Origin of the sequence: Streptomyces sp. NPDC052701 (assembly GCF_040678355.1) — a bacterium.
Classification (GTDB): Bacteria; Actinomycetota; Actinomycetes; order Streptomycetales; family Streptomycetaceae; genus Streptomyces.
On sequence record NZ_JBFATO010000030.1, the window covers coordinates 1 to 55,694 of the forward strand.

Here is a 55,694-nt window from a genome sequence, read left to right on the forward strand (position 1 = left end):
CCTTACAGCGCCGATGGTACTGCAGGGGGGACCCTGTGGGAGAGTAGGACACCGCCGAACAATTCTTGAGAAAACCCCGTACCGGGTTCACCGGTACGGGGTTTTCTGCGTTATGGGCGCGGTTTAGGGTCTGGGCATGCGCTACGACCTCGTCATCTTCGACAACGACGGGGTGCTCGTCGACAGCGAGCCCCTCGCCAACGCCGTTCTCGCCGGCTATCTGACCGAGCTGGGGCATCCCACCACGTACGAGGAATCCCTGCGCGACTACATGGGCGGGTCCGTCCACCGCATCCACGACACCCTGCGCGAGCGGCATGGCGTGGAACTGCCCGGCGAGTTCGACGAGGAACTGCTGGCACGGACCCTTGCCGCCTTCGAGCGGGAGCTGCGGCCGGTGGCCGGGGTGGAAGAGGTCCTGGGCGGGCTGCGGGACGGCGGCGTCGCGTACTGCGTGGCCTCCTCCGCGCGGCACGCGCGGATCCGGTTCTCCCACCGGACGACCGGGCTGGACCGGTGGTTCGAGGACGGGCGGGTCTTCAGCGCCGAGGACGTCGGGCGGGGCAAGCCGGCGCCCGACCTCTTCCTGCACGCCGCCGCCGTCCTGGGCGTCGCGCCGGAGCGCTGCGTCGTCGTGGAGGACAGCCCGCTGGGCGTGCAGGCGGCGCTGGCGGCCGGGATGGACGTGTACGGCTACACCGCGATGACCCCCGCCGCCCGGCTCACGGGGGCCACCCACCTCTTCGCCGACATGGGCGAGCTGGCGGCCCTGCTCAAAGGCTGAGCAGTCCTCACCTTTCCCTGTCCCTGGGCAGGGCGGGGCCCTACGCTGTGCCGCCATGACGGACGGGACGGCCGGTGTGCTGGCCGAGCTGCGCCGCGGCCGGGCGGCCCTGGCGTTCGGCTTCCTCGCGCAGGGCGTCGCCTTCGCGCTGCTCGTGACGCGCATCCCGGCCGTCCAGGCCCGGTACGGCGTCTCCGACGCCCTGCTGCCCGCCTTCCTGGCCACCGTGCCGGTCCTCGCCGGCGTCGGGAGCGTGCTGACCGGGCGGCTGGTGAGGCGGGTGCCGCCGAGCCGGGTGCTGCGGTGGTCCCAGCCCGTCGTGCTCCTGGCGCTGCTCGGGGTCGGCGCCGGGGAGCGGATGGCCGAACTGGGCGCCGCGCTCGCCGTCTTCGGGCTCGCGGTCGGTGCGCTGGACGCGTCGATGAACATGCTCGGGGTGAGCCTGCAGAGGGCGTACGGGCGCAGCGTCATGCTCGGTTTCCACGCCGCGTACAGCCTGGGCGGGATCGTCGGGGCCTCACTGGCGTGGGCGGGGGCGCACTGGCACCTGGCGCCGGCGGTGTCGTACCTGCCGGTGGTCGCGGTGCTGCTGCCGGCCGTCGTGGTGGGGAGCCGGTGGTACGCCGACGGCGGTGCGGGGCCCGGGGCGGAGCCGGCGGGCGGGGGCGGGGCCGTCGCCTTCCGGTGGCTGCTGCCGCTGTGCCTGGTGATGACGTTCGCGTACATCGGGGACTCCACGGTCGCCAACTGGAGCGCGAAGTACCTGCGGGACGTGCTGGGCAGCTCGGAGCAGGCGGCGACCGTTCCGTACAACGCCTACATGGTCACCACCCTGCTGGGGCGGGCGCTCGGGGACTTCGGGGTGCGGCGGTTCGGGGCCGTGGCGGTCGTGCGGGGCGGGGCGCTGGTGGCGGCGGGCGGGTTCGCCGTGGTGGCGGGGGCGCCCGGGGTGTGGACCGGGACGGCCGGTTTCACGCTGGTGGGGCTCGGGCTGTGCGTGCTGGTGCCGCAGACCTTCGCGGCGGCCGGAAGGCTGTTCCCGGGAGCCTCGGACGCGGCCGTCGCGCGGCTCAACGTCTTCAACTACGTGGGTTTCCTGGTCGGTTCGCCGTTGGTCGGGGCGCTCGGGGACGTGTGGAGCCATCGCGGGGCCATGCTCGTCCCCATGGCGTTGGTACTGGTGACGCTCGTGTACGCCCGGTCGTTCGCTCCTGGACCGGACCGATACGGTGGCGGGCATGAGCGGTCGCGCGCAGCTGATGTGGGACGAGGCGGTAACCGGCTATGACTTCGGTCCGGGCCATCCGATGGACCCGGTCCGGCTCGCCCTGACCCGGGGGCTGGTGGACGCCTTCGGGCTCGACCGTGAGGTGAAGGTGGTCGCCGCGAAGGCGGCCGGCGAGTCGACGCTGCGGCTGGTGCACCGGGAGGACTACATCGAGGCCGTGAAGACGGCCTCGGCGGATCCCGGGGCGGCGGACCAGTCGTACGGGCTGGGCACCATGGACGATCCGGCCTTCGCGGGGATGCACGAGGTGTCCGCGCTGATCGCGGGGCAGTCGGTGGGGGCGGCGGAGGCGGTGTGGCGCGGGGAGGCGCTGCACGCGGTGAACTTCGCGGGCGGGCTGCACCACGCGATGCCCGGGGGCGCGTCGGGGTTCTGCATCTACAACGACGCGTCGCTGGCCATCGCCCGGCTGCTGGAACTGGGTGCCGAGCGGGTCGCGTACGTGGACGTGGACGTGCACCACGGGGACGGGGTGCAGGCCGCGTTCTGGGACGATCCCCGGGTGCTGACGGTCTCGTTGCACGAACACCCGCGGACCCTGTTCCCGCAGACGGGATGGCCGGAGGAGACCGGGGGAGAGGCCGCGGAGGGCTCGGCGGCGAACGTCGCGCTGCCGGCGGGGACCGGGGACGCCGGGTGGCTGCGCGCGTTCCACGCGGTGGTGCCGGAGCTGATCGCCGACTTCCGGCCGCAGGTGCTGGTGACGCAGCACGGCGCCGACACGCACTTCGAGGATCCGCTCGCGCATCTCGCCGTGTCGCTGGACGCGCAGCGGGCCGTGCAGGCGGCCTGCCACGACCTGGCGCACGAGCACGCCGAGGGGCGCTGGGTGGCGCTGGGCGGGGGCGGGTACGCCGTGGTGGACGTGGTGCCGCGGTCGTGGACGCATCTGGTGGGGATCGCCGCGGGGCGGGAGATCGAGCCCACGGCGACGACTCCCGAGGAGTGGCGGCAGGAAGTGTTCGCGCGGACCCGGCAGTTGGCGCCGGCACGGATGACCGACGGACGGTGGCCGGTGTCCTGGGCGTCGTGGGAGGCGGGGTACGACCCGGCGGACCGGCTGGACCAGGCCGTGCTGGCGGCCCGGCGGGCGGTGTTCCCGCTGCGGGGGATGCTGGCGTGAGCGCGGCTCCCGGGGAAGCGCCGTGAGCTGATGCCGGCCGGGAGCGGCGGCCGGACCTGGGCCGGGGTCGTACGGGTGCGCGGTCCGGCGGCCGTCCGTCCCCGCGGGAGTCGCGGGAGTCGCGGGAGTCGCGGGCGCCGCGGTGTCGGGCCGCGCTGGGCCGGCCGTGCGGTGTTCCGCGGTTCCGGTGGCACGCGCGTGCCCCGTCCCCCACCATCGACCCGTGCTCACCCCCCAAGCCCTCCGCGCGCACCTCCTGGCCGCCCGGCTCGCCGGGATCGTGGCCACCTCGCGGGAGGAGAGCCTGCGCAGCTACCGGCTCTTCGCCGCAGGGGACCCCCGTGTGCTGATCGGCATCGATCCCGGGCGGGGCTGGGGGCAGCGGGAGCTGATCCAGCTGATGGCGGAGAAGTGCGGGGTCTCGGCCGATCACCGGCGTACATCCGGTCACGACGTGATCGATCCGGGGCGTACGCTGAGGGCCCTGGACGCCTTCGCGGAGCGGCTCGGGGCGGCCGCCCGGCGCCGTGCGCACGTCCTGCTCGGCACCGGACATCCCCATCGGCTGCTCGGTTTCTACGCCGCCCTGGCAGACGCCCTGTCGGCGGCGGGATGTACTGTCCTCACCCCGGCGCAGGGTCGCTGTGTCGACATATTGACCCGGTTCGGTCTACGTACGTACAACCTCGACTACGTACGGGGAGTCGCGCTGGTGCGGCCGCCCGGCACGGAACGCCCCGGTCGTGAGCCCGGCGCGCACACGCACTCGCCTCTCCCGGTTCGTACCGCGCTGGCCGCGGCCGCCGAGGCCGGCGGGCCGCTGCCGGAGCTGGTGATCGGGGACCACGGATGGGTCTGCGGGGCAGGTCAGCTGGGGTTCGAGGCCATCGGGCTCGGTGATACGGACGACCCCGCGCTGTTCGTCGGGGAGGCCCAGGGGTCCGTGTCCGTCGTCGTTCCACTTGATGACGGCGTGCGGTCCGCTTACTACCGGCCGTTGACCCGCTACGTACTCAATCGAGCGTGTCTGTCACAGTAGGCCGCCGATGGGTGCACCTCTTCCCCACTCGCATCACCCGCCCCTAGTCTGGGGAGTGAGCACGCAGCGACGAAGAGTCACCGGAAGGGGAAGCCGGTGGCCGTCGAGTGCGGAAGGTTCAGGTGTGTCATGGCTGCAGCTGGCGAAAGGCCTCTGAACGAGGTTCAGTTCCTTACCGTGGCGGAAGTCGCCTCGGTGATGCGAGTGTCGAAGATGACCGTGTACCGGCTGGTGCACAGCGGTCATCTGCCCGCGATCCGGGTGGGGCGGTCCTTCCGCGTCCCCGAGCAAGCGGTTCACGACTACCTCCGCGAGAGCTATGTGGGGGTGGAAACGGCCTGATGGCGACGCGGGGAGGTCCGCACCGGGCACGTCCGCGGATCTCCCCGGCACCCTCGATTACGACCTCGGCGCGCGGTTGGGTAGGCTAGCCCCTCGTAGGTCGTGTGGGCCCATGGCGCCCAAACAACCGAGTGATGAGAAGTGAGCGAGGGTAGTCGTGGGCTCTGTTATCAAGAAGCGGCGCAAGCGGATGGCCAAGAAGAAGCACCGCAAGCTGCTCAAGCGCACGCGCGTCCAGCGTCGTAACAAGAAGTAAGTCGCGACGCGACGCCGCGAGGGCGTGCTGTGGCCCCCCACCGGCCGGTGGGGGGCCACACGTGTGTCCGGAGCCGGCGTGCGGCGGGTCGAACCCCGTGCGCGGACCTGGACGGTCACCCTGGCTGATCTGGTCGTATGTCCGGGTGTACTTGTCGCCTCGGGCCTCGGGCGGTCGTCACAGGGCGGCGACGACCCGCTAGGTTGGCCCCACGGGGAACGCGGCGGGATACGACGTCCTGGAAGGAAGGCGCTGATCTTGGGCAAGGTCGTGCTCGTGACCGGAGTGGCCCGCCAGCTGGGGGGCCGGTTCGTACGGCGGATCCAGCGTGACCCCGAGGTGGAGCGGGTCGTCGCCGTGGACGCGCTTCCCCCCGAGCACCACCTGGGCGGTGCCGACTTCGTCCAGGCCGACATCCGGCAGCCGACCATCGCGCGCGTGCTCGCCGAGTCGGGCGCCGACACGGTCGTGCACCTGGACGTGACCGGCACACCGCTGGGCAGCGGCAGCCGGACCTCCCTGAAGGAGACCAACGTCATCGGCACCATGCAGCTGCTCGGTGCCTGCCAGAAGTCCCCGGCGGTCAAGCGGCTGGTCGTGAAGTCCAGCACCAACGTCTACGGCTCCGCGCCCCGCGACCCGGCCGTCTTCACCGAGACCACCCCGCCCAAGTCCCTGCCCAGCGGCGGCTTCGCCAAGGACATCTGCGAGGTCGAGGGCTACGTCCGGGGCTTCGCGCGGCGCCGGCCGGACGTGGCGGTGTGCGTGCTGCGGTTCGCCAACATCCTGGGCCCGGCCGCGGACACCCCGCTCGCCTCGTACTTCTCGCTGCCCGTCCTGCCGACCGTGTTCGGCTACGACCCGCGGCTGCAGTTCGTGCACGAGGGCGACGTGGTCGAGGTGCTGCGGATCGCCTCGCACGAGCCGCGCCGGGGCACGCTCAACAGCGGCACCTTCAACATCGCCGGCGACGGCGTCCTGACGCTCTCCCAGTGCTCCAGGCGCCTGGGCCGCCCCACCGTGCCCCTGCTGCTGCCGGCGGTCACCTGGGCGGGCACGCTGGTGCGTACGCTGGGTATGACGGACTTCTCGCCGGAGCAGATCCGGCTGCTGACCCACGGCCGGGTGGTCGACACGACCCAGATGCGCGAGACGCTGGGGTTCGAGCCCAGGTACACGACTGCGGAGACGTTCGCGGACTTCGCGCGCAGCCGCGGGCCCGGACTGCTTCCGCCGCAGGCCCTCGCGGAGGCCGTCGACCGGATCGCCGCGCTGCCCGCCCTGGGCGGTCACCCCCCGACGCAGAGCGCCAACTGAGGAGCGCATCAACGATGGCGGATGCCAAGGTCATTCCGTTCGACGACGACCGCTCCCGCGGGAGCGCCGCGTCCCGCCCGCCGCGGCGCCGGGGCGCGGGGAGCCGGCGCCCGGGCACGGACTCCGCGCCGGTACGCGAGGTCCGGCCCCTGCCGGGCGGGGCCGGTGTGCAGGAGGAGGTCCCCGTGAACCGTGAGGAGCCGTCGCCCGGGTCCGGGGGCGCCCGTGACGAGGGCGGTCTGGAGCGGCGCGTCGCGAGCGGCCTGGCCTTCCTGCGCCGCCGCCTGACGGGGGAGTACGAGGTCGACGACTTCGGCTACGACGAGGAGCTCACCGACCAGGTCCTGATGTCCCTGCTGCGCCCGGTGTACGAGAAGTACTTCCGGGTCGAGGTGAAGGGCGTGGAGAACATCCCGTCCGAGGGCGGTGCGCTGATCGTCGCGAACCACTCGGGGACGCTGCCGATGGACGGCCTGATGATGCAGGTCGCGGTCCACGACCACCATCCGGCCGGCCGCCACCTGCGCCTGCTCGCGGCGGACCTGGTGTTCGTGCTGCCGGTGGTCAACGAGCTGGCCCGCAAGCTCGGCCACACCCTGGCGTGCGCGGAGGACGCGGCGCGGCTGCTGGAGCAGGGCGAACTGGTCGGGGTGATGCCGGAGGGCTTCAAGGGCCTCGGCAAGCCCTTCGGCGACCGCTACAAGCTCCAGCGCTTCGGCCGCGGCGGTTTCGTCTCCACGGCCCTGCGCGCCGGTACGCCGATCGTCCCCTGCTCGATCGTCGGGGCCGAGGAGATCTACCCGATGATCGGCAACGCCAAGACGGTGGCCCGGCTGCTGGGCTTCCCCTACTTCCCGATCACGCCGACGTTTCCGTGGCTCGGTCCGCTCGGCGCGATCCCGCTGCCGACCAAGTGGACGATCCAGTTCGGCGAGCCGATCCCCACGGACGGCTATCCGCCGGAGGCGGCCGAGGACCCGATGCTGATGTTCAACCTGACCGACCAGGTCAGGGAGCAGATCCAGCACACGCTGTACAAGCTGCTGGTGCAGCGCCGGTCGGTCTTCTTCTGAGTCCGCGGGCGTACATCGCCGGGTACGGAGAGGGGGCGCCCCCTCGCGCGGGAGCGCCCCCTGGCCGTACCCGGCGGCTAGTCCGCGTTCTCGCCCTCGATGCCCAGGCCGGGCAGGAGGTCGGGCAGGAGCGGCTGGAGCGTGACGTCCGGCTCGGTGGTCGGCGTGCCGTCGCCCGTGGACGGCGACGCGCTGGCGCCGGTGTCCTGCGGGGGGTCGAGCAGGCCGCCGGTGTCGCCGTCGAGCAGGCCGTCGCCGTCGCCGGAGCCGGCCGACCCGCTGGGGCTGCCGCTGGTGGAGCCGCCCGGCTCGGTGTGCCGGCTGCCGGAGCTCGGGGCCTGGGGGCGGTCGGAGCCGGGCGAGTCGGCGGAGGCCGATCCGGAAGCGCCGCGCCGCCCGTCCTGCGGGCCGCCGCCCTCGGCCGGGGGCCTGGGGAGCAGGGACTGCAGCGGGGCGACGTCTTCGTCTATGGCGTCGAACACGGACGACACCTGCTCGCTGACGTCCCCGAGCTGGACGGGCAGTTTCTCGCGCAGCGCGCCCCAGGCGTCGCGGTGCGAGCGCGAGAAGGCGTCGAGGGCCTGGATGGGGCCCAGGGAGTCCGGGTCGCGTTCGTAGGCCTCGCGCAGCAGCCGGTGGCCCTCCGACGCGTCGTGCCGCACGCCGGACAGGGCGCGGCGGATCTCGCCGAGCGACTCGTGGTCCAGGGGCCCGCCGCGGCCGCGCTCCATCAGCCGGCGGGCTTCGCCGAGCCGGGTGGAGGCCTGGTCGAGGTAGACCCGGCCGCGTTCGTCGTCGCCGTCGGCCAGGCCGCGCCTGACGTCCTCGATGCCGCGTTTGAGGCCGTAGAGCGAGTCGCCGGGCAGGGCGTCGGAGCTGGCGGCGGCGACTCCGCCGAGGGCGCCCGCGGCCACGCTCACGCCGAGCCCGCCCGCGGTCAGGCTCTTGGCCAGGCGGGAACGCGGCCGGAACCTCCCCAGCGACCCCGCCCGGTGGGCGCCTCGTCCCCGGGAACGCTGCTCGGGGACCGAAGGATCGGCCGCCTCGCCCGCCGCCGTGCCCTCCTGCAGCATGGCCTCGAAGGCGGCCACCAGCTGCGCCCGCTGGACGGCCTTGACCTCGGGGTCCAGCTTCGGTCCGGGCAGCGCGGCGAGACCGGAGGCGAGCGTCAGCAGACGCGCCTGCCCGGTCTGTTCCGCAGCGGCCGGGGCCGGTGGCGATCCTTCGGACTGCTCGGCCGCCGGGCCCCGATCGGACTGCTCCTCCAGGGCTTGGGCGAAGGCGTTCGCCCGCCGGTGCGCCGATACGTTCGCGATCACTGGCGGCACCTCCTCTCGTCATGACGGTCGGCTCCCCAGGGGGTCCTGAGGGTCGCACGCCCTGACCGCGTCCGCACGAACGAGCGAGCGGAGTCGGCCAGGGGTGACCACAGGGAGCCTGCATCCCGTGCAACGAGCGGCGCGGCACTTGGGTTACGGACCGCGGGTGATCGGATGGAGAAGTCAACAGACTTTCACGGATAGTGAGTTGGGCGTCGCCGAGCGTGCGGACCGGTCAGCGGGCGTCTTCCGGGAGGAGCCGGGCGAGCGTGCGGACGGCCCGGTACTGGAGGGTCTTGATGGCGCCCTCGTTCTTGCCCATGACGCGGGCGGTCTCGGCCACGGACAGGCCCTGGAGGAAGCGGAGCGTCACGCACTCCTGCTGCTGGGGGTTGAGCCGCCGTACGGCGTCGAGCAGGGTGGCGTTGGAGAGGGACTCGAGGACGGAGTCCTCGGGGGAGCGCTCGACCTCGTTGGCGTCGAGCATCTCACCGGTGGTGATCTCCAGCCGGAAGCGGCTGGACTTGAAGTGGTCGGCGACGAGGTTGCGGGCGATGGTCACCAGCCAGGCGCCGAAGTCGCGCCCCTGCCAGGTGAACGTCCCGATCCTGCGCAGGGCGCGCAGAAAGGTCTCGCTCGTCAGGTCCTCGGCGGTGGCCTTCCCTCCCACGCGGTAGTAGATGTACCGGTACACGGTGTCGCTGTACTGGTCGTAGAGGCGGCCGAAGGCGTCGGCCTCGCCGGCCTGGGCGCGCTCCACGAGGTCCATCATCCGGGCGCTGTCGCTGTCCGCGGCGGGGCGGCGGGCGGCGGGCGCTCCGGCCGAGCGCCCGCGTCTGCCGACCGCGGCGCTCCCGTCGGCGAGTGCGTAGCACGGGCCGACGGGGGTGACGGTGGCGAAGGCGGGGGCGGCGTACGCGGGGGGGACGAAACCGCGCAACAGGCCTTGGACCGATTTGACCGTTGCGCGCAGCGTGGCCAGGCCCGAGGCGTCAACCCCGACGTGTGGGTACACGGGACTCCCAGAGGCAGAGCTTCCATCACGAGCAGTGCGGGACCTTTCACCCGTCGTAGCGACGGAGGGGCACCGGTTTGCGTCTGAGGAGAATAACGCTTCGTGCAGGCGCTGCTACACCCAGTTGCTCAAATCGTCGGTTACGTCGCTTCCGTAACCGATTGACGCCCGATCGAGGGATGGTGAATGACCGATTGCTGATCGGAAAGGTTCGGATTGGGGGTGGAGGCGGGGCGTGTTGTGGCCGTGTGCAGCCAACGGGACTGGACACCGGGTTGCGTGGGTACGCCAGTCGGATCGGCCGGGTTCGGGGCGGGGGCGGGGCCGCCGGTCCGGTGTGATCAGGTTGACCGGTGCGACCGGTGCGACCGGTGCGACCGGTGCGACCGGTCGGAGGGTGGCGCGCCCCCGGTGACGGGACCGCGGCCGTTCAGCGGCGGCGGCGGTGCAGGGCGATCGCCGCGGCCGTGCCGCCGGCGACCGCGCCGACGCCGGCCGCGGCCGGGATGCCGACCTTCGCCGCCTTGCGGCCCGTGCGGTAGTCGCGCAGGCGCCAGTCCATCTGGCGGGCGTGCCGGCGCAGCTTGGCGTCCGGGTTGATGGCGTACGGGTGGCCGACCAGCGACAGCATGGGGATGTCGTTGTGGGAGTCGCTGTAGGCGGCGCAGCGCGAGAGGTCCAGGCCCTCCGCCGCGGCCAGGGCGCGGACCGCCTCCGCCTTGGCCGGGCCGTGCAGCGGCTCGCCGACCAGCTTGCCGGTGTAGACGCCGTCGATCGACTCCGCCACCGTGCCGAGCGCGCCGGTCAGCCCCAGGCGGCGGGCGATGACCTGGGCGATCTCGACGGGAGCGGCGGTGACCAGCCACACCTTCTGGCCCGCGTCCAGGTGCGCCTGGGCCAGCGCGCGCGTGCCGGGCCAGATCCGCTCGGCCATGTACTCGTCGTAGATCTCCTCGCCGATCGACTTCAGCTCGGAGACGCGGTGGCCCTGCACGATCGACAGCGCCGAGTCGCGCGCGTCCTGCATGTGCTCGGGGTCCTCCACGCCGGCCAGCCGGAACCACGCCTGCTGCCAGGCGAACCGGGCGAGTTCGCGCGTGTCGAAGAACTTCCGCTTGTACAGGCCCCGCCCGAAGTGGAAGAGGGCGGCGCCCTGCATCACCGTGTTGTCGAGGTCGAAGAAGGCGGCGGCCCGGTCGTCGCCGTGGACCGGGAACTCCGGTTCCGCGGTCGTGCCGGCGATTTCCTGGGAGGATTTGCGGGCGGCCTCCGCCGAGGCCTCGCCTGCCAAAACGCTCCTCGCCGTGGCGGAGCGCCTACGGGGAGTGAGCCATCCGAGAGCGGCCATGGCGTGAGCATAGCCAGTCCGTCCGGCGGTTCCGGAGCCGAGAGGCGGGGAGGCCGTGAACTCTCCGCGACCGCGCCGTTAAAGGGCTCCTCCGCACGGCGCGTCGCCCGGCGGGCCGCACGGGGTTCCTCCCGCGCGCCGCCGCGCGAGAATGGCCGGCATGAGTCCCCTCTTCCGACGCAGGCTCCCCAAGGACCGGCTCGTCACGCTCATCCGCAAGCCCGGCTGCCACCTGTGCGACGACGCGCAGGCCGTGGTGGAGAAGGTGTGTGCCGATCTCGGCGTCCCCTGGGAGCAGAAGGACATCACCCAGGACCGGGAGCTGCACGACCGGTACTGGGAGCAGATCCCCGTCGTCCTCGTCGACGGCGAGCAGCACACCTTCTGGCGCGTGAACGAGGACCGCCTCCGCAGGGCCCTCACGGACTGACCGGCCAGTCCAAAGTGGCCGGAACGTCGCTTAGGATCGACGGTGGTGTGGTCTCGGGGGCGGGATGCGTAAGGAGAGTGTGCGGTTTTGCCCCCAGAAGACAAGGAACGGTGGCCCTTGTGCGCCGGTTCCACGCAACCGCGCCGGGGGTGCGTGACCCCCATCACTTTGGCCGGGCAAATCGGACACCATCTTTGTGCACGCGTTCACAAAGACATAGCCTGCATTCGACGGGGCGGTCATGTAGGGACGTATGACCGCCTACAGCCCCGCTCTACCCGCAGGAGCATCGTGGCAACTGGCCGAACACACCGACCGGCGACCCGTAGCCGAGGGATTCCCGAGGCCACCGTCGCCCGCCTTCCGCTGTACCTCCGGGCCCTCACCACGCTCTCGGAGCGCTCGGTGCCCACGGTCTCGTCCGAGGAGCTGGCGGCGGCGGCCGGGGTCAACTCCGCGAAGCTGCGCAAGGACTTCTCCTACCTCGGCTCCTACGGGACCCGGGGCGTCGGCTACGACGTCGAGTATCTCGTCTACCAGATCTCCCGCGAACTGGGGCTGACCCAGGACTGGCCGGTCGTGATCGTCGGTATCGGCAACCTCGGCGCCGCGCTCGCCAACTACGGCGGGTTCGCCTCCCGCGGCTTCCGGGTCGCCGCGCTCATCGACGCCGATCCCGCGCTCACCGGCAGGCCGGTCGCCGGGATCCCGGTGCAGCACACCGACGACCTGGAGAAGATCATCAAGGACAACGGGGTGTCCATCGGTGTGATCGCCACCCCCGCCGGTGCCGCCCAGCAGGTCTGCGACCGGCTGGTGGCCGCCGGGGTCACCTCCATCCTGAACTTCGCGCCGACCGTGCTGTCCGTCCCGGACGGCGTCGACGTGCGCAAGGTCGACCTCTCCATCGAGCTGCAGATCCTCGCCTTCCACGAGCAGCGCAAGGCCGGCGAGGAGGCCGCCGCCGAGGCGGCCGTCCCGGCCGCCGCCCGCAAGGAGGCCGCCGCCGACCAGGGGCCCGACGGGGACATGCCCGCCGTGATGCCGGCATGAGCCTCCTCGTCGTCGGCCTGAGCCACCGCAGCGCCCCGGTCAGCGTGCTGGAGCGGGCCTCGCTGAACGCGGACGCGCAGACCAAGCTGCTGCACGACACGGTCGCCGCCGAACCGGCCGCCGAGGCCGCGGTGCTGGCCACCTGCAACCGCATCGAGCTGTACGCCGACGTGGACAAGTTCCACGCCGGTGTCGCCGAGCTGTCCACGCTGCTCGCCCAGCACAGCGGGGTCGGCCTGGAGGAGCTCACCCCCTACCTGTACGTGCACTACGAGGACCGGGCCGTCCACCACCTGTTCTCGGTGGCCTGCGGGCTGGACTCCATGGTCGTGGGCGAGGGGCAGATCCTCGGGCAGATCAAGGACTCCCTGGCCCGGGCGCAGGAGCTGCACACCGCCGGGCGGCTGCTGAACGACCTGTTCCAGCAGGCCCTCAGGGTCGGCAAGCGCGCCCACTCCGAGACCGGCATCGACCGGGCCGGGCAGTCCCTGGTCACCTTCGGCCTGGAGCAGCTGGCCCAGGGCGCGGACGTGCAGCGGTGGATCCGGGGCAGGAAGGCCCTGGTCATCGGCGCCGGCTCGATGTCCTCCCTGGCGGCCGCCACGCTCGCGCGCTCCGGGGTCGGCGAGATCGTCGTCGCCAACCGCACCCTCGACCGCGCCGAGCGGCTCGCGCGGATCCTCACCGAGGGCGACGACACCGACGTGCTGGCCCGCGCGATACCCATGGAGTCGGTACCGGCAGAGCTGACACGAGTCGACATCGCCGTCTCCTGCACCGGCGCGACGGGGCTCGTCCTGACGGCCGAGGCGGTCGCGGCGGCGGTGCAGGGCCGCACCGGCGAGCCGGCCGTCCGGATCGAGGACGACCGTGCCGCGGCGTCCCGCCGGACGGCCGCGCCGCCCGCCTCCGCGGGCACCGACGAGGGCTGCCCGCTCGACCTGTCCGCCGTGCAGCCCGGCTTCTCCGTGATGGGGGAGGCGGCCGTGGCCGGCATGGACGCCGCGACGCTGGAGCAGCACGCCGCGTGGGTCGCGGGCGCCACGGCCGACCGCCGGGAGTCCGGCCGCCGCACGCCCGGGGCGGACGCGGAGCTGATCGGCGCGCTCGCCGCGACCGCCGCGACCGCCGGCCGGATCCCCGAGCGGCGCCGGCCCGAGCCGGTCGCCGGACCGCCGCGGCCCGCCCCCGTGCTCTTCCTCCTCGACCTGGCGATGCCGCGCGACATCGACGCGGCCGTGCACCGGCTCGCCGGGGTGCGGCTGGTCGACATCGAATCGCTCGCCGAGGCCTCCGCCGACGCTCCGATGGCTGCCGATGTGGACCAGGTCCGGCGTATCGTCTCCGACGAGGTCGCGGCCTTCGGGGCGGCCCAGCGGGCCGCGCACATCACGCCGACCGTGGTCGCCCTGCGCGCCATGGCCGCCGACGTCGTGGCCGGGGAGATCGCCCGGCTCGAGGGGCGGCTGCCCGGCCTCGACGACAAACACCGCGCGGAGATCACCCAGACCGTGCGGCGCGTGGTCGACAAGCTGCTGCACGCGCCGACCGTACGGGTCAAACAGCTCGCGGCCGAGCCCGGCGGCGCCGGGTACGCGGACGCGCTGCGCACCCTGTTCGACCTCGACCCCGAGACGGTGGCCGCCGTCTCCCGGGCCGGGGACAGCACCGAGAAGAACCGAGGGCCAGCATGAGTACGAAGGCGCTGCGGCTCGGGACCAGGCGGAGCAAACTCGCCATGGCCCAGTCCGGGCAGGTGGCGGACGCCGTGAGCCGGGTGACCGGACGGCCCGTCGAACTCGTGGAGATCACCACCTACGGTGACGTCTCCCGCGAGCACCTCGCGCAGATCGGCGGCACGGGCGTGTTCGTGACCGCGCTGCGCGACGCGCTGCTCGGCGGCGAGGTCGACTTCGCGGTGCACTCGCTGAAGGACCTGCCGACCGCGCAGCCCGAGGGACTCGTCGTGGCCGCCGTGCCGGAGCGCGAGGATCCGCGGGACGTGATCGTGGCCCGGGACGCGCTGAAGCTCACCGACCTGGCCGCCTCCTCCCCGCAGGGGGTCGCGCGCATCGGCACCGGTTCGCCGCGCCGCATGGCCCAGCTCAACGCGTACGCGCGCAGCCACGGGCTGGACATCGAGACCGTCCCGATCCGGGGGAACGTCGACACGCGGATCGGGTACGTCCGCAGCGGGGAGCTCGACGCCGTCGTGCTCGCCGCCGCCGGGATGAACCGGATCGGCCGCAGCGACGAGGTGACCGACGTCCTGTCGGTCGACACGGTGCTGCCCGCCCCCGGCCAGGGGGCCCTGGCGATCGAGTGCGCCGCGGGCAACGCGGAGCTGATCGCGGCGCTCGCCGAGCTCGACGACCCGTTCACCCGGGCCGCCGTGACCGCCGAGCGGTCCCTGCTCGCCGCCCTGGAGGCCGGTTGCAGCGCCCCCGTGGGCGCGCTGGCCGACCTTCCCCCACTCTCGGCTCCGTTCGAGCGGGGGGACCCCCATGCCGACGGGCAGATTGTCAAGGAAATGCGCCTGCGGGGCGTCGTCGGCACCACCGACGGCACCACGCTGGTGCAGTTGTCCACCACCGGTCCCGTGCCCGAGACGCACGACCAGGCGCTGGCGCTCGGTCGCGAACTCGCCACCGAGATGCTCGCCGCGGGCGCGGCCGGTCTGATGGGGGAGCGAGCACATTGAGCCCCACCACCCTTCCCGCCGGTCCGGAACACGGGCACGTCACCTTCCTGGGTGCCGGACCCGGAGATCCGGGACTGCTGACACTGCGCGCCGTCGAGGCGCTGGCGAACGCGGACGTCCTCGTCGCCGAGCACGAGGTGCTCGACGTCGTCCGCAGGCACGCCCGGCAGGGCGTCGCCGAAGTGCACACGGACGCGGATCCGTCGGATCCCCCGGGTGTCCCGGCACACCCGGCTCCGGGCACGGGCACGCCCCAGCTCACGGTCGTTGACGGCACGTCAAAGACCGCCGCGGTCCCCGTGGTACGGGATGCCGCACATCTTGTCATGGAGGCCGCGCGGGGCGGCAGGCGGGTCGTGCGTGCGGTCTCCGGCGATCCCGGGCTCGACGCGTACGCCGCCGGCGAGATGCTGGCGTGCGCCGCGGCCGGGGTGCCCTTCGAGGTCGTCCCCGGCGTCGCGACCGCCGTCGGCGTGCCCGCGTACGCCGGTGTGCCGCTGCGGGACGCGCACGGCGCGGACGTGCGGTTCGTGGACGCGCGGACGGCGTCGGACCGGTGCTGGACGGAGGTGGGCGCCTCGGACGCGACGGTCGTCGTGTCGACGACGCTCGACTCGGTGGCCGCGGCGGCCGGCGAGCTGGTGTCCGCGGGCCGCAAGCCCGACACGCCGATGACGGTGACGGTCGCCGGCACGACCACCCGGCAGCGCACCTGGACCGCCACGCTCGGCACCGTCGCGCAGACGCTGAAGCAGGCCAAGGTGCTGCCCTCGCCGGAGGGCGGGCGGCCCGTGATAGCCGTGGTCGGTGAGCGTTTCGCCGCCGCCCAGCGCGAGCAGCTGTCGTGGTTCGAGAACAAGCCGCTGTTCGGCTGGAAGGTCCTCGTCCCGCGTACGAAGGAGCAGGCGGCGTCGCTCTCCGACCAGCTGCGGTCGTACGGGGCCGTGCCGCACGAGGTGCCGACGATCGCCGTCGAGCCGCCGCGCACGCCCCAGCAGATGGAGCGGGCGGTCAAGGGGCTGGTGACCGGGCGGTACGAGTGGATCGCCTTCACCTCGGTCAACGCGGTCAGGGCCGTCCGGGAGAAGTTCGAGGAGTACGGGCTCGACGCGCGGGCGTTCGCCGGGATCAAGGTCGCGGCGGTGGGCGAGCAGACCGCCAAGGCGCTGATCGCCTTCGGCGTGAAGCCCGACCTGGTGCCGAGCGGGGAGCAGTCGGCCGCCGGCCTGCTGGAGGACTGGCCGCCGTACGACCCGGTGTTCGACCCGATCGACCGGGTGTTCCTGCCGCGGGCGGACATCGCCACCGAGACGCTGGTGGCGGGCCTGATCGAGCTCGGCTGGGAGGTCGACGACGTCACCGCCTACCGGACCGTGCGGGCCTCGCCGCCGCCGGCGGAGACGCGCGAGGCGATCAAGGGCGGCGGCTTCGACGCCGTGCTGTTCACGTCGTCCTCGACCGTGCGGAACCTGGTGGGCATCGCCGGCAAGCCGCACAACGTGACCGTGATCGCCTGTATCGGGCCCGCCACGGCCAAGACCGCCGAGGAGCACGGGCTGCGGGTGGACGTCATGGCGCCCGAGCCGTCCGTGCACAAGCTGGCGGAGGCGCTGGCGGACTTCGGGATGAAGCGGCGGCTCGCGGCGATCGAGGCCGGGGAGCCGGTGACCCGGCCGAGCGAGCGGCGGCCCGGCGGGCGGCGTCGGCGCACGACGACGTGAGACGCCTCTGGCCATGACGAACGCGTCCCGGACTGCGGTACGGGGCGCGTTCCTCTTCTTCCGGGCCTCGGCCGGGGCGGTGCCGGAGAACCCTTCGGCGGCTCCTCCCTCCGATCAGTGATCCGACCCAACGGTCGATGTGGGGATGGGCTGGGAGCGCGGGCGGGTGTGCGCATGCGGCCCCGCGTCGGCTCGGTGCGGGGCCGCGCGTGTCCGTGCCGTCAGTTCCCGGAGGCGTACGGCAGGAAGGCCGTCCAGGCGGTGGGGGCGAGGGTGAGGCGGGGGCCGGCGGGGTTCTTGGAGTCGCGGACGAGGACGTGGTCGGGGACGGCCGCCACCTCCACGCAGGAAGGGCCGTCGGCCGTGCTGTAGCTGCTCTTTATCCACTCCAGCTCGGGGCTGGGCTTGAGGCTCATGTCTCTCCCCGCAGTTTCTCGATGAGGGCCAGGGACTCCCGTGGCGTGAGAGCTTGCGCCCGGATGATCCCATAGCGCATGTCGAGGACGGTGGTCTCCTTGGGGTGGCAGAAGACGCGACTGGTGAGTGGCGCCTCGCTGAGTCCCACGGTTGCTCCGTCCTTGAGTTTCAGCAGTCGGAACGAGCCGTCGATTCCTGAGTTCTCCTCACTGCCGAGAGGAAGGACTTGCAGGTCGACGTTGGGCAACCGGGCTACTTCCACCAGCCGTTCAAGCTGCCCGCGCATGGCCATCCTGCCCCCGATCGGCCGCCGTAACGTCGCCTCGCACAGCACGAAGCTGAAGAGCGGCTTGGCCGTTGCGCTGCTGATGATCTCCTGGCGAGCCAGCCTCGCAACCAGTTGCTGCTCCAACTCCTCCTCCGTGAAAGGAGGTCGTCGAGAGCCGAAGACGGCCCGCGCGTAGTCTCCGGTCTGGAGGAGGCCGTCGACAACCGAGTTGTTGTAGGAGCAGATCTGTACCGCGTCGACCTCCAGGCGCTTCACGTCCCGCACCTTCTTCGGGTACCGGGCCTCCGCCACGTCCGTCTTCATCGCCGCGATCCGGCCGCCCGCCCCCAGCACCTCGTCCGCGTTGTCCAGGTACTCGGGCCGGGGGATGCGCCGCCCCCGCTCCACGGAGGAGACCAGGTCCTCCCCGTACCCGATGGCCGCGCCGAACTCGGCCTGGGTGAGACCGGCCGCCTCCCGCCACAGCTTCAACTGCCGGGAGACCGTGCGCAGCACGGCCCCTGCCTCGTCGTCGTCCGGTCCCACGTCCCAGTCGCTCACGGCCCTCGCCCTCCCGTCGGCCCTCATACGTTCCGCTTTTTCACAGGCTACGCACGAGCGGACACCGTGGGTGACGGGAATCGTCGGATCACCCCTCGCAGGTCCGCCGCGCCGGAGCCCGGAAACGCGTGGACCGGTGGGGTGCGGCCCGGGGCCGCGGGCGGTAAAAGACCAAAGAACCCTGGGAAAAAACCCTTCCAACCAACCAAACCCCGCGTAGGTCACCCGGGTGGGTGAAAGCGGTCGGTGCGGCTGGCGCGTCGGTGGCCCGGGCGTGCAGTCTCGGCTCAGGCACCACCACAACCCCACACATGCATCGGCCCTCGCCGGGACGGCAATCCCAGTGCGAGGGCCTGACCATCGAGGAAGAAGGCCCTTCCCCATGGCTGAGAAGAAGCCTAACGCTGCCTTGCGCCCGAATCAGGGTGTTCGGCGGACCGCCACCCACTCCGGTGTCACCCACGTACGGGCGTACCAACCCGACCGGTACACGATCGTCGGCAACCACCTCGCCCAGCACCGCGAACTGTCGCTGACCGCCATCGGACTGGCCACCCACATCCTGTCGCTGCCGGAGGGCGCCCCGGTCGACATCCGCAGCCTCGCCGAGCGCTTCCCCGAGGGGCGGGACCGGATCGCCTTCGCCCTGCGGGAGCTGGAGGCGCACGGCTATCTGGAGCGGGTGCGCGAACGGACGGAGACGGGGCGCCTGTTCACGCGTACGTACGCCCACCACGCCCCCGGCAGGGCGGCACCCGGCAAGGCGGCCGAGCCTCCTGTGCCCGGCTGCGTCGCCACGGCCCGTGCGCGCGACCGCGATCCCGTTTCCCGTCCTTGGGCGGACGGCCGGGAAACGGCTCAGGAGGACGGCCGGACCGAAGTGCCCGCCCCCGTCGCACCGCCGGACCCGCCGGAGCGGGACGCCCGTCGCGATCGGCACCACGAGCGGGCCGTCGCCCTCCTCGCGGGTCTGCGCCGTACCGACGAGCGCCTCACCCTCCCCCTCCGGGACGTGAACCGGCTCGCCCCCGCCGTCACCGCCTGGTTCGACGGCGGTGCCACGGCCGCCGTCGTCCACCGTGCCCTGACGGCCGATCTCCCCCCGGACCTCGGACACCCGGCCGGGCTGATCGCCTACCGTCTCAGGGAACTGCTGCCCCCACCCCTTCCCGCGGCCCCCGCGCCTTTGCCGTCCGTCGCGGCGGACGGCAAAGGCGCTCGCCGCCCGCTGCCCTTCCAGAACTGCGACGGCTGCGAACGCGCGTTCCGCGCCGCACACCCCGGCCGCTGCCGCGACTGCCGGTCCGAGGCGCCGACGACAGGCGAGCCGCTTCGCGCGGCTTGAACCGTCGCGGTGCCGCCCGGTGGTCCGAGCGAGGATTCCTAGCCGTCGACCTCGTACCGGCCGACCTCGAGGAAGTGACGCAGCGCCTCAGGGGTGTTGTCGTCCAGGGCCGCGCCCGCCGCCGCGCGCAGGGCGGCGCTGCTGTTGGGGTCGGCGATGATCCTGACGATGGCGACGCGGTCGTCCTCGGCCTGGGCGAGGCGGTATCCGGTCTCGAGCCAGGTGCGCATCTGCTCGGGGGTGCCGTGGATGTTGACCATGGTGCGGCCCGTGCCGTAAGGGGCCATCGCCGCGTACAGGGCCCCGGTGGCCCGTTCGACGGCCTCGGCGGCCGGTGGGGCGGGCAGGACGCCGACCGAGTCCATGAGTACCGCGCGTCGCGGCTGTCGGGGTCCTTGTTCTCCCAGAGGTTCTGCCAGGTGTTCCGCCAGAGGTTCTGCCAGGTGTCCTTCCAAGGTGGATCCCGGGCGCGCCGGGCACCAGGTGCGCCGTCCGGACAGCGCACCTGGCGGGGCCGGGTCGCGCCGACGCCGCGTCGGCAAAGGCGCCCCCGCGCCGGGCGTAGCGTAGGGGGCATGACGACGTACGGATCCTTTCCCGGCACGCGGCCGCGGCGTCTGCGGACGACTCCGGTCATGCGTCGGATGGTCGCCGAGACCAGGCTGCACCCCGCCGACCTCATCCTCCCGGCCTTCGTGCGCGAGGGCATCGGCGAACCGGTGCCGATCGCGACGATGCCGGGTGTCGTGCAGCACACCCGGGACAGCCTGAAGAAGGCGGCCGCGGAGGCGGTGGCGGCCGGGATCTCCGGGATCATGCTGTTCGGCGTGCCGGAGGAGTCGAAGAAGGACGCGATCGGGACGCCGGGCACCGACCCGGACGGGATCCTGCAGGTCGCCATCCGGGACGTGCGGGCCGAGGTCGGTGACGACCTGCTCGTCATGTCCGACCTGTGCCTGGACGAGACGACCGACCACGGGCACTGCGGGGTGCTGGACGAGCAGGGGCGCGTCGACAACGACGCCACCCTGGAGCGCTACGCCGAGATGGCGCAGGTGCAGGCCGACGCCGGTGCCCACGTGGTGGGCCCGAGCGGGATGATGGACGGCCAGATCGGCGTCGTCCGCGACGCCCTGGACCAGATCGGGCGGGAGGACGTGGCGATCCTCGCCTACACCGCCAAGTACGCGTCCGCCTTCTACGGGCCGTTCCGGGAGGCCGTCGCCTCGTCGCTGCGGGGCGACCGGAAGACCTACCAGCAGGACCCCGCCAACGTACGGGAGTCCCTGCGGGAACTGGCCCTCGACCTGGAGGAGGGGGCCGACATGGTGATGGTCAAGCCGGCCGGCCCCTACCTGGACATCCTCGCGCGTGTCGCGGACGCGGTGGACGTGCCCGTCGCCGCCTACCAGATCTCCGGCGAGTACGCGATGATCGAGGCCGCCGCCGAGAAGGGCTGGATCGACCGGGACCGGGCGATCCTGGAGACCCTGACCGGCATCAAGCGGGCCGGGGCCCGGAACATCCTGACCTACTGGGCCACCGAAGTGGCCCGCCGGCTCGGTCAGTAGGTCAGCGCGTCGTCCAGGCTCGACTGCCAGTACGTCACCGACAGGGTGCTGTCGTAGTACACGCCCCCGGCCGGCAGGGACGGGATCGCGGCGGGGCCGCCGTCGCTGTTCGGGGTGCGGCCCTGGAAGCCGACCGTGAGCTTGCGGGCGGTGGTGCCGTGCTCGCCGCTGCCGTCGGCGGAGGAGAGCAGCACGCCCGCGTAGCCGGACTCGCCGGGCGCGAGGGTGGTCACCGCCTGCGGCCGGGACTCCTCGAACGCCTGCGGCACCCACTGCATCTCGTCGAAGCGGAGCACCGGGTAGTACGTCAGGTCGCAGACCCTGGAGCCGGTGTTCTTCACCGTGATCAGCAGGTGGTTGAGCGGGCGGGGCACCGGCCGGGCGGTGACGGTGGTGTTGGAGCCGTTGCAGGAGACGCGGTTCGCGGGGTCGTCCGGGTCGGAGGCCCCGCCCTTGTCCTTGCCGGCCGAGCCCGCCGGCGAGGCCTGGCCGGGGGCGGTGCCCGCGGCGCGGTCCCCGGAGCCGTCCGCGGGCTTCGCCGCGGGCCGGGAGGCCGGGGCGGAGGCGTCCGTGGCGGAGCCCGCGGGGGTGGCGGAGCCGGTGGGCGTCGCCGCGGCGGGCAGCGGGGCGCCCTCGTCCCTCGTGCCCGTGCCGTCCTGGCACGCCGTGAGGGCGAGGGCGGCGAGGGCGACGCCGGTGGCGGCGAGCAGACCGGTGCGGGGGCGGGCGGTGCGGGTCGCGGCGGCGGTGCGGGCGGTGCGGTACGTACGCATGACGAAGTCCCTTTCGGACAAAGGCGGTCGGGAAGAAGACCGAAGCTGAGTCGCCCGACCGGAGTGCCGGGGGCGGCGTGCTTGGATGACCAGAGCTTGTGCGGCGATCCGTCCCGGCCGCCACACCCGGCGGACGATCAGGGACGCTGGAACGCCGGCACGGCTTCGGCCAGGGGAAACGACCGTCCCCTGGAACGGGGGAATGGGACACGGGGGCTGGAGGAACGGTGTCGGAAGGCACTGCCGCGGCGCACTTCGCCGCGCTGCTGGGGGAGTTGAAGGAGCGTTCGGGGCTGAGCTACGGCACGCTCGCCCGACGGCTCCACATGAGCACGTCGACGCTGCACCGGTACTGCAACGGGGACGCCGTACCGACCGACTACGCGCCCGTGGAGCGGCTGGCGCGGCTGTGCAGGGCGGCGCCGGAGGAACTTGTCGAGCTGCACCGGCGGTGGGTGCTGGCGGACGCGGCCCGGGGGCGGAAGGGGGCCGCTTCCCCGGAGGCGGTGGAAGGGAAGACGCCGGGACCGGTCCCGGCGTCGGTCCCGGGACCGACGCCAGCACCGGGACCGGTACCGGTGGTCGCGGAGCCGGAGGTGGCGGCGGTCCCGCCGGAAGCGGAATCCGCGGAAGCGGGGACCGTGGAAGCCGGGCCCGTGGAAGCCGGGCCCGCGCAGGCCGCCCCCGAGGGCTTCCGCCGGCGTCGTCGTGCCCGTACCGCCCTCGTCGCGGGGGTCGCCGCGGCCGCCGTGCTCGGCGCGGTCGTGCTCGCCGTGAACCTGCCCTCCGGCGGGACGGACGACGGCGGCGGCCGGCGCGCCACCGCCGGGGCCGGCGCCGCGTCCGGCCACGGAGAGGCCCGCGAGGCCGCTTCCACCACGCCGTCCGCGTCCCCCTCGCCGTCCGCGTCCCCCACCCGCCCGGGCAAGGACGGGGGCGGGCGCGAGGCGAAGGAGTCCGCCCCCTCCCCGGCCGCCGCGGGCAAGGACCCGGCCGGCGGCGGAGCGGCCGGGGGCACCGACGCCGGTGCCGCCGTCCCGCTCGCCGTCCGCACCTCCCCGTACGCCTGGGAGGACCCCTGCTCCCAGCACTACCTGATCGACCGGCCGCCGGCCGAGGTGGGCCCGCCGCCCCTGGAGCAGGACGCGGCCGCGTGGGTGACGGCGGCCGGGGCCGTCTCGTCGGGGGAGCAGTTCCTGGAGATCACCGTGCAGGGGACGGGGAAGGAGACGGTGGTCGTCGACGGCCTGCGGGTGCGTACGGTCGGCAAGCGCGCGCCGCTCGCCTGGAACGACTACGCCATGGGCGTCGGCTGCGGCGGCGACGTGCGCACCCGGGCCTTCGCCGTCGCCCTCGACGACGCCCGGCCCGCCGTCGTGCCCGTGGGAGGGCAGGAGGACTTCCCGTTCAAGGTGAGCGAGTCCGACCCGGAGGTCTACCACGTCAGGGCGAACGCCTCCGCCCACGACGTGAGCTGGTACCTGGAGCTGAGCTGGTCCAGCGGCGGCCGGCACGGCACGCTCCGGGTGGACGACGGCGGCCGTCCCTTCCGCACCAGCGGGAACCAGGGGCGTCCGAGCTACGACTTCCCCCTCGGCGGCGAGAAGTGGCTCCCGGCCGCATCGCCCGACGGCTCCTAGGGCCTGTCGTCGCGGGGCAGGCGGGAGTTCGACGACAGGCCCTAGCCGGGGCGGCGGCCGGGCCGCGGCTGTGCCTCGTGACGCGGACGCCCGAGGAGGCCGGGGAGGGACCGCGCAGGCCGGGGAGGGACCGCGCAGGCCGGGGGAGGGACCGGGGGCCTAGGCCCAACGGACCAGAGCCGTTCGGGCCGTGGGCCGCCGACGCGGGCCGGGGGGCCTGGCTACGGTGCCGTCATGTCCGACTCAGTCTCAGTGCAGTTCGAACTCGACGCGTACCTCCGGCGGATCGGATGGGACGGGGAGCGGCGGGCCGACGCGGCGACGCTGCGGGGCGTGCACCTCGCCCACATCCGGGCGATCCCGTTCGAGAACCTGGACCCCCTGCGCGGTAAGGCCCCCTCCCTCGACCCGGGCGACCTGGCGGCCAAGCTGGTGCACGGCCGGCGCGGGGGCTACTGCTACGAGCACAACACCCTCTTCGCGCACGCCCTGGAGGCGCTGGGCTTCGGGGTGACCCGGCTGACCGCGCGCGTGGTGGTGGGCGCGGACCGCTTCGACAGCCGCCCGCGCACCCACATGGCGCTGCTGGCCGAGGTGCCGGGCGACCCGCAGCCGTACCTGGCCGACGTCGGTTTCGGGGCGATCGGCTCGCTGCTGGAGCCGGTGCCGCTGACGGCCGGAGCGGAGTTCCACGACGCCGGGCGCCGGCACCGGCTGGTCCACGCGCCGCACCGGGGGCCGTTGGAGCTGTGGGTGCTGGAGGCGTACCACGGGGACGGCTGGGAGGCGCAGTACGCCTTCACGGTGGAGCCCTTCGAGCAGCCCGACTACGAGGTCGTCAACTGGTACATCGGCACGAGCCCGCGCTCCCCGTTCACGCGCTCCCCCTACGTGCAGCGCGTCACCGCCGACAGCCACCTGCTGCTCAACGGCCGCCTGCTCACCGAGACCCGCGCCGACGGCACGGTCACCGAGCGGAAGCTCACGAAGGAGGAGGAGGTCCGCCGGGTCCTGGCGGAGGACTTCGGGCTGGCCGTGCCGGACGGGGTGGCGCTGTGGTGAGTCCGTACCAGTCCTGCGGACCGGAAGGCGAACGAAAGTTTCGAGGATTCCGACTCCGCTGATTGATCTTGCGAGAGGGGGCCGTTGTGTTGAAATTTGTTTGGGCGGGTGCTGTGCTCGCTTGAGCTGTGCTGATATCGCGTCGGCGCGGGTTTCTGTTGCTCGAACGTTTCGAAATACTCACCGAAACTGTTGACTGCCGTCATGTGCAGGCCAACACTGACGCCGTTGTTCCACTCCATCGGCGTCACGAGGAGGAACCCCGCGCATGACCACACCCGCCCGTCCCCCACGCCGCGCCCGCGGCCCCCGGTGGCTGCTCCACGGAGCCTGGGTGATCGCCCTGGCCGCCGCCGGCGCTCTCACCGCCGGCCCCGCTCCCGCCCAGGCCGCTCCGGCCGCCGCCTGCAACGGCTACGTCGGACTCACCTTCGACGACGGGCCCTCCGGCAGCACGACGGCCCTGCTCAACGCGCTGAAGCAGAACGGCCTGCGGGCCACCATGTTCAACCAGGGCCAGTACGCAGCCGCCAACCCGTCCCTGGTGAAGGCCCAGGTCGACGCCGGGATGTGGGTCGCCAACCACAGCTACACCCATCCGCACCTGACGCAGCTGAGCCAGGCGCAGATCGACTCGGAGATCTCGCGGACCCAGCAGGCCATCGCCAACGCGGGCGGCGGCACGCCGAAACTGTTCCGCCCGCCGTACGGCGAGACCAACTCGACGGTGCGCTCGGTGGCGTCCAGGTACGAGCTGACCGAGGTCCTGTGGGACGTCGACTCGCAGGACTGGAACGGCGCCGGCACGGACGCGATCGTGCAGGCCGCGTCCCGGCTCGGCAACGGGCAGGTCATCCTCATGCACGACTGGTCCGCCAACACGCTCGCCGCCATCCCGCGCATCGCGCAGAACCTCGCCGCCCGGGGCCTGTGCGCCGGGATGATCTCACCGCAGACCGGGCGCGCCGTGGCGCCCGACGGCAGCGGCGGCGGGGGCGGTGGCGGGGGTGGCACCGGCTGCACCGCGACCCTGTCGGCCGGGCAGCAGTGGAGCGACCGCTACAACCTCAACGTCTCGGTCAGCGGCGCGAGCAACTGGACCGTGACGATGAACGTGCCCTCCCCCGCCAAGGTGCTGTCGACCTGGAACGCCAGCGTCAGCTATCCCAGCAGCCAGGTGCTCGTCGCCAAACCCAACGGCAGCGGCAGCACCTGGGGCGTCACCATCCAGCACAACGGCAACACCACCTGGCCGACCGTCACCTGCGCCACCGGCTGACCCGGACGGCCGGAACGCCTCCGCGCCTCAGAGGCGTTCCGGCGTCCGGATGCCCAGCAGGGCCATGCCCCGGTGCAGCGTGCGGGCCGTGAGGTCGCACAGGAACAGGCGGTTGGCGACCTGCGCGGGCGTCTCGGCCTTCAGCACCGGGCACTTGTCGTAGAACGACGTGTACAGCGACGCCAGCTGGTACAGGTACGCCGCCAGCTTGTGCGGGGCGTACTCGGCCGCGGCCTCCGCCACCAGCTCCGCGAACGCGTCCAGGTGCAGGCCCAGTGCGCGCTCCGCCTCGTGCAGGGCGAGCTCCGGGTGGGCTGCCGGGCGGACGTCGCCGGCCTTGCGCAGGATCGACCGGATACGGGCGTAGGCGTACTGGAGGTAGACGGACGTGTCGCCGTTCAGCGAGACCATCTGGTCCAGGTCGAACTTGTAGTCCCGGCTCGCCGACGTCGACAGGTCCGCGTACTTCACCGCGCCGATGCCCACCTGGGCACCCCGCTCGGCGATCTCCTCCTCCGACAGGTCCTGCGCCTTCTCCCGCACGACGGCCGAGGCGCGCTCGATCGCCTCGTCGAGGAGGTCGACCAGGCGGACCGTCTCGCCCTCACGCGTCTTGAAGGGCTTGCCGTCCTTGCCGAGGACCGTGCCGAAGGCGAGCTGCACCGCCGTGACGTCGTCGTTCAGCCAGCCGGCCCGGCGGGCCGTCTCGAAGACCATCTTGAAGTGCAGCGACTGGCGGGCGTCGACCACGTACAGCAGCGTGTCCGCCTTCAGGTTGAACACCCGGTCGCGGATCGCCGACAGGTCGGTCGCCGCGTAGCCGTAGCCGCCGTCGGACTTCTGCACGATCAGCGGGACCGGCTTGCCGTCCGGGCCCTTGACGTCGTCGAAGAAGACGCACAGCGCGCCCTCGGAGCGGACCGCCACGCCGGACTCCTCCAGCAGGCGGCAGGTCTCGGCGAGCATGTCGTTGTACCCGGACTCGCCGACGATGTCCGCGTCCCGGATCTCCATGTCCAGCTTCTCGAAGACGGAGAAGAAGTAGATCTTCGACTCGTCCACGAACTTCTGCCACATGGCCAGCGTCTGCTCGTCGCCCGCCTGGAGGTCGACCACCCGGCGCCGCGCCCGCGTCTTGAACTCCTCGTCGGAGTCGAACAGCTTGCGGGCGGCCTTGTAGAGGCGGTCGAGGTTCGACATCGCCTCCTCGCCGGTCACCTCGCCGGACCCGTGGTCCAGCTCGTGCGGGTGCTCGTCCAGGTACTGGATGAGCATGCCGAACTGGGTGCCCCAGTCGCCGATGTGGTGCCGGCGGACCACCGTCTCGCCGGTGAACTCCAGCAGTTGCACCACCGAGTCGCCGATCACCGCCGAGCGCAGGTGGCCGACGTGCATCTCCTTCGCCACGTTCGGCTGGGCGTAGTCGATCACCGTGGTGCCCGGGTGCTCGGCGTGCGGCACGCCCAGGCGCTCGGGGTCCGCGTACCGCGCGGCCAGGTTCTCGGTGATCGCCCGGTCGGTGACCGTGATGTTGAGGAAGCCCGGCCCGGAGACCTCGATCTCCCCGATCACGTCGCCGGTGGCCACCCGGGAGACGACCTGGGCGGCCAGCTCCCGCGGGTTGGCCTTGGCCTTCTTGGCGAGCGCCAGGATCCCGTTGGCCTGGAAGTCGGCCCGGTCGCTCCGTCGCAGCAGCGGGTCCGCGGCGCCGGCCTCCGGCAGGGCCGCCGAGAGGGCGTCCGCGAGACGCTGGTGGACGGAGGCGGTGAGGGACGTGACCGAGGCCATAGGTAGGGGTGCCGTTCTCCTCGTGGGGATGGATAGACACGCCCAGTATCCCATGGGGGGTAAAGCGGTTTTTCGGCCGTGAGGCCGTCTGGGAGAATGGAGCGGCCGGCCGTGCTGCCGCACCGGCCGCCCACGGAGAAACCTCCAGCAAACTCCCAGGAAAAAAGAGGACGTGCCGATCGTGGCTCAGAGCACCGAGACCACCGACTGGGTCTCCCGTTTCGCGGATGAGGTCATCGAGGAGTCGGAGCGTCGGGCCCCGGGCAAACCGGTCGTCGTCGCGTCCGGACTGTCGCCGTCCGGTCCCATCCACCTGGGGAACCTGCGCGAGGTCATGACCCCGCACCTGGTCGCCGACGAGATCCGGCGCCGCGGCCACCAGGTCCGGCACCTGATCTCCTGGGACGACTACGACCGGTACCGCAAGGTGCCCAAGGGCATCGCGGGCGTCGACGAGGAGGCCTGGAAGGAGCACATCGGCAAGCCGCTGACCTCCGTCCCGGCGCCGAAGGGCTCCGCCCACCCGAACTGGGCCGAGCACTTCAAGGCCGCGATGATCGACTCGCTGGCCGAGCTGGGCGTGGAGTTCGACGGGATCAGCCAGACCGAGCAGTACACCTCCGGCGCCTACCGCGAGCAGATCCTGCACGCCATGAGGCACCGCGGCGACATCGACGCCGTCCTCGCCCAGTACCGGACCAGGCCCAAGCCCGCCGACCAGAAGAAGCAGCAGGCCGGGCAGAAGCCGGTCGACGAGGCCGAGCTGGAGGCCGCCGAGGGCTCCGGCGCGGCGGCCGAGGACGACGGCTCCGGCTCCGCCGGGTACTTCCCGTACAAGCCGTACTGCGGCAACTGCGAGAAGGACTTCACCACCGTCACCGCCTACGACGACGACTCCACCGAGATGACGTACGCCTGCACCGCGTGCGGCTTCTCCGAGACGGTCCGGCTCAGCGAGTTCAACCGCGGCAAGTTGGTCTGGAAGGTCGACTGGCCGATGCGCTGGGCCTACGAGGGCGTGATCTTCGAGCCGAGCGGTGTCGACCACTCCTCGCCGGGCTCCAGCTTCCAGGTGGGCGGCCAGATCGTCGGGATCTTCGGCGGCGAGCAGCCGATCGGGCCCATGTACGCGTTCGTCGGCATCTCCGGCATGGCCAAGATGTCGTCGTCCAGGGGCGGGGTCCCCACGCCCGCCGACGCGCTGAAGATCATGGAGCCGCAGCTGCTGCGCTGGCTGTACGCCCGCCGCAAGCCCAACCAGTCCTTCAAGGTCGCCTTCGACCAGGAGATCCAGCGGCTGTACGACGAGTGGGACCGGCTCGACGCCAAGGTCGCCGACGGCACGGCCCTGCCCGCCGACCTCGCCGCGCACTCGCGCGCGGTGCGCACCGCCGCCGGCGAGCTGCCGAGGACGCCGCGGCCGCTGCCGTACCGCACCCTGGCCTCCGTCGCCGACATCACCGCCGGCCACGAGGACCAGGCGCTGCGCATCCTCAGCGAGCTCGACCCGGAGCAGCCGCTGGCCTCCCTCGACGAGGCCCGGCCGCGCTACGACAAGGCCGAGGCGTGGATCAACACGCACGTCCCCGCCGACCAGCGCACCATCGTGCGCGAGGAGCCCGACACCGAGCTGCTGAAGTCGCTCGACGACCGGGGCCGGGAGTCGGTCCGGCTGCTGCTCGACGGGCTGGCCGAGCACTGGTCGCTGGACGGGCTCACCCACCTCGTCTACGGCGTGCCCAAGGTCCAGGCCGGGTTCCCCGCGGACGCCACGCCCAAGGAGCTGCCGCCGGAGATCAAGACCGCCCAGCGGTCCTTCTTCGCGCTGCTGTACCACCTGCTGGTGGGCCGTGACACCGGCCCGCGGCTGCCCACGCTGCTGCTGGCCGTCGGGCAGGAGCGGGTGCGCAGGCTGCTCGGGGCGTAGCCCGGACACGACAGAGGCCCCCGTACGTTCCCGGAACCCAGGGAGCGTACGGGGGCCTCCTCGTCGTCGCGGCTCACGCGATGTGGTCCTCCTCCAGTTCCGCGTTGTAGCGGTTGGTGAAGCGGCTGACCATGCGCTTGGCCTCGTCCGGCGGGAGGGTGATGCCGAACTCCGCGTCGACGTTCTCGCCGAACTCGCGCGGGGTCGGGTAGCTGCCGTTGATCGACTGCTTGAAGACCTGGTAGTACGCCTCCTCGTCCGGCTCGGGGGCGCCGCCGCCCTCGCCGAGCTCGCGCGTGCGGCCGGGGCCCGCCGGGACGGGGAAGGTGCCGGTGTCCTCCGGGGCGGGCTCCTGCGCCGGGGGTTCCTCGTACTGCTGCCGCTCGGCCTGGTACTGCTCGTACCGCTGCTGCTCCTCGTACCACTGGGCGTACTGCTCGGCGGGGTCGTAGTTGGGGTCGTAGCCGCCGTGGTACTCGACCTCGCGGGGGGCGAACCAGGGGCTCTGGTCCGGCTCGGGCTCGGGCGCGGGTTCGGGCTGCTCGGGGTACTCGGGGTGCCCGGCGCGCGGGGTGCGCTCCAGCTCGGGGCGGTGCGGGCCGGCGGGCGCCGCCTTCTGCAGGGGGGCCTGCGCCTGCGGCGCCGGCGGTATCAGGGCCGGCTCGATGCCCGCCGCCGCCAGCCCCGCCGGAGCCGTCTGGGCCAGGGGCACGCCGTACCGCGCCAGCCTCAGCGGCATCAGGGACTCCACCGGGGCTTTCCTGCGCCAGGCGCGGCCGAAGCGGGAGCGCAGCCGCGCCTGGTAGACGAGACGTTCCTGCTCCAGCTTGATGACCTGGTCGTAGGAGCGCAGCTCCCACAGCTTCATGCGCCGCCACAGCAGGAACGTCGGGATCGGCGACAGCAGCCAGCGGGTGAGGCGGACGCCCTCCATGTGCTTGTCCGCCGTGATGTCGGCGATCCGGCCGATGGCGTGCCGGGCCGCCTCGACCGCGACCACGAACAGCACCGGGATCACCGCGTGCATGCCGACGCCCAGCGGGTCCGGCCAGGCCGCCGCGCCGTTGAAGGCGATGGTCGCCGCCGTCAGCAGCCACGCCGTCTGGCGCAGCAGCGGGAAGGGGATCCGGATCCAGGTCAGCAGCAGGTCCAGGGCGAGCAGGACGCAGATGCCCGCGTCGATGCCGATCGGGAAGACGTAGGAGAAGTCCCCGAAGCCCTTCTTCAGGGCCAGTTCGCGGACGGCTGCGTAGGACCCCGCGAAGCCGATTCCGGCGATGATGACGGCACCGGTGACGACCACGCCGATGAGAACCCGGTGCATCCGTGTCAGCTGCAGTGGCGCGGCCACCCGTACTCCCCTCCCATTGCGTGTTGTTGCGCGCAACAGGGTGGCACATGTGTGCGGGAGGACGGGTGGCCGGTCCCGGGTCGGGCCCGTGCCCGGAGCCGTCAGCTCCTCTGCAGGGCCGCCCCGGAGGACGACTTCGACGGCGACTTCGACGCCGACCCGGACGGCGACTTCGGCGCGGACGGCGACTTCGACGCCGGCTTCGACGGCGAACCGCTCGGCGCGCCGCCGCCGGTGCCGCCCTCGCCGTTCGCGGACGTCACCGCCGCCACCGCCTCCTCGGCCGCCTTCTTCGCCGCCTTCATCAGGTCGTCGGCGTCCGGGGTCTCCTCGCCGGCCAGGCCCGCGCCGTTGTAGTCGAGGGTGACGACGACGTTCTCGACGCGTGCCACGACCGTCTGCTGCTTGAAGGCGCCCTCCTTCTTCTTCAGGTCGTAGCGCACGGCCGTCGCCTCGTCGCCCGTGCCCGGGACCGGCTCGGACTCGGTGCCCTTGGCGCCCTCGGCGGACCGGGCGTCCTGGATCTGCTTCTGGTAGTACTCCCGCGCCAGTTCGTCGCCGGCGCCGCGCGTGACGTCGGACTCGAACCGCAGCAGCGACACGCTCAGCCAGCGGAACTGCGAGCCCTCCACCCCGTTGTTGTCGAGGCTGCTCCAGGAGCAGCTGGCGCGCGTGGACAGGTCGTCCGACCTGCCCTCCTTGCCGGACTTGCCGGCCTTCGGGACGAGGTCGTCCAGGGTTTTCTCCGACAGCACGTCGCACGGCTCCGGAAGCCTGTCGTACGCCGCCGCCCGCACCGTCGGTGACGGGCTCGCGGACGTCGACACGGCGGCCTTCGCGGGCTCGTCCCCGCCGTCGCCGGAGCCGGAGTCCGAGGAGCAGCCGGTGGCGACCAGCATCACGGGGACGGCGGCCGCGCAGGCAAGGACGCGGTGGAGGCGCTTCGCTCGCGGGTCTCGCTGGTCTCGCTGGTCTCGCTGGGCTCGTCGCTGCATGGTTCCTTCACTCATGACGCTCGTGGTTCCTGCGGTCGGAACGGGTCCGAGTGGTCACGGTACGCGGTGAGAGGGCCGCGCGGTCTTCCTTCGCCGGCTTCGCACAGCGACGCGAAGGGCGGGCGGGAGGCACTCAGCCACTCAGTGAATCCGCCAGCCGGGAGGCCAGTTCCAGGGCCCTGTCCTGCATTTCCCCGCTGTCCGGGACGACACCGACCGTCGCCGGCTGCTCCGCGTACTCGATGGTCACGATCACGTTCGACGTGCGGAACGCCACAGTCACCGTGCGCCGCTCGGCCGTCGAACCGGAGCTGCTCAGCTCGTCGTCGAGGAACGCCTCGTCGCCGAGGTCCTCCAGGACGCGGGGCTGGAGCTCGGCCGGGGTGTCGGAGGACGAAGGGGACGAAGGAGATGAAGGGGACGAGGAGGACGGGGAATCCGAGGAGGAGTCGGCGGGCGGGGACGCCGGCCGTGAACCGGAGGCGGCCGAAGAGGCCGACGCGGAGGGCGAGGCGGCCGGGTCGTCCGGGGAACCGGTGTCCGTGACCGCGGACTCCGTCACCGTCGGCTCGGGAAGGTGGGCGTCCGCCTCCTTCACCGCGAACAGCCGCCCGGCCTCGCTGTCGTCGCTGACGGCGCTGTCGTAGGACACCACCCGCTCGAAGCCGACGAACAGGTGGTCGGTGGCCTGCGCCGACTCCACCTTCCAGCGGCAGCCGACCTTGCGGTCGGTGTCGTAGGTGAGTATCGCCTGGCCCGCGTAGGCCTTCTCGCGCTGCTCCTCGTCGGTCATCTGCCGGACTCCGGGCAGGAGTTCGTCGAGGCTCTCGCGGCCGACCGCGCCGCAGGGCTCGGGCAGGGTGCGGTACTTGCCCGGCCGGGCCGCCGCGGACGCCTGGCCGACGTCGCCCGGGTCGGCGTCGTCCGTCGCGCCGTCGTCGCCCGAGCCGCCGGTGCAGCCGGTCAACAGGGCCGCGAGGAGCGCGGCGACGCCGGATACGTACGCCTTCCGCTGCACGGTCAGGCTCCTCTCGACGATGTCCGTAGTCCCGGTCACCCAGTGTCCCCGCTGGTTATTCGTTTGCCGCACCGGGGCGTCCTCCGGAGACAATGTGTATCGCACGCACTGCCGCGGACGCCGGTCCGATATCCCTTTTCAGCGACCTTGGCGCCGGTTTTGCGCATCGATACTTCTGTTTGTTTTCCGGGGGAACGAGGGCGATATGTCATACGTCGAGGTGCCGGGCGCGAAGGTGCCCATCCGCATGTGGGCCGATCCCGCGTCGGTCGAGGACGGGGCGATGCAGCAGCTGCGGAACGTCGCGACCCTGCCGTGGATCGAGGGCCTGGCCGTGATGCCGGACGTGCACTACGGCAAGGGCGCGACGGTCGGGTCCGTCATCGCGATGCGCGGGGCGGTGTGCCCGGCCGCGGTGGGCGTCGACATCGGCTGCGGGATGTCGGCCGTCAGGACCTCCCTCACCGCCGACGACCTGCCGGGGGACCTGTCGCGGCTGCGGTCGAGGATCGAGCAGGCGATCCCGGTGGGACGGGGGATGCACGACGACCCGGTCGATCCGGGGCGGCTGCACGGCTTCGCCACCGCGGGATGGGACGACTTCTGGCAGCGGTTCGACGGGATCGCCGAGGCCGTGAGGTTCCGCCGGGAGCGGGCGGGTGCGCAGATGGGCACCCTGGGGTCGGGCAACCACTTCTGCGAGGTCTGCGTCGACACGTCCGGCTCCGTCTGGCTGATGCTGCACTCCGGTTCCCGCAACATCGGCAAGGAGCTCGCCGAGCACCACATCGGCGTGGCCCAGAAGCTCCCGCACAACCAGGGCCTGGTCGACCGCGACCTCGCCGTCTTCGTCGCGGACACCCCGCAGATGGCGGCGTACCGCAACGACCTGTTCTGGGCGCAGGAGTACGCCAGGTACAACCGCTCGATCATGATGGCGCTGCTGAAGGACGTCGTCCGCAAGGAGTTCAAGAAGGCGAAGCCGGTCTTCGAGCCGGAGATCTCCTGCCACCACAACTACGTGGCCCAGGAGCGGTACGAGGGCATGGACCTGCTGGTGACGCGCAAGGGCGCGATCCGCGCGGGCTCCGGCGAGTACGGGATCATCCCCGGCTCGATGGGCACGGGTTCGTACATCGTCAAGGGCCTCGGCAACGAGAAGTCCTTCAACTCGGCCTCGCACGGCGCCGGCCGGCGCATGAGCCGCAGCGCGGCCAAGCGCCGGTTCACGACGAAGGACCTGGAGGAGCAGACCCGGGGCGTGGAGTGCCGCAAGGACTCCGGCGTCGTGGACGAGATCCCGGGCGCCTACAAGCCGATCGAGCAGGTCATCGACCGGCAGCGGGACCTGGTCGAGGTCGTGGCCAAGCTGAAGCAGGTCGTCTGCGTCAAGGGGTGAGGGCCCTCAGCGCGCCTCGCGGTGGACCTTGGTGTTCGACGCCTGGGCGCGCGGGCGGACGACGAGGAGGTCGACGTTGACGTGGCTGGGGCGGGTCACCGCCCAGGTGATGGTGTCGGCGACGTCGTCGGCGGTCAGGGGCTCGGCGACGCCCTCGTAGACCTTCGCGGCCTTCCGGGCGTCGCCGCCGAAGCGGGTCAGGGCGAACTCGTCCGTCTTGACCATGCCGGGCGCGATCTCGATGACGCGCACCGGCTGCCCGACGATCTCCAGGCGGAGGGTCTCGGCGAGGACGTGGGCGCCGTGCTTGGCGGCGACGTAGCCCGCGCCGCCCTCGTACGTGGCGTGGCCGGCGGTGGAGGACACCACGACCACCGTGCCGTCGCCGCTCGCGACCAGCTTGGGGAGCAGGGCCTGGGTGAGGTTCAGGGTGCCGATGACGTTCGTCTCGTACATCCGGCGCCAGTCGTCCGGGTCGCCGGTGGCGACCGGGTCGGCGCCCAGCGCGCCGCCCGCGTTGTTGACGAGCACGCCGACCGTCCTGAAGGCCGTCGCGAACTCGTCGACGGCGGCGCGGTCGGTGACGTCCAGGGCGTACGCCGTCGCCGAGTGGCCGGCCCGGGTGATCTCCTCGGCGAGCGCCTCGATGCGGTCCTTGCGGCGCGCGGTGAGGACGACGCGGTAGCCGGCGGCGGCGAGCTGCCGGGCCGTGGCGGCGCCGATTCCGCTGCTCGCACCGGTGACGACGGCGATGCGGGAGGCGGCGGACGGTGCGGCGGTGGCCATGGGCTGCTCCTCGGGCCGGCGGGTACTGCGGCTGGTCGCCGTCAAGCCTAGGCCCTGGCGTCGAACTCCCGTCCTCCGCCCGGGACGCCGCCCGGGACGCCGCCCGGTATGCCCGGCCCGGCACGTCCGGCCCGGCCCGGCACGTCCGGCCCGGCCCGGCACGTCCGGCCCGGGCCGGGCGGCGGTCCGGGTCAGCCGCCGCGCGGCGCCCACATGATCACCGCCATCCCGGCGAGGCAGACCAGCGCCCCGGCCACGTCCCAGCGGTCGGGGCGGTAGCCGTCGGCGACGGCGCCCCACAGGAGCGAGCCGGCGACGAAGATCCCGCCGTACGCGGCGAGGACGCGGCCGAAGGGGGCGTCGGGCTGGAAGGTGGCGACGAAGCCGTACGCGCCGAGGGCGAGGACCCCGCCGGCGGCCCACAGCCAGCCGCGGTGTTCGCGCACACCCTGCCAGACCAGCCAGGCCCCGCCGATCTCGAACAGCGCGGCGACGGCGAACAGGGCGGCGGAGCGGAGGATCAGCATGCGCGCAGCTTGGCACGGGCCCCGGCGGGCCCTCTTCCCGTCCCCCGGCCGGACGGCCCCCGGCCGCCCGGCCGGGGGCGGGTCAGTCCCGGGTCTGCGCGTCGTAGCGTTCCCGGGCGGCGTGGACCTCCTCGAAGCGGGTCTCCGCCCAGTCCTTCACCGCGGTCAGCAGCAGGCTCAGGCTGTGGCCGAGCGGGGTGAGTTCGTAGTCGACGCGGACCGGGACGGACGGGGTCACGGTGCGGGTGAGGAGGCCGTCGCGCTCCAGCGAACGCAGCGTCTGCGTCAGCATCTTGGGGCTGACGCCGGCGATCTTGCGGCCGAGGTCGCTGTAGCGCATGGGGCCGTCGGCGAGGGCCGCGACGATCAGGCTGACCCACTTGTCGCTGATGCGGTCCAGGAGCTGGTTGGTGGGGCAGTCCCTGAGGAACGCGTCGTAGGCGACGCGTGCCTGTTCGCGCCGCTGGGCCGCCGTCGTGGTCGCCATGGCTCGCCTCCGTGTACGTCCGTGCGTCCGTGTGCCGTGTGTCCGCGGTCCGTACTCCCGGGTGACGTACGCACTCTCAGGTAACTACTTACCTCTGGATAGTAACTCTTCCTAGGGTTGCTGTCAGTCGCGGAGACGCCGCGGCGGCAGTGATATCAGGGGAGTTGAGGACCATGCGTGCTGCGGTGGTGACGGCTTTCGGCGGGCCGGAGGCCGTGCGGATCGTGGATGCCGAGGTGCCGGAGCCGGGGGCGCGGCAGGTGCGGATCAAGGTGGCGGCGGCTGCGCTGAACCCGGTGGACGCGGGGGTGCGGGCCGGGGTCTTCGGCGGTGCCGGCAAGCGGATCGGACTGGGCTGGGACGTCGCCGGGACCGTGGACGCGACGGGCGCGGCGACCGCGTGGAGCGTGGGCGACGAGGTCGTGGCGCTCGACCACGGCATGGTCAAGCCGCTGGGCACGCACGCCGAGTACGTCGTCGTGGACGCGGACGCGGTGGCCGGGGCCCCGGCGACGGCCGACCCGGTGCACGCGGCGACCCTGCCGCTGAACGCGCTGACCGCCGCGCAGGCCCTGGACCTGCTGGAGCCGGCGCCGGGGCGGTCGCTGCTGGTGACGGGCGCGGCGGGGGCCGTGGGCGGGTTCGCGGTCCAGCTCGCGGCGTACCGGGGGATGGTGGTGACCGCGCTGGCCCGGGAGGAGGACGAGGAACTCGTCCGGTCCCTGGGGGCCGCGCACTTCACGAGCGGGGAGGTGGCGCCCGGCGGCGTCGACGCCGTCCTCGACGCGGCGGTGCTCGGTGAGTCCGCCCTGGCGTGGGTGCGGGACGGGGGCGCGTACGTCGGGGTCATCCCGCAGGCGGCGCCGGCGCCGGTGCGCGGGGTGCGGACGGCGGTCGTCGAGGTCGACGCGGACGGGGCGCGGCTGGCGGAGCTGGTGAAGCTGGTGGACGAGGGCGTGCTGACCCTGCGGGTGGCCGGGACGTACGCCCTGCGGGACGCGGCCGAGGCGCACGCCCGGCTCGCGGCGGGCGGGGTCCGGGGACGGCTGGTGCTCGTGCCCTGACGGGCGTGGCCTGTCGGTGGTGCCTTGACCGGCGTGCCTTGGCCGGCGTGGCCCGCCGGGCGTGGCCTGTCGGTGGTGCCTTGACCGGCGTGTCCTGCCGGGTGTGGCCCGCCGGGCGTGGCCTGTCGGTGGTGCCTTGACCGGCGTGCCCTGCCGGGTGTGGCCCGCCGGGCGTGGCCTGTCCGTGGTGCCCTGACCGGCGTGGCCTGCCGGGCGTGTCTTAACCGGGCGTGCCCTGTCGGGTGTGGCCCGCCGGGCGCGGCCTGTCCGTGGTGCGTTGCTCGGTGCGCGCTGTCCGGTGCGTGCTGCCTGGTGCGCGCTGTCCGGTGCGCGCCGGCGCGGTTTCGGCGGGCCGTCAGCGCACGCCCTGCGCGTACGCCGTCGGCGGCACGCCCACCGTCGCGGTGAAGTCCCGTACCAGGTGGGCCTGGTCGGCGTAGCCGAGGTCGGCGGCCAGGGCGGCCCAGTCCGTGCCGGGCGAGGACTCCGCCCGTTCCAGGGCGTCGTGGACGCGGTAGCGCAGGATGACCCACTTGGGGCCCACGCCGACGTACTCGGCGAACAGGCGCTGGACGGTCCGCACCGACATGCCCTCGGCCCGGGCGAAGTCGCCGACGCGGCGGATCGTGCGATCACGGCGGATCCGGTCGACGAGGGCCATCGCGAGGCCGGCCTGGGCGTCGGGCCGCGGGCCGTGGCGCAGCAGGAAGGCGTCGAGGGCGGCCACCCGCTCCCGCTCGTCGTCGGGGCCGAGGACGGCGTCCAGGTCCGTGCCCGGGAACACCTCGGCCAGCGGCACCCGCCGCCCGGTCCAGTCCGTCGCCGCCCGGCCGGGCGCGAAGGGGCGGAAGCCGCCGGGCCGGAACTGGACGCCGCACACCCGTCCGCGGCCCTGGAGCCTCTGCGAGAACAGGCCGAGCCCGATCCCGGCGACCTCGCCGAAGGGCTCGCGCCCCTCGAACCGCTGGAAGACGACGTTCACGCACGGGTGCGGGACCACGTGGGACACGTACGGCTGCGGCAGGTCCCAGTCGATCAGCCAGTAGTGCTCGAGGTAGGGGCGCAGCGGCCCGGCCGGTTCGTGGCGGCGGAAGCGGACGCGGGCGAGGAGGCCCGCGGCGTCGACGATGCCGCGCGTGTCACGTCGGGGAGCGGCCATGGCCGGATCGTAGGCGGCCCCGCCCGGGGCTGTCGCGTTTCTTCAAGCCGCGGGGCCGGGGCCGTTCGTACGGTCGCGGCATGACGTACGACAACGAGACCGTGGTGGACGAGCGGGAGGTGGCGGCGGCCCCGCTCGGGGTCCTGCTCGGGGTGGCCGCCGAGCGGGCGGTGCCCGTGGTGCGGGGCATCCCGGACGAGGCTCTTACGGCCCCGACGCCGTGCGCTGAGTACGACGTGAGGGCGCTGGTCAACCACCTCTTCCAGGTGGTGGTGCAGTTCCGGGCCCTGGCCGCGAAGCAGCCGGCGGACTTCACGGACACGCCCGACCGGGTGGGCGCGGGCGGCGACTGGCGGGAGGAGTTCGCCGGGGCGGCCGCGCGGCTGGTGGAGGCCTGGTCCGAGCCGGGGGCCGAGGAGGGCACGACCGGGGCGATGGGCCTGCCGGCCCGGACGGTGGGCTGTCTGGTCCTGCTCGACCTGACCGTGCACGCCTGGGACCTGGCGCGCGCGACCGGACGGGAGTACCGGCCGGGTCCGGAGGACGCGGGTGTCCTGGGCGTGCTCGGTGAGACGGTGGCCGAGATGGCGCCGACGGCCCGGCAGCGGGGCCTGTTCGCCGAGCCGGCGCCGGTCCCGCGGGGCGCGGACCGCTTCGAGCGGCTGCTGGCGGAGACGGGGCGCGACCCGCGCTGGAGGCGGTCGGGGGACTGAGCCGGGGATCGTGCCGGGGGATTAAGCCCGGGGGCCGGCCCGGGGGACTGAGCCGGGGGACCGGGCCGGGTCCGGGGCGCCGGATCCGGCCCGGGGGTGCCGAGCGCCGCCCCCGCAGGTATGGTTGAAGAATAAACAACCTGCGGAGGGTGAGCGACCATGCAGTTCGGGATCTTCAGCGTCGGCGACGTGACGCCGGACCCGACCACGGGCCGGACGCCGACCGAGCGCGAGCGCATCAAGGCCATGGTCGCGATCGCGCTCAAGGCGGAGGAGGCCGGGCTCGACGTCTTCGCGACCGGCGAGCACCACAACCCGCCGTTCGTGCCGTCCTCCCCGACCACGATGCTCGGCCACATCGCCGCCCGCACCGAGCGGCTGATCCTGTCCACGGCCACGACCCTGATCACCACCAACGACCCGGTGAAGATCGCCGAGGACTACGCGATGCTCCAGCACCTGGCCGACGGCCGGGTCGACCTCATGCTGGGCCGCGGCAACACCGCGCCGGTCTACCCCTGGTTCGGGCAGGACATCCGCCAGGGCATCCCGCTCGCCCTGGAGAACTACGCCCTGCTGCACCGCCTGTGGCGCGAGGACGTGGTCGACTGGGAGGGCAGGTTCCGCACCCCGCTCCAGGGGTTCACGGCCACGCCCCGCCCGCTGGACGGCGTACCGCCGTTCGTCTGGCACGGCTCGATCCGCTCCCCGGAGATCGCCGAGCAGGCCGCCTACTACGGCGACGGCTTCTTCCACAACAACATCTTCTGGCCCGCCGACCACACCAAGCGCATGGTCGAGCTGTACCGGACCCGGTACGCCCACCACGGCCACGGCACGCCCGAGCAGGCGGTCGTCGGGCTCGGCGGGCACGTCTTCATGCGGAGCAACTCGCAGGACGCCGTCCGGGAGTTCCGGCCCTACTTCGACGTGGCGCCCGTCTACGGCCACGGCCCGTCGCTGGAGGACTTCATGGCGCAGACTCCGCTGACCGTGGGCTCCCCGCAGCAGGTGATCGAGAAGACGCTGACGTTCCGCGAGTACGCCGGCGACTACCAGCGGCAGCTGTTCCTGGTCGACCACGCCGGGCTGCCGCTGAAGACCGTGCTGGAGCAGATCGACCTCCTCGGCGAGGAGGTCGTGCCGGTGCTGCGCAAGGAGTTCGCCGTCGGCCGCCCCGCGCACGTCCCGGACGCGCCCACCCACGCCTCCCGGGTCGCGCGGGCCCGGGCGTGAGCGCTCGACGGGAGCCCGCCCCGGCCGCGCCGGGCAGGTGAGGGGAGGGTGAGAAGGGCGGCCCCGCAGGGCCCGCCGGAGCCCGGGGCGGCCGCGGCGGGGCACACTGGACCCGTGCCCCAGACAGTTCTGCTCGCCGAGGACGACCGCGCCATCCGCCACGCCCTGGCACGCGCCCTGACCCTGGAGGGCTACCGGGTCACGGCGGTCGCCGACGGCGTCGAGGCGCTGGCCCAGGCCCACCGCGGCAGGCCGGACGTGCTCGTGCTGGACGTGATGATGCCCGGCATCGACGGGCTCCAGGTGTGCCGGGTGCTGCGCGCCGAGGGCGACCGCACGCCCATCCTGATGCTGACGGCGCTCGTCGAGACCGCCGACCGCATCGCGGGCCTGGACGCCGGCGCCGACGACTACGTCGTCAAGCCGTTCGACGTGGAGGAGGTCTTCGCCCGGCTGCGCGCCCTGCTGCGCCGCACCAGCCCGGTCCCGGCCGCCGCCGCCCCGGACGGCGACGCGCCGAAGCGGCCCGGGCCCGAGCGGTTCGTCGAGGCGGCCGGGATCCGCGTGGACCCGCAGGCCCGCCGCGCCTGGCGCGGCGGGCGCGAGCTGGAGCTGACCCGTACCGAGTTCGAGCTCCTGGAACTGCTGGTCCGCAACTGCGGCACCGTCCTGGACCACTCCACGATCTACGACCGCATCTGGGGCTACGACTTCGGCCCCGGCTCCAAGAACCTCGCCGTCTACGTCGGCTACCTGCGCCGCAAGCTCGACGCGCCGGGCGCGCCGCAGCTGATCCACACGGTGCGCGGGGTGGGTTACGTGCTGCGGGAGGACTGAGTGGCCCCCGGCCGCCCCGGGTGGCTGCCGGTGCCGCGGCGGCCCCACCTGGTGTCGCTGCGGACCACGTTCGCGGTGTCGTTCGCGGCCGTCACGGCGGCCGTGACCGTCCTCGTCGGCATCCTGTCCTACGGGGCGGCCGCCCGGCTGGTGCGCGTGGACCAGCAGTCGGTGTTCGACGAGGTGGTGCAGGACCTGCGCAACGAGGTCCGGCGGAACCTCATGACACCCCGCGACTTCTCCTCCTCCGCGCCCGGCCACGACCTCGTGCGGCCCGCCCGCACCGATGTGCAGGTGCTCGGTCCGGACGGCCGGATCGCCGACCCGGGCAGCCCGGGACTGCCGGTCACGGACGCCGACCGCACGATCGCGGGCGCCGGCACGGCCGGGCGGGTCGTGCAGCACCGGGACGTCGACGTCGGCGACGACGTCTACCGCGTCGCGACCGTGGCGCTGGGCGGCGGCCGGGGCGCCGTGCAGGTCGCGCAGGAGTTCAGCGACACCGAGGACCTGCTGCGGGCGCTGCAGCGGCGCACGCTGGTCCTGATGGCGGCCGTCGTGACCGCCGCCGGCCTGTTCGGCTGGTGGCTGGCCCGGCGCATCACCCGCCGCCTGGTCGTCCTGACCTCCGCCGCCGAGGACGTCGCCCGCACCCGCCGGCTCGGCATCCAGGTGCCGGTCGCCGGCTACGACGAGGTCGGCCGCCTCGGCCGCGCCTTCGACCGCATGCTGGGCCGCCTCGCCCAGTCCGAGGAGGACCAGCGCCGCCTGGTCCAGGACGCCGGCCACGAACTGCGCACCCCGCTGACCTCGCTGCGCACCAACATCTCGCTGCTGCGCAGGATCGACGAGCTCCCGCCCGACGCCCGCGAGGAACTGGTCGCGGACCTGGCCCAGGAGGCCCGCGAACTGACCGACCTGGTCAACGAGCTCGTCGACCTCGCGGCCGGGCAGTCCGACACCGAGCCGCCGCAGCGGGTCGACCTCGCCGGCCTCGCCGAGGACGTGGCGGGCCTGGCCCGGCGCCGCAGCGGGCGGCGGATCACGGTCCGCGCGTGCGGCGACACGACGACGCAGGGCCGGCCCGGCATGCTGACCCGGGCGGTCTCCAACCTCGTGGAGAACGCGGTGAAGTTCGACCGCGGCGGCACCGCGCCGATCGAGATCGTCGTCGCCGGACCCGCCCGGCCGGGCACGATCCGCGTCGAGGTCCTCGACCGCGGCCCGGGCATCTGCGACGACGACCTCGTCCGCGTCTTCGACCGCTTCTACCGCACCGCCGAGGCCCGCTCCCTGCCGGGCTCCGGACTGGGCCTGTCGATCGTGCGCGAGGTGGCCCTGGCGCACGGCGGGGCGCCGTTCGCCTACCGGCGGGACGGGGGCGGAGTGGCGATCGGGTTCACGGTGGGGGCGGGCCCCGCCGGGGACGGGCGCCGGGGAGCCTGAGGGCGCCCCGTCCGCGTCCTCGGCCTGCCGGGTGGAGGGTGTGCCGCGGCAAGCCGGGCCGGCTCCCGGTCCGGGCATGAGTGCGAGGGGGAGGGGACGCCTGCGCGGACCGGGCGATGCCCCGTCCGAACCGCTGCCGCCCGGCCTGCTCCGGCAGGGTGTCCCGGTGAGGAAGGATTGGGTCATGCTGACCCGACCTGTGCTGGTTTACGACGGTGACTGCCGTTTCTGTACGACGTCAGTGACCTTCCTCGAGCGCCTGCTGCGGCCCGACTGCTCGATCACTCCGTGGCAGTTCGCGGATCTGGCCCCTCTCGGCGCCACTCGGCGGCGGGCCGAGTACGAGGTGCTGTGGATCACGCCCACGGGGGGTGTGCACGGCGGTGCGCAGGCGGTCGCCAGACTGTTGCTGAGGACGGGCGGGGGGTGGGCCGTGCTCGGTGCGCTGCTCACCCTGCCGCCCCTGCGCTGGGCCGCTCACGGCGTCTACAGGCTCGTCGCGAACAACCGCGACCGCCTGCCGGGCGGGACATCGGCCTGCGCCCTCCCCGCGGACCGCAGACCGGGGCAGGTGCCTCCCGGCTAGGGTCTGTTCCGAAAGTGGATCTTGGTCGTGGATGATCACGCTCTGTGGGACGTGGTGATCTGACGAATGGCCAGTGGGCCCGGCTGGAGCCGTTGTCGCCCCAGGGCATCAAGCCGGGCCGTCCGCCGGTGTGGACGCGGCGGCAGCTGACAGACGGCATACGGTGGCGGACCCGGACAGGTGCTCCCTGGCGCGATGTGCCGGAACGCTACGGGCCCTGGGACCGGGGCTATGACCTGTTCCGCCGCTGGCAGCGCGATGGCACCTGGGCCAGGATCGTCACCCACCTCCAGGCCGAGGCGGATGCGAAGGGCCTGATCACCTGGGACGTGAACGTCGACTCCACCGTCTGCCGGGCCCACCAGCACGCGGCCGGGGCGGCGAAAAGGGGGACCTGCAAAAGGAACCGCCCGGCGGCATTGCCGTCGAGCCGGCCGACCACGGCCTCGGACGCTCCCGAGGCGGTCTGACGAGCAAGATCCACCTTGCCGTCGAGCAGGGGCAGAAGCCTCTGCCGGTGCTGATCACGGCCGGGCAGCGAGGCGACTCTCCGCAGTTCGAGTCCGTCCTGGACGCGATCCGGGTGCCGCGGATCGGTCCTGGTCGACCCCGTAAGCGACCGGACCATGTGCGGGCCGATAAGGCGTACGACTCCCGCCGCAACCGGGCCTACCTGCGAAGACGCGGTATCAAGGCGACCATCCCGGTCCCGGCGGACCGAGTTCGCAACCGCCAGAAACTCGGCTCCCGAGGCGGTCGGCCGCCGAAGTTCGACAAGACCGACTACCGCGAGCGCCACGCGGTCGAATGCGGGATCAACCGCCTCAAGCGCCACCGGGCCGTGGCCACGAGATACGACAAGCTTGCCGTCCGTTACGAGGCGACCGTGCTGGTGGCAGTCCTCAACGAGTGGCTGTGACCAGTGGGTTTTGTCGTCGACCTCAGTCTGTCGGTGTCGGCACGGCGCAGGCATCGGCGATAGCCCGCGTGTCCCAGTAGAACGGACGGACCTCGGTGATCCGCCCGTCCTTGACCGTGATCGCTTGCAGAATGGGGAAGCTGAGTTCACGGCCGGTCGCGCGAGCGCGAGCACGGACCTTTGTGAGCACGACCGCAGTCTCACCGGTGGCCAGGAACTCCTGTTCCACCATCTCGAACGACTCCCACACCTCTCCCATCATGAGGAAGAACTGCGTCATGCCGTTGTGCCCACGCCAAGTGCCTCCGTAGGGCAGGGCATCTGCTTGATGCAGCTCGACATCCGGCGCAAAGAAGGGGGCGAGGAGGTCGAACGAAGCCTCGCCAGGGCCTCCCGCCGCCAGGTACTCCGCCTCAGCCGCATACATGCCGGTGAGAACTGTTGCTGACTCCGTAGTGGATGACATCGTCATGCCGCCAGCATGAGGACCACAGCAGGACCTTGCTGGCGGTAATCAGACATCGTTGTGCTGCACGGTCGGCACTTCCGCAACACGCCCTGGCCGCCGGTGAAGCACCGTCGAGGTGGAGCCGGCGGACGGCCGGCTCCACCCTGTCCGCCGTTCGTCACCGCAGCCTCAGGCCGGGAGCCTCGGACTGGGAGCCTCGGGCCTGCCTTGCGGGGGTACGGATCCGGTTCCCGCTTCTTCCCGCGGCCTGGGCAGCCGCACCCCGAACCGCCGTGCCGTACGTCGTCCCAGGCGGGGCAGGGAGGTGTAGAAGCGGTCGGGAAGGAACACGGCGTCCGCAATGATCATGGCGCCGGAGAAGACCGGCAGCCCCAGGAGCACCGCGATGCCGATGTGCATGCCCAGCAGCAGGGCGAGGACGGGGTACTTGAGCCTGCCGAACAGCACGAACGGGAAGGCGACCTGCGTGAGGACGGTCAGATAGCTGATGGCCGCGATCACCATCGGGTACTGGTCCAGGAAGTGGGAGAGCGCGGGCCAGGGCTGGAAGAGTTCGAGGTGCAGCACGTAGTGGAGCGCCGTGCCGTCGGCCCAGAACGAGCCCTGGACCTTGTACAGGCCGGCTGATCCGTACAGGAAGCAGACCTGGGCCGCGATGAGGAACACGCCGCAGTTGTGCACCACCGTGGTCAAGGTGGTGCGGGCGGCCCGGAGTTGCTGTGTGAAAGAGCCCCTCGCCCGCTCCGGAGCCTCGGCCGCACGAGCCGCCTTGTTCCGCGTTCTGCGTGCGTCCAGGGACCAGCGCCGGCCGCACGCGGTGAGCACGAGGTAGAGGGACATCAGCAGGACCAGGTTGTCGCCCCCGTCCGTCATGAAGATCGACCGCGCGTGGAAGGAGGTCACCACGACGGCGAACAGAACGGAGGTGGCCCGGGTCCGCCAGCCCAGCATGAACAGCGCGGACGTCACGAGGGCCGCCCCGTAGCACAGCTCGAAGTAGGCACGGCTGTCCGACAGGATCAGGAAGCTGTACCAGCCCGTCTGGTCGAGGAGCTGCGCCGCCAGCGCGGGTGTCCACGGGGAGTCCGGGCCCCAGATCTCGTGCCGGTGCGGGAATTCGCGCAGCAGGAAGACCAGATAGAGCAGCCCGTAGCCGATGCGCAGCACCGACGTGGCGTAGAGGGAAACCGGCCGGCCGGTGACGAGCGCCCGGAGAGCGTCACCCCGGACGCGGAGCCGGCGTCGTGCCGCGCCCGTGACCGGGGCTCCCGGGCCCGTCGGGCGATCCGGGGCGACTGCCGCGGCGGGGAGCTCGCGCATCCGCTCATTTCCCATGAGGGGTCACCTTCCACCAGGGCAGGAGCCGGTTCTCGACCGGTGTCGGCGGGCGGTCCCCGGCGCCGGGCGGCGCGACGGGGAACGTGACGACACGAAGCTGGATGAAGTCGAACGTGCGGCCACCGCGATGTTCGGCGACGCGGTCCGCGGCGATGTTGCTCACATACTTCTGGATCATCACGGCCCGTTCCGAGCGTGCCGTGTCGTCCTTTCCGTGTGTTTCGACGTAGGAGGTCCAGGCACGGCGCAAAAGGTTCTGAGCCGTATGACTCGGAAACGCATGGTGTTCGACCGCGGCATCGTCCAGGGCAGTCAGGTCGAACCACGGGCTGACCCGCATCGACGCGCCGGAACCGGTGTGCGCGGTTCTCACCAGGATCTGCCGGTTGACGGAGTCGGGGTTGGGGGCGAAGAGCCGCCAGTTCTGCTCGAAAAAGGGGTACACCCATGCGTCGATCTGCTGGCCGTACCGCCTGGAGACGGGGTTGGGGGGCGCCACGTGAAAGAAGACGAGAACGACGTGGACCAGAGTCGTGGCCAGACAGAGGACCACGGTCGTGTGCAGCCCCGCTTTCAGCACGCGCACACCCATGGGCCGTTTTCCGGGCGGACCCGGCTCGTCATGACGATCCCGCGGCGGACCCGATTCGGACTGCTCGCGTTCCGTCACGTCCGCTGGTTCGATTCGGCTCGACACCGCCCACCTTGCCTTCATGTCTGCTAACCGCAATGGTCTTTTCCGCGGAGACGCACCGGCGGCGCGCGGCGGAATTGAGGGGATTCCGCCGCGCGCCGTCATCCGGTGAACGGACTCGCCGCAGCCTGCCGTCTAGCCCTTGTCGCCCTGGTGCTCCGCGGGCTTCGGCACGTCGTCGTAGCCGTGGTGGTTGCCGAGGCCGTGGTCCGGCTTGCCGGGCACTCCCTCGTGCTCATGGCCGTCCTTGCCGTGGCCGGGCTCGCCGTCCTGGCCGCCGACGGCTTTCCCGGCGGTGTTCCCTGCGTTGTTCCCGGAGGAATTGCCGGAGGAATTACCGGAGGAATTGCCGGCCGTGTTGCCCGAGGTGATTCCGGTGGTGAGGTTGTTCCCGGCGGTGTTTCCGGCGTTGACGTTGTTCCCGGCGATGGTGCCCGCGGTGTTCCCCACGGTGCCCCCGCCGGTGACGAGCGGTCCGCCCACGGTGCCACCGCTGACCACACCCGCGGTCGTGCCGACCGTGGTGCCGGTCGTGGTGCCGACCGTGGTGCCGGTGGTCGTGCCGGTGGTCGTGCCGGTCGTGGTGCCGGTGGTCGTGCCGGTCGTGGTGCCGGTGGTCGTGCCGGTCGTGGTGCCGGTCGTGGTGCCGGTCGTGGTGCCGGTCGTGGTGCCGGTGGTCGTGCCGGTCGTCGCGGTCGAGCACTCGCCCGGGAAGATCCTGTTGTTGTCGAGCGTCACGGCGCCGTTGCGGGCCAGCGCCCGGCCCTCGATGTTCGCCCCCGTGTTCACGCTGATCGAGGTCAGAGCCATGATGGTGCCCACGAAGGTGGAGTTGGTGCCGAGGGTGGCCGAACTCCCGATCTGCCAGTACACGTTGCACGCCGAGGCGCCGTTCGTGAGCAGCACCCTGCTGGAGGAGGCCGTCGTCAGGGCTTCGGGGATCTGGAACACCCAGACGGCGTCCGGGTCCCCGCCGGCGTCCAGGATCAGGTCACCCGTGAGTCCCACACCGGACACGGCGGTGTAGACGCCCGGAAGCAGGGTGTCGCCGTTTCCGATTCCCGCCGCGAGGGCGAAGTCCGTGGGCTGGCTCGCTGCGTTGTTGTAAGCCGTGACCAGGTCGCTCTTGGCGTTGTCCGCCACCTGGTCCGCCGCGTGCACGCTGCCGAGCACCTGTCCCGGAGGGAAACCGGTGATGGCCGATCCCGGACTCACCCCGAGATCCTGACTGAGCACGGTGGGACCGGTGTTGGTGACCTCGGAACCCGCCAGAACCGAGAAACTGGCAGCCGTACCCAGGGGTACGGGTGTCGCGATGGCCAGTGCCGGAGTCGGCATCACGGCGACCATCACAGCGGCAACCGTTCCGGCGAGGCCCGTGGCCAGCCATCCGGTCAAAGCGCGGCACTTGGCCGCCTTGGGAATCTTCAGCTTCATCGAGAGGCCATTTCCTGTGGGAGGGGGGCCGCGGCCTGCCGGGCCGTCGATCACCCGGGGAGCCTTGAGGATTTGGCGGCATATTAAGCAGAGATCTCTACGCGACGGCATTATCTGAGAAGCGGGTCGGGAATATTCGGGGATTCGGTACTCTGATGCACGCAAGTTTTCTGGAATCCATATTTACGATGATCCGAAGCGTCCGCCTGAATTCTTGGATCGGCTGACCGTGCCGGGCGCCGCCGGTTCTTCGCGGCCCGGCCGGAAAGCGGCCGGTTCATGGGTGGCGGCCCTCGGCGGCGGGCGCCGGGCGAACCCTTCGGCGCCACGCCGGAGGCCCGGTCGGACGACGTGCTGTTGCCTCGGGGAGGTCCATCGAGAGGAACATGAGGAAGAGGGAGGGGAAGACCCGCCACCCGCCCTCGCCGCTCGTCCACGCCGGAGTCCGGGGCCGGGGCCGACGCCGGCGAGCGCGGCGGGTTCGGCGTGGGGCAGTGGCGCCGGCACCCCTGAGCGCTGGTCGGGCGGGGTCTGCAAGCACGGCGCGGAGCGCTGGGGCCGGGGTCGGGACGGTCACCACGCGAGGACCGGGGCGTCCGCAGGCCCGTCCGGCCGCGGGCGCCGTCCCGCCGCGCGAGCGTGGAGCGGACGACTGTCTGACGGCGGCCCCGGAGGACGGCTCACACGCCCTCCGCCACGCCTACGCCGGCGTGGTCCCGGACACGGGGGAGGGCATCAAGGCGCCACTGACGAGGGCGGGGCCCGAAAGCCCCGCCCGAACCATAGAGAACCCCGGGTCAGGGCCACACCAGGCAGTACGCCTGATGCCCCGCCTCGTGCAGCCGGTGCGAGAAGTCCTGCCACTCGTGCAGCAGCTGGTAGACGTTGAACGCGTCCCGCGGGCCACCGCGGTCCGGCACCGTCGACCAGATGAAGGCCGCCGCGCCCACCGCCTCCTCGCCGATGCCGCGCAGCGGGTCGACGACCGTCATCGGGAGCTTGACCACCGCGTAGTCGGGGTGCAGGACCACCAGCTCCAGCGGCGGCACCTTGTGCAGCGGCACGCCCTCGATGCCGGTCAGCACCATGGCCGCCATGGTCTCCGGCTTGATCTTGGTGAACATGCCGTTCATGCCGAGCTCGTCGCCGCCCAGTTCCTCGGGGCGCATCGAGATCGGGACGCGGGCCGCGGTCGCGCCGTCCGGCGCGCCGAAGTACTTGTACGTCACCCCCACCCGACCACCATTCCCGCTCCCCGCCCGTACACGGTCGATCCGCCGGTCAATACGTCGGTCGAACCGCTCCGGTTCAGTCGGTAGACCCTGTGCCTGGTGTGTTTCGTTCGTGTCCTCCGCTTCGCGCCGGTGCCTTCCCCGCCGGGCACGTCGAGGACCCAGGTCGTCAGTCCCCTCGCCCAGTCCGCCACCGCGATGCATATCTCCACCCGACTGCTTTTCTAGGACGCGTGGTCCCCGCCGCGCAACCCGATCATCGTGTCAGTGACCTCCCCCGCGGCTGCTCACCGAAACGTGCGGTGAGACATCCGTCCGCGGGATCCGCCCGGCCCTCCCCGCATGGACCGTTCGAGCTGTGTGTATCAGGTCCCAGTTTCGCAGACCACGGGGAATTGCGGGCCGGTTGCCGGGTCGGTGGGGGATGTTCGTCGTTCCGGCGCCGCCGCTCCCTCGTTCCGGCGCCGCCGCTCCGCCGTCCCGGCGCCGCTGTTTGGCCGTCCCGGCACCGCCCCTGCGCCGTCCCGGGCAGTGCCCCGTCGGCACCGCCGCCCGCTGGCCTACCCTGAACAAGTCCCTGGCAACCGGAGCCCGTAAAGCCACGAGAAGTCCAAACAGGTCGGAGAAGTCGCAGGTCATGAGCGAACTGGCATATCCGTACGAAGCCCCCGTCTCGGAGGCTCTTTTCGACCGTGCGGCGGCCGTCACGCCCGGCGGCGTGAACTCCCCGGTGCGGGCCTTCCGCGCCGTGGGCGGCACGCCCCGGTTCATGGTGTCCGGCACCGGGCCGTACCTGACCGACGCCGACGGGCGGGAGTACGTCGACCTGGTCTGCTCGTGGGGGCCGATGATCCTCGGGCACGCCCACCCGGAGGTCGTCGCCGCCGTGCAGGAGGCCGTCGCGCGCGGTACGTCCTTCGGCACGCCCGGTGAGGGCGAGGTCGCGCTCGCCGAGGAGATGGTCTCCCGCGTCGAGCCGCTGGAGCAGGTGCGGCTGGTCTCCAGCGGGACCGAGGCCACCATGTCGGCGATCCGGCTCGCCCGCGGTTTCACCCGGCGCTCCAAGGTGGTCAAGTTCGCCGGCTGCTACCACGGCCACGTCGACGCCCTGCTCGCCTCGGCCGGCTCCGGCCTCGCCACCTTCGCGCTGCCCGACACCCCGGGCGTCACCGGTGCCCAGGCGGGCGAGACGATCGTCCTGCCGTACAACGACCTCGACGCCGTGCGCGCCGCGTTCGCCGCCCACCCCGGCGAGATCGCCTGCGTGATCACCGAGGCCTCGCCCGGCAACATGGGCGTCGTCCCGCCGCTGCCCGGGTTCAACCAGGGGCTGAAGGACATCTGCGCCGAGAACGGCGCCCTGTACATCTCCGACGAGGTGATGACCGGGTTCCGTACCAGCCGGGCCGGCTGGTACGGCATCGACGGCGTCGTGCCCGACCTGATGACCTTCGGCAAGGTGATGGGCGGGGGCTTCCCGGCCGCCGCCTTCGGCGGGCGCGCCGACGTCATGGCGCACCTCGCCCCCGCCGGGCCCGTCTACCAGGCCGGCACCCTCTCCGGGAACCCCGTCGCCACCGCCGCCGGCCTCGCCCAGCTGCGCCTGCTCGACGACGCCGCGTACGAGAAGGTCGACGCCGTCTCCGCGCAGATCCAGGCCCTGGTCACCGAGGCGCTGACCAAGGAGGGCGTCGCGCACACGCTGCAGAACGCCTCCAACATGTTCTCCGTGTTCTTCACGGACCGGCCCGTGCGCACCTACGAGGACGCCAAGGCGCAGGAGTCCTTCCGCTTCACCGCCTTCTTCCACGCGATGCTGGCGCACGGCGTCTACCTCCCGCCCTCGGCCTTCGAGTCCTGGTTCGTGTCAGCGGCCCACGACGAGCGGGCCGTGCAGAAGATCGCCGACGCCCTTCCGGCGGCGGCCCGGGCGGCTGCGGAGGCGACGGCGTGAACACCCCCCAGGACGTCACCGTCGTCCACCTGATGCGGCACGGCGAGGTCGCCAACCCCGACGGGATCCTGTACGGCCGGCTGCCCGGCTACCACCTGTCCGAGCTCGGCCGGCGGATGGCCGAGCGGGTCGCCGACCACCTGGCCCCGCGGGACGTCACCTACGTCGCCGCCTCCCCGCTGGAGCGGGCCCAGGAGACGGCGACCCCGATCGCCAAGGCGCACGGCCTGGACCTGGCCACCGACGAGCGGCTCATCGAGGCGGAGAACGTCTTCCAGGGCAAGACCTTCGGCGTGGGCGACGGGGCGCTGCGCCGTCCCGGGAACTGGCGGCACCTGGTCAATCCGATGCGCCCGTCGTGGGGCGAGCCGTACGTCGACCAGGTCGTGCGGATGATGGGCGCCCTGCACACGGCGAAGGACCGGGCGCGCGGGCACGAGGCGGTGCTGGTCAGCCACCAGTTGCCGATCTGGATCGTGCGCTCCTACGTCGAGCGGCGGCGGCTGTGGCACGACCCGCGCAGGCGCCAGTGCACGCTGGCCTCCCTGACGACCTTCACCTTCCAGGGCGACCGCATCGTCTCCGTCGGCTACACCGAGCCGGCCCGCGACCTGGTCCCGCCCCACCTCCTGGCCGGTGCCAAGCCGGTGAAGGGGAAGGGCAAGGCCTTCGGGGCGTAGGGCGGGGGCTCGAAAGGCCCCCCGGGCCCCCGAGCCCCTGAGCCCCCTGAGCCCCCGGGGGCCGTCGGCGCGTCCTGTCGGCAGGTTCGTGACCTTCGTTACGAAACCCGTACGTTCGCCGGGAACCTCCCCGTTCGTCATGTCCTCTGTCTGGGTGATCACCAGGGAACACGACGAACGGGGATGCGATGCGCACTCTCACCCGCAGGGGAATGCTCGGGCTCGGCGCGGGCGCCGCGGCCGCCGTCTCGCTGACGGGCTGCGGCGTCCCCACCGGGCCGGACGGGTCGACCCACGCCGGCGGTTCCGGCGCCGGGCGCCCCGGCGGCCGTCCGGCGCCCACCGCCCGGCCCCTCGGCGACGGCTCCACCTCCTTCACCGGCGAGCAGCCCCACCAGCCCGCGAAGCCCGTGCCGCTGGAGCCGGGCCAGACCCCGCCGCAGTTCGTCGTCTTCTCCTGGGACGGGGCCGGGGAGGTGGGCAACGGGCTCTTCGCGCGCTTCCTGGACCTCGCCCGGGAGCACGGCGCGAGCATGACCTTCTTCCTGTCCGGGCTCTACCTCCTGCCCGAGTCCAAGAAGCGCCTGTACGACCCGCCGAACAACCCGCGCGGCGCCTCCGACATCGGCTACCTCACCGACGGGCACATCAGGGACACGCTGAAGAACCTCCGCCGCGCCTGGCTCGAAGGGCACGAGATCGGCACCCACTTCAACGGCCACTTCTGCGGCGAGGGCCACGGCTCGGTCGCGCACTGGACGCCCCGGCAGTGGCGCAGCGAGATCGACCAGGCCAAGTCGTTCGTGCAGCGGTGGCGCACCCACACCGGCTGGACCGACCTGCCGTCGCTGCCCTTCGACTACGACAAGGAGCTCGTCGGCGGCCGTACGCCCTGCCTGCTCGGCCAGGCCAGCCTGCTGCCCGCCGCCCGCGAGCTCGGCTGGCGCTACGACGCCTCCTCGCCGGGCGGCCGCCAGGTGTGGCCCGCGAAGCGGCAGGGCATCTGGGACCTGCCGTTGCAGCAGATACCTTTCCCCGGACGTTCCTTCGAGGTCCTCTCGATGGACTACAACATGCTCGCCAACCAGTCGGTCAACTCGACCAACGCGCCCGCCCACCGCCACCCGGCCTGGCGGGAGCAGTCCGCCCAGGCCTACATCCAGGGCTTCGAGCGGGCCTACGGGACGAACCGGGCGCCCCTCTTCATCGGCAACCACTTCGAGCAGTGGAACGGCGGCATCTACATGGACGCCGTGGAAGAAGCGTTCAAGCACATCGCCCGGGAGAAGGAGAAGGGCGCCGACGTGCGGCTGGTCTCCTTCCGGCAGTTCGTCGACTGGCTGGACGCGCAGCGCCCCGAGGTGCTCGCCAGGCTGCGCACCCTGGAGGTCGGGCAGCGGCCGGCCGGCGGCTGGAAGGAGTTCCTAAAGGGCGCCGAGGGGAGGGCCGGGGAGAGGACCACGGAGGCCGGCCGGGCCGCCTGATATGCGGTTTTCCGCCCGCAAGGGGGGTGCGCAAGATCCCCGGAAGGGGCATGCGAAACTTTTCACATGAGTGCCGCCAGCCGTGCCCCCCAGGGCCCGAACCGCTCGAACCGCCCGGTCCGCCCGGACCACACGACCCGCGCCCGCCGCCGCGCCGCCCTGGGCGCCGGCGCCGCCGCGGCCGCGCTGCTCGTCTCCGCGTGCAGCTCCGGCGGGACGTCCGGCGGGGGCGGCGACACCAACTTCGTCACCGGCACCGACGGCATCTCCACCGTCGCGCGGGGCGAGCGCACCCCGGCACCCGAGCTCTCCGGCGAGACCGTCGACGGCGAGAAGCTCGACGTCGCCGACTACAAGGGCAAGGTCGTCGTCCTGAACGTGTGGGGTTCCTGGTGCAACCCCTGCCGGGCCGAGGCCAAGTACTTCGCGAAGGTGTCCAGGGCGTACGCCGGCAAGGGCGTGCAGTTCGTCGGCATCAACACCCGCGACACCAACCTGAACGCCGCCGCCGCCTTCGAGAAGGACTTCAAGATCCCCTACCCGAGCCTGTACGACCCGGCGGGCAAGCTGATGCTCCGCTTCGAGAAGGGCACGCTCAACCCGCAGACGGTCCCCTCGACGCTCGTCCTCGACCGGGACGGCAGGATCGCGGCCCGCTCGCTGTCGGCGCTCAGCGAGGAGCGGCTGCTGAAGATGCTCGAGCCGGTCGTCGCGGAGAAGTGACGTGACCCCGGTCACCTCCCTCGCCGCGGTCGCGGACCCCAACGGCACGGTGCTCAACGGCGCCCTGCTGGTGGCCCTGCCCATCGCCCTGCTCGGCGGGCTGGTCTCCTTCTTCTCGCCCTGCGTCCTGCCGCTCGTCCCCGGCTACCTGTCGTACGTCACCGGTGTCAGCGGCACCGACCTGGCCGAGGCCAGGCGGGGCCGGATGGTGGCCGGCGCCTCGCTGTTCGTGCTCGGTTTCACGGCCGTCTTCGTCTCCGGCGGCGCGTTCTTCGGGTACTTCGGCCAGACGCTCCAGGAGCAGCGGGGCGTGCTGTCCAAGGTCCTGGGCGTGTTCATGATCCTCATGGGCGTCTTCTTCATGGGCCTGATGCCCTGGCTCACCCAGCGCGAGTTCCGCTTCCACAAGCGGCCGGCGGCCGGCCTGGTCGGCGCCCCCGTGCTGGGCGCCCTGTTCGGCATCGGCTGGACGCCCTGCATCGGACCGACGCTGGCCGCCGTGCAGACGCTCGCCCTGAACCAGGGCAGCGCCGGGCGCGGGGCGGTGCTGACCGTCGCGTACTGTCTGGGGCTGGGCGTGCCGTTCGTGCTCGCCGCGGTCGCCTTCCGCAGGGCGCTCGGCGCCTTCGGCTGGGTCAAGCGGCACTACGTCTGGGTGATGCGCATCGGCGGCACCATGATGATCGTGACCGGTCTGCTGCTGCTGACCGGTGCCTGGGACCGCATCGTGCAGGAGATGCAGGTCTGGTCCAACGGCTTCACTGTGGGGATCTGATCGATGAGCAAGACCACCGCCTCCGACCCGGCCCCGACCAACGCCGAGGACCGGGAGCCGGGCGCCGCCGAGGACCGGGAGCTGGGCGCCGCGGGCTCCCAGCTCACCACCGCCCCCCGGGAGGAGCCGCCCCACCTGCCCGCCCTGGGCGTCGTCGGCTGGGCCCGCTGGTTCTGGCGGCAGCTGACCTCCATGCGGGTCGCGCTGCTGCTCCTGCTGCTGCTGTCGCTCGGCGCGATCCCCGGCTCGCTGATCCCGCAGACCGGCGTCGACGAGACGAAGGTCGCCGACTTCCGCGAGGCGCACCCCACCCTCGGCGACGTCTACGACAAGCTCGGCCTGTTCCACGTCTACAGCTCGGTGTGGTTCTCCGCGATCTACATCCTGCTGTTCGTCTCCCTGATCGGCTGCATCGTCCCGCGCACCTGGCAGTTCGCCGGCCAGCTGCGCGGCCGCCCGCCGGGCGCCCCCAGGCGGCTGACCCGGCTGCCCGCCCACACCACCTGGCGCACGACGGCCGAACCCGAGCAGGTGCACCGGGCCGCGCTCGCCCTGCTGCGAAAGCGCCGCTTCCGCGCCCACCTCGCCGGCGACGCCGTCGCCGCCGAGAAGGGCTACCTGCGCGAGCTGGGCAACCTGGTCTTCCACATCGCCCTCATCGTGATGCTGATCGCCTTCGCCTGGGGCCAGCTGTTCAAGTCCGAGGGCAACAAGCTGATCGTCGAGGGCGGCGGCTTCTCCAACACGCTCACCCAGTACGACGACTTCAAGTCCGGCAGCCTCTTCTCCACCGACGACCTGGTGCCCTTCAGCTTCCACCTGAAGGACTTCACCGGCACCTACGAGCGCACCGGCCCCAACAAGGGCACCCCGCGCCTCTACCAGGCCGACCTCACCTACAGCGAGGGCGCCTACGGCGAGGAGAAGAGGACCACCGTCAAGGTC

Annotated in this window: 52 protein-coding genes and 2 pseudogenes (1 of these 54 running past the window's edge); 34 read left to right on the top strand and 20 right to left on the bottom strand. The window is 72.5% G+C overall.

Annotation, left to right across the window (positions count from 1 at the left end; translation table 11 throughout):
* Window positions 1-136 precede the first annotated feature (136 nt).
* The 8 genes from AB0L29_RS26830 (at window position 137) to AB0L29_RS26865 (ending at window position 7,222) form a co-directional block, all read left to right on the top strand.
* The gene (locus AB0L29_RS26830; protein ID WP_365830344.1) at window positions 137-784 is read left to right on the top strand and encodes an HAD family hydrolase; all 648 of its coding nucleotides are present in this window, start codon (window positions 137-139) and stop codon (window positions 782-784) included.
* Between the two features lie 55 nt (window positions 785-839).
* Window positions 840-2,072: an MFS transporter gene (locus AB0L29_RS26835; protein WP_365830345.1), complete on the top strand. Its 1,233-nt coding sequence runs from the start codon at window positions 840-842 to the stop codon at window positions 2,070-2,072.
* Entirely contained in the window at window positions 2,023-3,195 is a 1,173-nt protein-coding gene (locus tag AB0L29_RS26840) for an acetoin utilization protein AcuC (RefSeq protein ID WP_365830346.1), read from the top strand. The genes AB0L29_RS26835 and AB0L29_RS26840 overlap by 50 nt, the downstream gene beginning before the upstream one ends.
* Before the next feature lie 223 nt (window positions 3,196-3,418).
* Window positions 3,419-4,234: a phosphatase gene (locus tag AB0L29_RS26845; protein WP_365830347.1), complete on the top strand. Its 816-nt coding sequence runs from the start codon at window positions 3,419-3,421 to the stop codon at window positions 4,232-4,234.
* 129 nt (window positions 4,235-4,363) lie between these two features.
* Window positions 4,364-4,576, top strand: coding sequence for a helix-turn-helix domain-containing protein (locus AB0L29_RS26850; RefSeq protein ID WP_019981034.1), 213 nt, complete (start codon window positions 4,364-4,366; stop codon window positions 4,574-4,576).
* A 157-nt stretch (window positions 4,577-4,733) separates the two neighbouring features.
* Window positions 4,734-4,832 carry an AURKAIP1/COX24 domain-containing protein gene (locus AB0L29_RS26855; RefSeq protein WP_003948845.1) on the top strand — a complete coding sequence of 33 codons (99 nt, stop codon included), beginning with the start codon at window positions 4,734-4,736 and terminating at the stop codon, window positions 4,830-4,832.
* Between the two features lie 258 nt (window positions 4,833-5,090).
* On the top strand, window positions 5,091-6,149 hold the full coding sequence (locus AB0L29_RS26860) for an NAD-dependent epimerase/dehydratase family protein (RefSeq protein ID WP_365830348.1): 1,059 nt from the start codon (window positions 5,091-5,093) through the stop codon (window positions 6,147-6,149).
* 14 nt (window positions 6,150-6,163) lie between these two features.
* On the top strand, window positions 6,164-7,222 hold the full coding sequence (locus AB0L29_RS26865; RefSeq protein ID WP_365830349.1) for a lysophospholipid acyltransferase family protein: 1,059 nt from the start codon (window positions 6,164-6,166) through the stop codon (window positions 7,220-7,222).
* Window positions 7,223-7,299: 77 nt separating this feature from the next.
* On the opposite strand, the gene AB0L29_RS26870 is transcribed toward AB0L29_RS26865, so the two are convergent.
* From AB0L29_RS26870 to AB0L29_RS26880, 3 genes are all read right to left on the bottom strand, one after another.
* Window positions 7,300-8,541, bottom strand: coding sequence for a DUF5667 domain-containing protein (locus AB0L29_RS26870; RefSeq protein ID WP_365830350.1), 1,242 nt, complete (start codon window positions 8,539-8,541; stop codon window positions 7,300-7,302).
* 235 nt (window positions 8,542-8,776) lie between these two features.
* Complete coding sequence (locus AB0L29_RS26875) at window positions 8,777-9,556, bottom strand: ECF subfamily RNA polymerase sigma factor, BldN family (RefSeq protein WP_365830351.1); 780 nt, start codon at window positions 9,554-9,556, stop codon at window positions 8,777-8,779.
* Window positions 9,557-9,986: 430 nt separating this feature from the next.
* Entirely contained in the window at window positions 9,987-10,904 is a 918-nt protein-coding gene (locus AB0L29_RS26880; protein WP_365830353.1) for an HAD-IB family hydrolase, read from the bottom strand.
* 151 nt (window positions 10,905-11,055) lie between these two features.
* Here AB0L29_RS26880 and AB0L29_RS26885 point away from each other — a divergent pair, with 151 nt between their 5' ends.
* From AB0L29_RS26885 to AB0L29_RS26905, 5 genes are all read left to right on the top strand, one after another.
* The gene (locus AB0L29_RS26885; RefSeq protein ID WP_365830355.1) at window positions 11,056-11,334 is read left to right on the top strand and encodes a glutaredoxin family protein; all 279 of its coding nucleotides are present in this window, start codon (window positions 11,056-11,058) and stop codon (window positions 11,332-11,334) included.
* 291 nt (window positions 11,335-11,625) lie between these two features.
* Window positions 11,626-12,387, top strand: a complete 762-nt coding sequence (locus AB0L29_RS26890; RefSeq protein WP_365830356.1) for a redox-sensing transcriptional repressor Rex — start codon at window positions 11,626-11,628, stop codon at window positions 12,385-12,387.
* The gene (locus AB0L29_RS26895; protein ID WP_365830357.1) at window positions 12,384-14,081 is read left to right on the top strand and encodes a glutamyl-tRNA reductase; all 1,698 of its coding nucleotides are present in this window, start codon (window positions 12,384-12,386) and stop codon (window positions 14,079-14,081) included. The genes AB0L29_RS26890 and AB0L29_RS26895 overlap by 4 nt, the downstream gene beginning before the upstream one ends.
* Window positions 14,078-15,088 (top strand): hydroxymethylbilane synthase, encoded by a 1,011-nt coding sequence (gene hemC / locus AB0L29_RS26900; RefSeq protein WP_365830359.1) that lies wholly within the window; start codon window positions 14,078-14,080, stop codon window positions 15,086-15,088. The genes AB0L29_RS26895 and hemC overlap by 4 nt, the downstream gene beginning before the upstream one ends.
* Window positions 15,085-16,809: a bifunctional uroporphyrinogen-III C-methyltransferase/uroporphyrinogen-III synthase gene (locus AB0L29_RS26905; RefSeq protein WP_365830360.1), complete on the top strand. Its 1,725-nt coding sequence runs from the start codon at window positions 15,085-15,087 to the stop codon at window positions 16,807-16,809. The genes hemC and AB0L29_RS26905 overlap by 4 nt, the downstream gene beginning before the upstream one ends.
* Before the next feature lie 221 nt (window positions 16,810-17,030).
* Here AB0L29_RS26905 and AB0L29_RS26910 read toward each other — a convergent pair whose 3' ends face one another.
* The gene (locus tag AB0L29_RS26910) at window positions 17,031-17,225 is read right to left on the bottom strand and encodes a DUF397 domain-containing protein (protein WP_365830361.1); all 195 of its coding nucleotides are present in this window, start codon (window positions 17,223-17,225) and stop codon (window positions 17,031-17,033) included.
* Complete coding sequence (locus tag AB0L29_RS26915; protein WP_365830362.1) at window positions 17,222-18,055, bottom strand: helix-turn-helix transcriptional regulator; 834 nt, start codon at window positions 18,053-18,055, stop codon at window positions 17,222-17,224. Before AB0L29_RS26915 ends, AB0L29_RS26910 begins: the two co-directional genes overlap by 4 nt.
* Before the next feature lie 409 nt (window positions 18,056-18,464).
* Between AB0L29_RS26915 and AB0L29_RS26920 the strand changes: the two genes are divergently transcribed.
* Entirely contained in the window at window positions 18,465-19,400 is a 936-nt protein-coding gene (locus AB0L29_RS26920; protein ID WP_365830363.1) for a helix-turn-helix domain-containing protein, read from the top strand.
* A gap of 38 nt (window positions 19,401-19,438) precedes the next feature.
* Here the strand turns inward: AB0L29_RS26920 and AB0L29_RS26925 are convergent.
* Window positions 19,439-19,630 (bottom strand): annotated as a pseudogene (locus tag AB0L29_RS26925) (hypothetical protein); the annotation flags it as partial.
* 345 nt (window positions 19,631-19,975) lie between these two features.
* Between AB0L29_RS26925 and hemB the strand changes: the two are divergent.
* The gene (gene hemB / locus AB0L29_RS26930) at window positions 19,976-20,971 is read left to right on the top strand and encodes a porphobilinogen synthase (protein ID WP_365830364.1); all 996 of its coding nucleotides are present in this window, start codon (window positions 19,976-19,978) and stop codon (window positions 20,969-20,971) included.
* Here hemB and AB0L29_RS26935 read toward each other — a convergent pair.
* The gene (locus AB0L29_RS26935; RefSeq protein ID WP_365830365.1) at window positions 20,965-21,744 is read right to left on the bottom strand and encodes a DUF4232 domain-containing protein; all 780 of its coding nucleotides are present in this window, start codon (window positions 21,742-21,744) and stop codon (window positions 20,965-20,967) included. The genes hemB and AB0L29_RS26935 overlap by 7 nt on opposite strands.
* Before the next feature lie 227 nt (window positions 21,745-21,971).
* Between AB0L29_RS26935 and AB0L29_RS26940 the strand changes: the two genes are divergently transcribed.
* The 3 genes from AB0L29_RS26940 to AB0L29_RS26950 all read left to right on the top strand — a co-directional run bounded on the left by AB0L29_RS26940 (window position 21,972) and on the right by AB0L29_RS26950 (window position 25,725).
* The gene (locus AB0L29_RS26940; protein WP_365830366.1) at window positions 21,972-23,384 is read left to right on the top strand and encodes a helix-turn-helix domain-containing protein; all 1,413 of its coding nucleotides are present in this window, start codon (window positions 21,972-21,974) and stop codon (window positions 23,382-23,384) included.
* Between the two features lie 234 nt (window positions 23,385-23,618).
* Window positions 23,619-24,446, top strand: coding sequence for an arylamine N-acetyltransferase (locus tag AB0L29_RS26945; protein ID WP_365830367.1), 828 nt, complete (start codon window positions 23,619-23,621; stop codon window positions 24,444-24,446).
* A gap of 268 nt (window positions 24,447-24,714) precedes the next feature.
* Window positions 24,715-25,725, top strand: coding sequence for a polysaccharide deacetylase family protein (locus AB0L29_RS26950; protein WP_365830368.1), 1,011 nt, complete (start codon window positions 24,715-24,717; stop codon window positions 25,723-25,725).
* A 27-nt stretch (window positions 25,726-25,752) separates the two neighbouring features.
* On the opposite strand, the gene argS is transcribed toward AB0L29_RS26950, so the two are convergent.
* Entirely contained in the window at window positions 25,753-27,513 is a 1,761-nt protein-coding gene (gene argS / locus AB0L29_RS26955) for an arginine--tRNA ligase (RefSeq protein ID WP_365830370.1), read from the bottom strand.
* Window positions 27,514-27,685: 172 nt separating this feature from the next.
* Between argS and lysS the strand changes: the two genes are divergently transcribed.
* A complete protein-coding gene (gene lysS / locus AB0L29_RS26960) occupies window positions 27,686-29,440 on the top strand; it encodes a lysine--tRNA ligase (protein ID WP_365830372.1) in 1,755 nt (584 codons plus the stop codon).
* Window positions 29,441-29,513: 73 nt separating this feature from the next.
* On the opposite strand, the gene AB0L29_RS26965 is transcribed toward lysS, so the two are convergent.
* From AB0L29_RS26965 to AB0L29_RS26975, 3 genes are all read right to left on the bottom strand, one after another.
* Window positions 29,514-30,764 carry a DUF2637 domain-containing protein gene (locus tag AB0L29_RS26965; protein WP_365830495.1) on the bottom strand — a complete coding sequence of 417 codons (1,251 nt, stop codon included), beginning with the start codon at window positions 30,762-30,764 and terminating at the stop codon, window positions 29,514-29,516.
* 128 nt (window positions 30,765-30,892) lie between these two features.
* On the bottom strand, window positions 30,893-31,801 hold the full coding sequence (locus tag AB0L29_RS26970) for a DUF3558 family protein (protein ID WP_365830374.1): 909 nt from the start codon (window positions 31,799-31,801) through the stop codon (window positions 30,893-30,895).
* 118 nt (window positions 31,802-31,919) lie between these two features.
* Complete coding sequence (locus AB0L29_RS26975) at window positions 31,920-32,804, bottom strand: DUF3558 domain-containing protein (RefSeq protein ID WP_365830497.1); 885 nt, start codon at window positions 32,802-32,804, stop codon at window positions 31,920-31,922.
* Window positions 32,805-33,009: 205 nt separating this feature from the next.
* Between AB0L29_RS26975 and AB0L29_RS26980 the strand changes: the two genes are divergently transcribed.
* Window positions 33,010-34,203 (top strand): RtcB family protein, encoded by a 1,194-nt coding sequence (locus AB0L29_RS26980; RefSeq protein WP_365830376.1) that lies wholly within the window; start codon window positions 33,010-33,012, stop codon window positions 34,201-34,203.
* Between the two features lie 6 nt (window positions 34,204-34,209).
* On the opposite strand, the gene AB0L29_RS26985 is transcribed toward AB0L29_RS26980, so the two are convergent.
* From AB0L29_RS26985 to AB0L29_RS26995, 3 genes are all read right to left on the bottom strand, one after another.
* Window positions 34,210-34,989 carry an SDR family NAD(P)-dependent oxidoreductase gene (locus AB0L29_RS26985; RefSeq protein ID WP_365830378.1) on the bottom strand — a complete coding sequence of 260 codons (780 nt, stop codon included), beginning with the start codon at window positions 34,987-34,989 and terminating at the stop codon, window positions 34,210-34,212.
* Window positions 34,990-35,180: 191 nt separating this feature from the next.
* Window positions 35,181-35,516, bottom strand: coding sequence for a YnfA family protein (locus AB0L29_RS26990; protein ID WP_365830381.1), 336 nt, complete (start codon window positions 35,514-35,516; stop codon window positions 35,181-35,183).
* A gap of 82 nt (window positions 35,517-35,598) precedes the next feature.
* Window positions 35,599-36,003 (bottom strand): helix-turn-helix domain-containing protein, encoded by a 405-nt coding sequence (locus tag AB0L29_RS26995; RefSeq protein WP_365830383.1) that lies wholly within the window; start codon window positions 36,001-36,003, stop codon window positions 35,599-35,601.
* Between the two features lie 173 nt (window positions 36,004-36,176).
* On the opposite strand from AB0L29_RS26995, the gene AB0L29_RS27000 reads away from it, so the two are divergent.
* The gene (locus tag AB0L29_RS27000) at window positions 36,177-37,067 is read left to right on the top strand and encodes an NADP-dependent oxidoreductase (protein WP_365830385.1); all 891 of its coding nucleotides are present in this window, start codon (window positions 36,177-36,179) and stop codon (window positions 37,065-37,067) included.
* 355 nt (window positions 37,068-37,422) lie between these two features.
* On the opposite strand, the gene AB0L29_RS27005 is transcribed toward AB0L29_RS27000, so the two are convergent.
* Window positions 37,423-38,226 (bottom strand): helix-turn-helix domain-containing protein, encoded by an 804-nt coding sequence (locus AB0L29_RS27005; RefSeq protein ID WP_365830387.1) that lies wholly within the window; start codon window positions 38,224-38,226, stop codon window positions 37,423-37,425.
* 80 nt (window positions 38,227-38,306) lie between these two features.
* Here AB0L29_RS27005 and AB0L29_RS27010 point away from each other — a divergent pair, with 80 nt between their 5' ends.
* From AB0L29_RS27010 to AB0L29_RS27035, 6 genes are all read left to right on the top strand, one after another.
* On the top strand, window positions 38,307-38,939 hold the full coding sequence (locus AB0L29_RS27010) for a TIGR03086 family metal-binding protein (RefSeq protein ID WP_365830389.1): 633 nt from the start codon (window positions 38,307-38,309) through the stop codon (window positions 38,937-38,939).
* A gap of 159 nt (window positions 38,940-39,098) precedes the next feature.
* Entirely contained in the window at window positions 39,099-40,175 is a 1,077-nt protein-coding gene (locus AB0L29_RS27015; RefSeq protein ID WP_365830391.1) for an LLM class flavin-dependent oxidoreductase, read from the top strand.
* Window positions 40,176-40,289: 114 nt separating this feature from the next.
* Complete coding sequence (locus AB0L29_RS27020; protein WP_365830393.1) at window positions 40,290-41,012, top strand: response regulator transcription factor; 723 nt, start codon at window positions 40,290-40,292, stop codon at window positions 41,010-41,012.
* Window positions 41,013-42,458, top strand: coding sequence for a HAMP domain-containing sensor histidine kinase (locus tag AB0L29_RS27025; RefSeq protein WP_365830395.1), 1,446 nt, complete (start codon window positions 41,013-41,015; stop codon window positions 42,456-42,458).
* 184 nt (window positions 42,459-42,642) lie between these two features.
* Window positions 42,643-43,044, top strand: a complete 402-nt coding sequence (locus AB0L29_RS27030) for a DUF393 domain-containing protein (RefSeq protein WP_365830397.1) — start codon at window positions 42,643-42,645, stop codon at window positions 43,042-43,044.
* A 44-nt stretch (window positions 43,045-43,088) separates the two neighbouring features.
* A protein-coding gene (locus AB0L29_RS27035; protein WP_365830399.1) for an IS5 family transposase occupies window positions 43,089-43,963 on the top strand; the annotation gives its coding sequence in 2 pieces (ribosomal slippage) (window positions 43,089-43,482 and window positions 43,482-43,963; 876 coding nt in all).
* Window positions 43,964-43,985: 22 nt separating this feature from the next.
* Here the strand turns inward: AB0L29_RS27035 and AB0L29_RS27040 are convergent.
* The 4 genes from AB0L29_RS27040 to AB0L29_RS27055 form a co-directional block, all read right to left on the bottom strand.
* On the bottom strand, window positions 43,986-44,435 hold the full coding sequence (locus AB0L29_RS27040; protein WP_264243114.1) for a nuclear transport factor 2 family protein: 450 nt from the start codon (window positions 44,433-44,435) through the stop codon (window positions 43,986-43,988).
* A 165-nt stretch (window positions 44,436-44,600) separates the two neighbouring features.
* On the bottom strand, window positions 44,601-45,767 hold the full coding sequence (locus tag AB0L29_RS27045) for an HTTM domain-containing protein (RefSeq protein ID WP_365830401.1): 1,167 nt from the start codon (window positions 45,765-45,767) through the stop codon (window positions 44,601-44,603).
* Entirely contained in the window at window positions 45,757-46,362 is a 606-nt protein-coding gene (locus tag AB0L29_RS27050; RefSeq protein ID WP_365830499.1) for a DUF5819 family protein, read from the bottom strand. Before AB0L29_RS27050 ends, AB0L29_RS27045 begins: the two co-directional genes overlap by 11 nt.
* A gap of 237 nt (window positions 46,363-46,599) precedes the next feature.
* Window positions 46,600-47,901, bottom strand: a complete 1,302-nt coding sequence (locus AB0L29_RS27055) for an ice-binding family protein (protein WP_365830403.1) — start codon at window positions 47,899-47,901, stop codon at window positions 46,600-46,602.
* 611 nt (window positions 47,902-48,512) lie between these two features.
* Between AB0L29_RS27055 and AB0L29_RS27060 the strand changes: the two are divergent.
* A pseudogene (locus AB0L29_RS27060) lies at window positions 48,513-48,644 on the top strand (site-specific integrase); the annotation flags it as partial.
* A 54-nt stretch (window positions 48,645-48,698) separates the two neighbouring features.
* Here AB0L29_RS27060 and AB0L29_RS27065 read toward each other — a convergent pair.
* Window positions 48,699-49,136 carry a hypothetical protein gene (locus AB0L29_RS27065; RefSeq protein ID WP_003992141.1) on the bottom strand — a complete coding sequence of 146 codons (438 nt, stop codon included), beginning with the start codon at window positions 49,134-49,136 and terminating at the stop codon, window positions 48,699-48,701.
* Window positions 49,137-49,770: 634 nt separating this feature from the next.
* On the opposite strand from AB0L29_RS27065, the gene hemL reads away from it, so the two are divergent.
* From hemL to AB0L29_RS27095, 6 genes are all read left to right on the top strand, one after another.
* On the top strand, window positions 49,771-51,087 hold the full coding sequence (hemL, locus tag AB0L29_RS27070; protein ID WP_365830405.1) for a glutamate-1-semialdehyde 2,1-aminomutase: 1,317 nt from the start codon (window positions 49,771-49,773) through the stop codon (window positions 51,085-51,087).
* Between the two features lie 32 nt (window positions 51,088-51,119).
* Window positions 51,120-51,767 (top strand): histidine phosphatase family protein, encoded by a 648-nt coding sequence (locus AB0L29_RS27075; protein ID WP_365830501.1) that lies wholly within the window; start codon window positions 51,120-51,122, stop codon window positions 51,765-51,767.
* Between the two features lie 188 nt (window positions 51,768-51,955).
* Window positions 51,956-53,251 carry a hypothetical protein gene (locus tag AB0L29_RS27080; protein WP_365830407.1) on the top strand — a complete coding sequence of 432 codons (1,296 nt, stop codon included), beginning with the start codon at window positions 51,956-51,958 and terminating at the stop codon, window positions 53,249-53,251.
* Window positions 53,252-53,317: 66 nt separating this feature from the next.
* A complete protein-coding gene (locus AB0L29_RS27085) occupies window positions 53,318-53,974 on the top strand; it encodes a TlpA disulfide reductase family protein (RefSeq protein ID WP_365830409.1) in 657 nt (218 codons plus the stop codon).
* A gap of 1 nt (window position 53,975) precedes the next feature.
* On the top strand, window positions 53,976-54,749 hold the full coding sequence (locus AB0L29_RS27090; protein WP_365830411.1) for a cytochrome c biogenesis protein CcdA: 774 nt from the start codon (window positions 53,976-53,978) through the stop codon (window positions 54,747-54,749).
* Between the two features lie 3 nt (window positions 54,750-54,752).
* Window positions 54,753-55,694 carry the 5' portion of a cytochrome c biogenesis protein ResB gene (locus AB0L29_RS27095; RefSeq protein WP_365830413.1) on the top strand. The gene runs 825 nt beyond the window's last position, so only the first 942 of its 1,767 coding nucleotides appear in the window; the start codon lies at window positions 54,753-54,755; its stop codon lies beyond the right edge, outside the window.

Excerpts from the sequence above, each read along its gene's own strand:
- AB0L29_RS27000 (WP_365830385.1), top strand. The coding sequence starts at position 36,177 with ATGCGTGCTGCGGTGGTGACGGCTTTCGGCGGGCCGGAGGCCGTGCGG.
- AB0L29_RS26835 (WP_365830345.1), top strand. The coding sequence starts at position 840 with ATGACGGACGGGACGGCCGGTGTGCTGGCCGAGCTGCGCCGCGGCCGG.
- AB0L29_RS27010 (WP_365830389.1), top strand. The coding sequence starts at position 38,307 with ATGACGTACGACAACGAGACCGTGGTGGACGAGCGGGAGGTGGCGGCG.
- hemL (WP_365830405.1), top strand. The coding sequence starts at position 49,771 with ATGAGCGAACTGGCATATCCGTACGAAGCCCCCGTCTCGGAGGCTCTT.
- AB0L29_RS26980 (WP_365830376.1), top strand. The coding sequence starts at position 33,010 with ATGTCATACGTCGAGGTGCCGGGCGCGAAGGTGCCCATCCGCATGTGG.
- AB0L29_RS26895 (WP_365830357.1), top strand. The coding sequence starts at position 12,384 with ATGAGCCTCCTCGTCGTCGGCCTGAGCCACCGCAGCGCCCCGGTCAGC.
- hemB (WP_365830364.1), top strand. The coding sequence starts at position 19,976 with ATGACGACGTACGGATCCTTTCCCGGCACGCGGCCGCGGCGTCTGCGG.
- AB0L29_RS26985 (WP_365830378.1), bottom strand. The coding sequence starts at position 34,989 with ATGGCCACCGCCGCACCGTCCGCCGCCTCCCGCATCGCCGTCGTCACC.
- AB0L29_RS27085 (WP_365830409.1), top strand. The coding sequence starts at position 53,318 with ATGAGTGCCGCCAGCCGTGCCCCCCAGGGCCCGAACCGCTCGAACCGC.
- AB0L29_RS26885 (WP_365830355.1), top strand. The coding sequence starts at position 11,056 with ATGGCCGGCATGAGTCCCCTCTTCCGACGCAGGCTCCCCAAGGACCGG.
- AB0L29_RS27045 (WP_365830401.1), bottom strand. The coding sequence starts at position 45,767 with ATGGGAAATGAGCGGATGCGCGAGCTCCCCGCCGCGGCAGTCGCCCCG.
- AB0L29_RS26935 (WP_365830365.1), bottom strand. The coding sequence starts at position 21,744 with ATGCGTACGTACCGCACCGCCCGCACCGCCGCCGCGACCCGCACCGCC.
- AB0L29_RS26970 (WP_365830374.1), bottom strand. The coding sequence starts at position 31,801 with ATGAGTGAAGGAACCATGCAGCGACGAGCCCAGCGAGACCAGCGAGAC.
- AB0L29_RS27005 (WP_365830387.1), bottom strand. The coding sequence starts at position 38,226 with ATGGCCGCTCCCCGACGTGACACGCGCGGCATCGTCGACGCCGCGGGC.
- AB0L29_RS26865 (WP_365830349.1), top strand. The coding sequence starts at position 6,164 with ATGGCGGATGCCAAGGTCATTCCGTTCGACGACGACCGCTCCCGCGGG.
- AB0L29_RS26850 (WP_019981034.1), top strand. The coding sequence starts at position 4,364 with ATGGCTGCAGCTGGCGAAAGGCCTCTGAACGAGGTTCAGTTCCTTACC.
- AB0L29_RS26965 (WP_365830495.1), bottom strand. The coding sequence starts at position 30,764 with ATGCACCGGGTTCTCATCGGCGTGGTCGTCACCGGTGCCGTCATCATC.
- AB0L29_RS26830 (WP_365830344.1), top strand. The coding sequence starts at position 137 with ATGCGCTACGACCTCGTCATCTTCGACAACGACGGGGTGCTCGTCGAC.
- AB0L29_RS26840 (WP_365830346.1), top strand. The coding sequence starts at position 2,023 with ATGAGCGGTCGCGCGCAGCTGATGTGGGACGAGGCGGTAACCGGCTAT.
- AB0L29_RS26910 (WP_365830361.1), bottom strand. The coding sequence starts at position 17,225 with ATGAGCCTCAAGCCCAGCCCCGAGCTGGAGTGGATAAAGAGCAGCTAC.
- AB0L29_RS26880 (WP_365830353.1), bottom strand. The coding sequence starts at position 10,904 with ATGGCCGCTCTCGGATGGCTCACTCCCCGTAGGCGCTCCGCCACGGCG.
- AB0L29_RS26945 (WP_365830367.1), top strand. The coding sequence starts at position 23,619 with ATGTCCGACTCAGTCTCAGTGCAGTTCGAACTCGACGCGTACCTCCGG.
- AB0L29_RS27055 (WP_365830403.1), bottom strand. The coding sequence starts at position 47,901 with ATGAAGCTGAAGATTCCCAAGGCGGCCAAGTGCCGCGCTTTGACCGGA.
- AB0L29_RS27075 (WP_365830501.1), top strand. The coding sequence starts at position 51,120 with ATGCGGCACGGCGAGGTCGCCAACCCCGACGGGATCCTGTACGGCCGG.
- AB0L29_RS27015 (WP_365830391.1), top strand. The coding sequence starts at position 39,099 with ATGCAGTTCGGGATCTTCAGCGTCGGCGACGTGACGCCGGACCCGACC.
- hemC (WP_365830359.1), top strand. The coding sequence starts at position 14,078 with ATGAGTACGAAGGCGCTGCGGCTCGGGACCAGGCGGAGCAAACTCGCC.
- AB0L29_RS27030 (WP_365830397.1), top strand. The coding sequence starts at position 42,643 with ATGCTGACCCGACCTGTGCTGGTTTACGACGGTGACTGCCGTTTCTGT.
- AB0L29_RS27050 (WP_365830499.1), bottom strand. The coding sequence starts at position 46,362 with ATGGGTGTGCGCGTGCTGAAAGCGGGGCTGCACACGACCGTGGTCCTC.
- AB0L29_RS27080 (WP_365830407.1), top strand. The coding sequence starts at position 51,956 with ATGCGCACTCTCACCCGCAGGGGAATGCTCGGGCTCGGCGCGGGCGCC.
- argS (WP_365830370.1), bottom strand. The coding sequence starts at position 27,513 with ATGGCCTCGGTCACGTCCCTCACCGCCTCCGTCCACCAGCGTCTCGCG.
- AB0L29_RS27040 (WP_264243114.1), bottom strand. The coding sequence starts at position 44,435 with ATGACGATGTCATCCACTACGGAGTCAGCAACAGTTCTCACCGGCATG.
- AB0L29_RS26990 (WP_365830381.1), bottom strand. The coding sequence starts at position 35,516 with ATGCTGATCCTCCGCTCCGCCGCCCTGTTCGCCGTCGCCGCGCTGTTC.
- AB0L29_RS26950 (WP_365830368.1), top strand. The coding sequence starts at position 24,715 with ATGACCACACCCGCCCGTCCCCCACGCCGCGCCCGCGGCCCCCGGTGG.
- AB0L29_RS26995 (WP_365830383.1), bottom strand. The coding sequence starts at position 36,003 with ATGGCGACCACGACGGCGGCCCAGCGGCGCGAACAGGCACGCGTCGCC.